This window comes from Micromonospora sp. NPDC049257 (assembly GCF_040678915.1).
Classification (GTDB): domain Bacteria; phylum Actinomycetota; class Actinomycetes; order Mycobacteriales; family Micromonosporaceae; genus Micromonospora; species Micromonospora antibiotica.
On record NZ_JBFAQU010000018.1, the window covers coordinates 62,068 to 116,157 of the forward strand.

Sequence of the window (54,090 nt, forward strand, 5' to 3'; positions counted from 1 at the left end):
CCAACAATTATACTGCCCCCATTTTTGCCCCCCCCCGGGGGGGGGGGGGGGGGGGGGGGGGGGGGCCCCCCCCCCGCCCGCCCCCCCCCCGACGGATTCCCGACCGGGTCCAACGTGGCCGGGGAACCGGCACCCGCCCCCCGGGGCGACGGCACACCGTCCGGACCGGGCCCGCCGCGAGTGGCGGTGCCCGTTCGGTCAGAGCGCATTCTCGGCATCGATGAACCTCACGAGTTCCGCGAGCGGAACGGCGCGCTCCGGTGCGGCGGTACGGACGAACCGCTTTTCCCTGCGCAGGTACTCGGAGAAGAAGTCGATCCGCTTGGCGAAGAAGCGCTCCAGGGTGGAGGGGTCGTCGAAGCTCTCGTTGATGACGAACAGGCGGTCCTCCAACCCGAGCAGTTTCAGCATGTAGTCGAGGATGTCGCCGGTAGCGGCCTCGGAACGCCCGCTGACGTGGTAGATGTCCTGCCGCGGCGACGCCATCTCGGCCGCCACGATCGCCCGCAGGTCCGCCACGACGTGATCCACCGGAATGAAGGACAGCCGGGTGCTGCGGTCGGCGGTGAAGCGGACCGACTCGTCGGAATCGCCGAGCATCTCCCGGAACTTGCGCAGTTCGCTGAGGAAGCCGTAGAGGCCCGTGTAACTGCCGCTGGGCCGGTAGTCGTGCGAGGTGCCGGTGATGATCGAGGGACGCAGGATCAGCCGCCGTGGCCCGTCGAAGCCGGCCACCAGGTGCTCGGCCGCGCACTTGCTCTCCTCGTAGACGTTGCTGAACCGGGGCGGCCGGTGCAGCGCCTCGGGCACCTCGCCGTGCAGCGTGCCGCAGGTGAACGCCGTCGACACGTAGACGAACAGGTCGGCACCGAGCTCCGTCGCCAGCTCCAACGCGTGCCGGGTGCCCTCGACGTTGGTGCGGAACACCTGTTCGCGCTGTCCCCGCCGCCACTGCAACGACGCCGCGAGGTGCCAGAAGACCAGCGGCCCGGCACCGCGCCGGACGGCGTCGGGGGCGACCCCGCAGCGCGGTTCGGTCAGTTCCGACTCCACCACGGTCATCCGGCGGCGGGCCGGCGGAAGGTCACCCCCCGCCTCGTCCAACGCCGCGTGGACCCGGTCGCTCGCCGGTTGCCGCGAGGTCCCCCGGGCCAGCGCGGACACGTTACCGGCGGTGTCGTCCAGGAGGAGGTCGGTCAGCAGGTGGCTGCCGACGAACCCGGTCGCACCGGTCAGCACATGGTCGGTCATCTCAGATCGCCCGCTCGACGGCCCGCGCCAGATCGGCTGCGGAGCGGGACTCGATGTCGTCGGACTGCGGCACCCGACGGTCCTTGATCCGGGCGGTCTTCCAGCTCACCCAGCCACCGGTGGCGCTCTTCAGATCCAGCAACGGATGGATGGTGACCTCGGTGGGGACGCCGAACGCGGCGGTGACCCGGTCCGCGACGAGCGTCTTGAGGTGGTCGTGGTCGGCGCCCTCCTTGGCCTTGATCCGGACCTGCACCCGGTCCTGGCCGTCGACCGAGTCGACCTCCAGCTCGTACCCGTACTTGAGCTCGGGATCGGCCAGGATGGTGTCGTCGATCTCGGCGGCGCTGCGCCTGCGGCCACCGAGTTCGGTCATGTCCTTGACCCGGCCGAGCACCTTGACGGTCCGCCGGCCGGAGTCGTCCGGCACGATCGAGACCAGGTCGCCGGTCCGGTAGCGGATGAGGGGCTTGAGGCCGGGCACCAGGGTGGTGAGGCAGAGTTCGCCGTAGCCCTCCAGCCCCAGCGTCTGCTCGGTCTCCAGGTCCAGCACCTCCAGCAGGTAGGTGGGCTCGATCGCCACCACCGTGCCGTCCGGGCGGGTCACCGCCGGACACCCCGCCTCCTGGGAGCCGTACATGAAGTTGTAGGTCTCGGCGTTCCACGTCTGGGCGAGTAGCCGGCCCATGCCGTCCGAGCACATCTCGCCGGTGGTGAGCAGCACCTTGACCGCCAGGTCGTCCGGCACCTCCACACCGTAGGAGGAACTCATCTCGGCCAGCGCCATCAGCAGCCCCGGCGAGCAGAGGATCATGTTGACCCGCAGCTCGACGAGCACCTCGAAGAACCGGGCGAACCCGAGGGTCGGGGTGATCGGAAACAGGTCCAGCTTGGCGATGCCGATCTGCTTGGCGGCGAAGGACAGGCTCAGGCAGGCCGCGTGGACGTCGTTGGGGGCCACCACGGCCAGGATGGGGCGCTCGCCGCCGTCCGGGAAGTGCTTGTGCACGATGCGGTCGAGCGCGTGCGCCAGCGGCAGCACGTTGAGGTCGAAGTCGATCGCCGCCCGGGGGCACGGGGTGGGTCGGCCGGTCGTCCCCGTGGTCTCGAAGTAGAACTGCGCGTCGCCGACCGGCCCGCTGAGCATGTCGTGCATGGCCTCGCGGAGGTCGTCCTTGGTCGTGTAGGGCAGGTGCGCCAGGTCCGCGAGCTCCTCGATGTCGAGGTTCGCACCCGCCAGGTGCCGTCGGTAGAAGGGCGATCTGTCGTGAACGTGGCCGAGCACCGTCCGCAGCGCCGTCGTCTGCCAGTCGGTGAGCTCCGCCGCGCTCACGCGTCCCTCGTTCCATCGTTCCATGAAGTCAACCCACGGGGCGGTATCCACGTGTCGGGACTCTCTCTGTGAAGGGTTTCGGATGGGGACGGGCGGTACGGAGATGGCTGCACCCGGGTTCGGCTGGTCGCCCGCCGGGTCCGGCGTCCCGTCGGTGTCGAGGCGTCGCAGGAGCCTGGTCGTATCCACAATTCGGTGCTGCGTCGCGCCCTGGCCCGGTCGGGTCGACCCGCCCGGGACGGGCCGGCTGCGACAGGTCGCGTCCCAGGTAATGGCACAGAAGGTTTCACGCTCCATCCAAGATCACAAGTATCTGGAATCCGACATGGACGGTGCCGGGGTGCCCGCCGCGCCGGGTGGCCGGCCCACCGCCGCCGAATGGTCGTGTAACTTTCTGTCCGAACATTGACGTCCATGGTTGTGGAGGTCCGATGCAGACAAACGGGGCACTGCTGTTTCGTGAGCACGTGGTGGCGACTCCGGATCGGATCGCCTTCATCGCCGAGTCCGACGGCACCGAGACCCGGGTGACCTACGCCGAGTTCGACGAGGCCGTGCACCGGGTCGCGGCAGGGCTGTCCGCGCTCGGACTCGCGCCGGCCGACCGGGTGCTGATCTCGACCCAGCCGGGACCGGGGCTGCTCCAGGCGGTCTACGGCACCATCCGGGCCGGCCTGACCGCCGTGCTGTGCGACCCGGGGCTGCCGGGGCCGACGGCTGAGGCGTACCTCGCGGACGTGGGGTGCGTGGCGGCGATCGTCGAGGGCGTCGGATCGGGGGTGGACGACGCCGTCGCCGACTCCGCCGTGCCGCACCGGTTCACGGTCAGCGGGCGTTGGGGGCGACCGTTCGCGGAACTCCTGCGTGCCGAGCGGGTCGCGCTGCCGGAGCACGTGCCGCCCCGGCATCCGGCGGTCGCCTTCTCGACGTCGGGCAGCACCGGACGACCAAAGATGATCATCAAGACCCACGAGCACTTCCACCTGCTGTCCCGCTACCGCAGCGGCGCCTACACCGCCTCGTCGCCGGGGGAGCCCGGCACGCCGACGCGCTATCTGGTGGCCACGTCGCTCTACCACACGGGAGGCATGAACGCGGGCGTCATGCTCGGTCTGCTGCGGGGCTGGACGGGGGTGCTCGCCGGTGCCTTCCACCCGGCGCACGTGCTGCGCCAGCTGGCCCGCCACCGCTGCTCGACCGTGTTGTTCACCCCCTCGCAGGCGGCCGTGCTGCTGCGGGAGACGGCCCTGCTACGCGACCTCGACCTGCGCCACCTGCGCTCGGTCCGGGTGGCCAGCGGCCCGTCCACCCCCGAGCTGCTCCAGCGCCTGCGGTCGGCCTTCGGCAGCACCGAGATCCTCAACGTCTACGCGCTCACCGAGTGCGCGCCGTGCCTCGGGCAACCGCCGGGGGAGCAGCAGCCGCTGGAGAGCTGCGGGCGGCCCTGGGTGGGGGTCACCGCCCGGGTCCTGGACGACGCCGGCCGCGACAGCGCCGAGGGTGAGCTGTGGCTGCGCAGCGACCTCATCTCCGAGGGCACCATCCTCGACCCGGTGACGACGCGCGAGCGCTACCTCGACGGCTGGCTGCGGACCAAGGACATCTTCCGGGTGGTCGACGGCTGGTACTTCTTCGTCGGCCGCATCGACGACATGTTCGTCTGTGGCGGCGAGAACGTCTTCCCGTTGCAGGTCGAGCAGATCCTCGTCGCCCATCCGGACGTCCTCGACGCGTGCGTCGTCGGCCTGCCCGACCCGGCCCTGGGCGCGGTCGCCGGCGCGCACGTCGTCCTGCGGCCGGGGGCGACGGCGAGCGCGGTCGACCTCGTGGACCACGTGCGCCGGCACGCCCCGGTGCACTGCGTGCCGCACCGGATCGAGATCGTGCCCGCGATCGCGACGCTCGGGCCGGGCAAGGCCGACCGGCGTACCGTCCGGTCCGCGCTGGAGGGCGGCGGCACGGTCACCCGCCAACGGACGGACGGCGACGACGTCCGCGCCCGGATCGTCGAGACCTGGAAGTCGGTCCTGGACCTCGACACCGTCGACCCCGACGTGCCGTTCCTGGAGTCGGGCGGCACCTCCCAGCTGGCGGTGGAGATCGTGACCCGGATGAACGCCCTCGGTGTCCCGGTCGACCTGGGGGAGTTCTTCGTCGACGGCAGCCTGCGGCAGCTGCTCGACAGCGCGGACGCCGATCCGGTGCCGGGCGGGTGACCGCGCCAGGCATCGATGGCGGAGATTGTCATCCCGGGGTCACGCATCGATAATCTTGCAATGGATCTCGACGGCCGGGTGCTGGCGGAGGCGGTCGCCGAGCTCGTCCGCATCCCCAGCGTCAACCCGCTGCACACCGGGCCGAGAGCCGAGGAGCACGGTCCGGTCGGTGAGGGGGCGATCGCCCGGCACCTCGCGGACCGCTTCGACCGCTGCGGTGCCGCCGAGGTCGTGCTGGACGAGGTCCGGCCGGACCGACCCAACGTCTACGGCCGCTTTCCGGGCCGGTCCGACCGGCTCGTGGTGCTGGACGTGCACACCGACACCGTCGCCGTCGAGCACATGACCGACCCGCCCTTCGACGGACGCATCGAGCACGACGCCGTCTGGGGTCGTGGTGCCTTGGACACCAAGGCGACCATGGGGGTGGTCCTCGCGCTGCTCGCCGCGATGCACCGCGACGGCCGCCGCCCCGACCCCACCCTGCTACTGGTCGGCTCGATCGGCGAGGAGGCCGGCGGCCTGCTCGGGGCGACCCGGTTCGCCCCCTGGGCGAGACAGCAGGGCCTGCGGATCGATCAGCTCCTGGTGGCCGAGCCGACCGAGTTCCGGCCCGTGCACGGGCTGAAGGGGCTCGTCCTGATCGAGGTGACGACGCACGGGGTGGCGGCGCACTCGGCGCGACCCGACCTCGGGGTGAACGCCATCGACGCGATGGTGCCGGTGCTCGCCGCCTTCGCCGCCGCCCACGAGCGGCTGAGCGCGACCCCGGGGCGCACCGAGCTGGGCGGCGGCACGCTGTCGGTCACCCAGATCACGGGCGGCTCCGGCAGCAACGTGATCCCCGACCGCTGCTCGATCACCGTGGGCCGGCGCATCGTCCCCAGCGAGGACCCGGTCGAGGTGCTGGCCGAGTTGACCGCCATCGCCCGGGCCGCCTGCCCCGTGCCCTGCGACGTGGTCTCGCTGCTGCCGCGTACGCCCGACGGCAGGCCCGCCTCGCCCGCGTTCTACCAGCGGCCCGACAGCGGACTCGTGCAGTTCCTGGCGCGGACCTGCGGCACCCGGCCCACGGTCGCACCCTTCGGTGCCAACGCGTTGCGGTACTCCGGTCTGGCCGAGGAATTGGTAGTCTTCGGCCCTGGATCCATCGAGGACGCTCATCAGGCCACCGAGCGGATCGACATCCCGGACCTGCGACGGCTCGCCGACGTCCTGACGTCGTGGCTCTCGCCCGGCTGACCGGGCCGGCGGGATCGGCGGGCCTTCCCGGCGTCGCGACCCGCGCTGCCGCACCCCGGGCGCGTCGGCGGTCGTCCGTCCACGCGGCAGAGCCGACGCGGTACGTCATCCCCGCCCCTGCCAGGCGGGTGGCCAGGGAGGGAGGACAGATGGCGACAGCCACGGCTGCGGAGACCATCGACCGGGTGTGTGAGCCGGTGCAGCAGTTGAGTCGCAGCTGGATCATGGCGAAGTCCACCAACGCGTACGGGGTGGAGCTGGGATTCGCGACCGGGGTTCAGTTCTGGATCGTCGGTCGGGCCGGCGTGCTCGGCAGTTGCCCGGTCGAGGTGGCGGCGGCGGCGATCGCGTTCGAGCCGGTCGAGGAGGTGCGCCGGGCGTGGCTCGCGGTGCCGGCGGGCCTGACCCACCACGACGTGGCGCTGCACTACCGGGACCGGATCACCGGCTGGGGCGAGCGGGTCTTCGCGGACGTCGACCCCGACACGCTCGGCGTCATCGACACCCTGGGCCGCCGCGTCGTCGATGCGGCACCTGCGGCGGTGGGCGCCCTCTTCACCGGCTGGCGGGGACTCCCGCCCCCGGTGGCGTTGCCCGGCCGGGCCGCGTTGACGATCCACCTGATCCGCGAACTGCGCGGCGCCGCCCACATCGCCGCGATCCTGGCCTGTGGCCTCACGCCGCTCGACGCGATCCTCGCCGCCCCCCATCCGCCGCCCCGCACCGGGCCCGCCTACGCCGAGCGGATGGGCTACCGGGGGCCGTTCCGGGACCCGGCCGAGGTACGCGAGCAGCGGCTGGAAGCCGAACGGTTGACCGCGGCGATCATGGTCCCGTACTTCTCCACGCTCGACGCGGCGGAACTCGCCCGGTTCGGTGAACTCGTCGAGACCGTCGGCCACCTGGCCGTCTAGGTGACCGGGTGGGGGTCGGCCGCGTCGCCGGCCCGCCGAGTCCCCGTGGCCCGTCGGCCGGCGACGACCCATCCGGCTGGAGACAGGAGACCGTCATGAAGTTCGTCATCCCCGCCAAGCGTTCGTCGACGAGGGTGCCCGACAAGAACTACCGCCCGTTCGCCGGGGGGAAGTCGTTGCTCGACATTCTCGTCGAGAAACTCGCCCGGCTGGCCGACGATCCGGGCGACGTCTGCCTGTCCTCCGAGGACGCGTCGACCCGGGAGTTGGCCGACCGGTACGGCGCCACCTATCTGCCCCGGCCCCGGCACCTCACGGAGAACTCGTACCCGTTCCAGTCCGTGGTCAACGAGGTCTGCAAGCAGTTGCCCGGCGACGACGACGTGATGTGGTGCCACGCCACCGACCCGTTCTTCGACGAACACGGGGAGGTGGTGCGTACCTGGCGGGCCCGCGACACGGCCGCTGCGGACTCGATCGTGGTGGTGTACCCGATGAAGGAGTACCTCCTCGACCCGAACTTCAACCCGATGGGGTTCGGGTTCGGCCCCTGGCACCGCCCCTCGCAGGAGCTGCCGACCTATTACCAGCTCGGGTTCTCCTGCTCGATCATGACCCGGCACGTGGCGACGACCATCGGGTTGGTCGGTGCCCGCCCGATCTGGCACCAGGCGACGAACCTGACGATCGACATCGACACCCAGGCCCAGTTCGATCTCGCCGCCCGGCTGTACGAGCTGAGCAACCCGGCCTGACCGTCCGGGTCCGCCGCCGGGGCGGTATCGGGTGGACGGTGGGTCCCCACCGTCCACCCGCCGGCCCCGGCCGGGTTCGTCGGGCGGCGCGGCCGGGAGGTCGGTTCACGGCGTGCGGGTCGGGACCTCGGTGGTGGGCCGCCGGGCCGTCGGGGTCGGACCGGCCGCGCCGGCCGCGTCCGTGACGATGCGTTTGTACGCCTCGGCGTACTCGCAGCCGATGGCCGTGCCGTTGCCGCGCATCCGGTCCACCACCCACTGGACGTCGGCGCGGGGATCCGGTGAGCTGCGGAACTGGCTGCGGTGGGCGAGGATGGCCGACACCTTCAGCTCGGCGGTCTCCCCGACGTCGACGAGCAGGTCGGTGTGCTCGTGCCCCGGCACCCAGACCTCGGCCACCCGGTGTGCGGGCAGACCCTCGGCCAGCAGCTCGGGGAAGGCCCGGGGGTTGCGGGCGTCGGGGTAGACGGCGTTCAGCGCGGCCTGCCCGACGGCGAGGTGGTCGGGGTGGGACGCACCGATCGGGAACTGCAGCGACCGCAGCGGTTGGTGGGTGAGGACGAGTTCCGGCCGGTGCCGCCGGATCTGGCGGGTCAGGGCGAGTCTGAGCGCGGGGGTGTCCGTGAGCAGGCCGTCGGGCAGCCCCAGGAAGACCACGTCGGTGACGCCGAGCATCCGGGCCGCGTCGCGCTGCTCGGCATACCGGGTGGCGGTCAGCTCGGGGGCCGGCACGGTCGGATCCTCGCCACCCTGCGCGCCGTCGGTGACGACCAGATAGGTCACCTGCGCGCCCTCGCCGGTGAGGCGGGCGACGGTGGCGCCGAAGGCGAATTCGGCGTCGTCCGGGTGGGCGGCGATCACCAGGACCCGGTGGAAGCTGCGGGGCAGCGGCAGGAGTCGACCGGAATCAGCCGGGGAAGCGGGCGTCATGGCGGCAACATACACGCTACGGGCGACATTGATCGACGCCGTGCTGGTTGCGGCCCAGGTTATTGACGTTTAGCATTTGACGGCGGTGTTCTCTGATCTGTCGGACGACACCGCAATGAGCAGCGCAGCAACGGACATGACGCACCACGGCACCGACTTCGCCTCACCGAACACCACCCTGAGTGCCACTTCTGCGCGACGAATCCTCCTGAAAGGCCGACCCGCTGGAACTGTCGCCACCCTTCGTACCGATCACGTCCATTCCGGCGAATTGTGGCAGTCCGTGGTGCGGGACGCGTCGGCGTGCCGGGTCCACAGGTGTGCGCCGGACGGCGACCGGGCCGGTGCGGCCGGGTGTCGCGGCCGGGCGGTGGACACCGTCGCCGCCGGCAACCGGCCGGGAAGTCCGAGATCCGTCGGTGCCGAGAGCGATTGGTGAGGCCGCATGAACGTCGGAGAGCACCTCGTCGCGAAACTCGTCGAGGAAGGGGTGGAGGTCGTCTTCACCGTGCCGGGTGAGCAGCACGACGCCATCTTCGCGGCGCTCGCCGACACGACGATCCGGGTGGTGCACACCCGGCACGAGCAGGCCGCCGCGCTGATGGCCTACGGGTACGCCCGGGCCAGCCGCCGGGTCGGCGTGTACCTCGTCATCTCCGGGCCGGGCGTGCTCAACTCGTTGACCGGGCTGGCCACCGCCTACGCGGGCGACGCCCGGGTGCTGTGCGTCGCCACCCAGATCCCCACCCCGGTGCTCGGGCGGAACCTGGGTGTCCCGCACGAGATCCCCGACCAGTTGGGCGTGCTCCGGTCGCTGACGGGGTGGGCGGCCCGGGTCGAGGAGCCCGCCTCGATCACCCGCGTGCTCGGTGAGGCGTTCCACCGGCTGGGTCACCACCGCCCCCGGCCCGTCGCGATCGAGATCCCGACCGACGTGCTGGCCGCGGAGGTCACCGCCGCCCCACCGTGGCCGGCGTCGCCGCCCCCCGCGCCGCCGGACCCGCGCGCCGTCGAGGCGGCCCGCGCGGAGCTGGCCGCCGCCCGCACGCCCGTCATCTTCGTCGGCAGCGGGGCGCGCGGCGCGACGGCGGAGGTCGCCCGGCTCGCCGAGCTGCTCCAGGCGCCCGTCACGACGGAGCTGGGCGGGCGCGGGGTGCTGCGGGACGACCATGAGCTGTCGGTGTCGTTGCCCGTCGCACACCGGTTGTGGCCGCACGCCGACGTCGTCCTGGCTGTCGGGACCCGGCTGCTGCGGCCCCAGGTCGAGTGGGGCACCGAGGGCCTGCGGATCATCCGTGTCGACCTCGACGAGGAGGAGATCCACCGGGTGTCCCCGCCGGCGGTGTCCCTGGTGGGGGACGCCACCGAGGTGCTCCGCGCGCTGCTCGACGGGCTGCCGCCGCCTGCGCGGCGGTCGCAGTGGCGGGCCGCGGTCGCGGACGCCCGGCACGCGGTGGACGCCGAGCTCGACAAGCTCGCCCCCCAGGTCGACCTCGTCCGGGCGATGCGTGCCGCGTTGCCGGAGGACGGGTTCTTCGTCGACGAGATGACCCAGGTGGGTTACGTCGCCCGGCTGATGTTCCCGGTGCTGCGCCCGTCGACCTACGTGCTGCCGACGTACGTCGGGGCGCTCGGTTTCGGGTTCGCGGCGGCGCTCGGTGTCAAGGTCGCCTACCCGGACCGCGCGGTGCTGTCCATCTCGGGTGACGGCGGTTTCCTGTTCACCGCGGCGGAGCTGGCGACGGCGGTCCAGCACGGGATCGGGGTCGTCGCCGTCGTCTTCGACGACGGGTCCTACGCCAACGTGAAGCGCGCCCAGCGCAAGTTCCTGACCCAGACGATCGGCACCGAACTGCACAACCCCGACTTCGTCAAGCTCGCGGAGGCGTTCGGCGCGGTCGGTGTCCGCGCCCACGACCCGCAGGAGTTGCGGGCCGAGATCGAGAAGGGCCTCGCCCGGGAGCGGGTGCCGACGGTGATCGAGGTTCCGGTCGGGGAGATGGCCAATCCGTGGCCGTGGATCCGATTGCCGCGGGTGCGCTGACAACGCCAGACTTCGATGCGTCGCCCATTCCCCGCGCCGGACGTGCGCCCCAGCCGTCAAGGAGACCACCCATGCCGACCGCCCCGCGCAACGACGTCCCCCCGTTCCGCGCCGCCCTCGCGCACATGCGGACGCAGGAGATCGTGGCCGTCGCGCGCCTGTGCCAGGACTATCCCGACGCCGTCAGTCTCTGCTTCGGTGAGTCGGATCTCCCCACCCCGCTGGTCGTACGGCAGGCCGCCGAACTCGCCATGGCCCAGGGCAAGACCCGCTACGCGGACCGCCGGGGCATCGCACCACTGCGGCAGGCGATCCAGGAGTACCACCGGCGTACCAACGGGGTGGAGGTCGAGCTGGAGCGGTTGTCGGCGACCTCGTCGGGGATGACCTCCATCATGATCTCGTTGCAGTGCCTGGTGGAGCCGGGGGACAACGTCGTCGTCGTGGCGCCGGTGTGGCCGAACATCGTCATCGCCGTCGAGTCGATGGGCGCGACCGTACGGTTCGTCAACCTCGAAGCCGACCCGGACGGGTGGTCGCTGGATCTCGACCAGGTCGAGGCGAACTGCGACGACCGGACGCGCGCGGTGTTCCTGGCCTCACCCGGCAACCCGACCGGCTGGACGATGACCTCGGCCCAGCAGCGGGAACTGTTGGAGCTGACCCGGCGCAAGGGCATCTGGATCATCTCCGACGAGGTGTACAACCGGCTGGTCTTCGACGGGTCCGTCGCGACGCCGTCGATGCTGGAGGTCGCCGACGACAACGACGCGCTCTTCGTCGTGCAGAGCTTCTCCAAGACCTGGTCGATGACCGGCTGGCGGCTCGGCTGGCTGGTGCACCCCGCCGGCCTGGCCCACCAGGTGGGTAACCTCAGCGCGATCAACAGCACCGGGTCGGCCACCTTCGTGCAGCACGCGGGGGTCGCGGCGATCCGCGAGGGTGAGCCGTTCGTGGCCGAGATGGTGGAGCGCAGCGCGCGGGGCCGGGAGACCGTGGCGGACGCCTTCCAGGGCCACCCGCGCATCCTCGCGCCGGACGTCCCGGCCTCCTTCTACTCGTTCTTCCGGATCGAGGGTGTCGACAACTCCCTGGCGTACGCCAAGGAGCTCGTCGCCCGTGCCGGGGTCGGCATCGCGCCCGGCTCCGCGTTCGGCGACGGATTCGACGGCTACTTCCGGATCTGCTTCGCCCAGGACCCGAAGCGCCTGCAACTCGCCCTCGAACGCCTCATCGCCGCGGTCTGACCGGTCCCGCACGGGCCACCACTGCGGGTGGTCGGGGCGGGGCGCACGGCGCGGGTCAACCCGGCGGGGCGTCAGAGCCGGTCGGGGCTGAACGCGGAGATGTCCACCGTCGACCGTCCGTCGAGCGCGAGCTGCGCCAGGACCTCCCCGATGCCCGGGGCGAACTTGAAGCCGTGGCCGGAGCAGGCGCTGGCGTAGCAGACGCCGTCGAGTTCCCGGGAGCGGCCGATGAGGAAACTCTCGTCGGTCGACATCGTGTAGATGCAGGAGCGACCCCGGCCCGTGGGCTGGACGGCCGGCAGCACCGGGCTGATCGTCCGCCACAGCTCATGCCGCTCCGCGTCGCTGGGTGGACGCCGGTCACCGTCGACGTCCTGCGGTGACAGTTGCCGGTTGTGGAAGCCGATCTTCAGCCCGCCGTCGACCGACCGCCAGCGGGGGAGCCCGTAGACCAGGGCTCCCCCGGCGTCCTCGTAGAGGAAGACCGGGAAGCGTCCGGGCAGGTGGTCCCGTTCCCGCGCCTCGGCCACGTCGAACTCGAAGACGGGAATGCGCATCGGGGTGACGGCGGGGGCGATCTCACCGGGCAGGAAGCGACCCACCCAGCCGCCGACCGTCAGCACCACCGCGCCGCAGCTCACCTCCCACCCGTCGCCGACGACCGTGACGGTGCCCCCGGAGCCGGGGGAGAGCGTGCGCACGGCACGTCCGTGGACCAGGTGGGCGCCGGCGGCGGTCGCCCGCGTCAGGTAGGTGAGCCGGGCGTTGTCGGCGAAGAGCATCAGCGCGTCCGGCTCGTGGACGGCGACCGCGTCGGGCTGGACGTGGAAGGCGGGAAACCGGCTGGTGATCTCGCCCGCGTCGAGGTACTCGTGGTTGATCCCGCACCGGAGCGCGGTGTCCCGGGAGCCCTGCACCAGCTTGGAGTCGGGGGAGCCGACGAACAGGCCGCCGGTGCGCAGCGCGATCGTCTCGTCGGTCGCGGCGTCGAGTTCCCACCACCCCTCGTACGAGCTGTCCAGCAGCGGGACGTACTGCTCGCCCTCCCAGTACGCCCGCCGGAAGATGCGGGTCTGGCCGTGCGAGGAACCCAGGTCGTGCAACGGTCCGTGGGCCTCGACGCCCAACACCCGCGCTCCCCGCCGGCTGAGCTGGTGGAGCGCCGACGCACCCATGATCCCGAGCCCGACGACCACCACGTCGTAGGTGGGGGACACCTCACCCCACCGCGCATCCGGGCCCGTGGGGGCGGGCCAGTTCCCGTGAGCGCTGCGCGGCGGCGGTGAGCGCGGTCAGGATGGAGCCCTTCAGCCCGGCGGCGTCGAACGCGGCGATGCCGCGCTCGGTGGTGCCGTTGGGCGTCATCACCTCGTGGCAGAGCTGCATCGGCGGTTTCCCGCTCTCCGCGATGAGGGTCGCGGTCCCGCCGAACACCTGCACCGCCATCTCCCGGCCGGCCGCCTCGCTGAAGCCCCGGGCGGCGGCGAACTGGCAGAAGGCGTCGACGATGTAGCTCACGAACGCCGGTCCGCCGCCGCAGATCGCGGTGGCGTCGTCGACCAGTTCCTCGCGGTCGACCCGCAGCACCCGGCCGATCACCCCCAGCAGGGCCTCCGCCTGGGCCGTGGTCTCCGCCGACACCTGCGGGCCGGCGTGGTAGACCGACATCCCCTGGAACACCTCGGACGGTGTGTTGGGGATGGACCGGACGACCTGCGTGGTGCCCAGCGCCGTGGCGATCGTCTCGGCGGTGAGGCCGGCCATCACCGACAGCACCGGCGTCCACGCGGTGAACCGGTGGCGTTCGGCGTCGGCGAACTCGGCGAAGACCTGCGGCGGGACGGCCAGCACGACGAAGTCGCCCTCGGCCAGATCCAGGTGGGCGACGACCGTGAGTCCGTCGAGGTCGGCGAGGAGTTCGCGTCGGGCGGCACTGCGCTCGACCACGACGAGTTCCGGACCGGCCGGTCCGCCAAGCAGCCCGCGGATGATCGCCAGCCCCATGTGACCACCGCCGACGATGACCAGCCGCCGGGTGGCGGTCATCCGCGCGACTCCGCGTGCGCCATCGTCACCTGGTAGTTGGTGACGACGTCGGACACCGTCGTACGGTGCAGGACCCGCCGTTGCCGCAGGTCGTACGGGCGGCCGCGGTGCATGGTGCAGCGGTTGTCCCATACCGTGAGGTCGCCGACGCGCCAGTGGTGGGTGTAGACGAACCGGTCCTGGGTGGCGAACTCGACCAGCTCTTCGAGCAGGGCCCGCCCCTGTTCGACCGGCCAGCCGACGATGTGTGAGGCGTGCGAGGCGAGGAAGAGGCTGCTGCGGCCGGAACCCGGGTAGTGGTCGACGACCCGCTGCGGCACCGGTGGCAGCGCGGTGGCGATGTCGGAGTTGAAGCTGTCGAACCCGGACTTCGCCCGGGAGTGGGCGATGCTGTGTTCGGCGACGAGGTTCTCGACCTGGCGTTTGCGCTCCGGCGGCAGCGCGTCGTAGGCGGCGCGCATGTCCGCGTACTGGGTCTCGCCTCCGGTGGGGGGGATCTCCCGGGCGGACAGCAGCGAACACTTCGCCCGGACGGCCTTGAAGGAGCTGTCGGTGTGCCACATCTGGTTGCCCAGGTTGTAGCGGGTGAGGCGGTCCTCGGGGTCGAGGAGCTTGCCCTCGTGGTCGAGGTTGGAGATGTCGGTGAACTCGTTGCTCAGCCGCAGCGCCTTGCCGGCGAAGTTCGGGGCGGTCTCCAGCGGCCCGAACAGCCGGCTGAAGCTGGTCTGCTGCTCGTCGGTGACCGGTTGGTCGGGAAAGACGAGGACCGCGTAGCGCTCGAAGGCCGCGTGGATCTCGGCGAAGACGTCCTCCGGTACGGGCGTGGTCAGGTCGACGCCGGTCACCTCTGCGACGAAGAGCGGATGGAGTGGCTTGAGGGTTATCGCCACGGATGTCTCCTTATCAGCGGTCAGGGAAGACGTCGGCACAGATCACAGGGAGGACACAGGCATCGAAGGCCGACATTGGCACGCATTCGACGCCGAATGTGAATAGGCGGTTTCCTGGACACCATTTTCCACGCCCCGGCAACCCTCTCAAGTGGATGAAATCTCCCAAGTTGGGGCAGCGTTACCGGATCGTGACCTAAATCTATATGTAAGAACGTCGATAGTGTGGACGACTGTCGGATGGCCGTCCGCCCAGCCGGGAGGGGTCGGCGGCGGGCGGATCGTGGGGTACCTTCCCTGACGCACTGGTAGATGTCGGTCTATATGTGGGGGTGTCGGTTCATGGGCGTGGGGACCGCCGTCGACCTTGCCGGGTTGGTGCGGCGATCGGTTGCCGACCATCCGGAGGCGGTCGCGCTGGAAGTCGGCGACCAGTTCCTGAGCTACCCGGAACTCTGGCGACGCGCGGGCCTCCTCGCGGCGCGGATCGCCGCCACGGCCCCCGGCGCCACCCGCGTCGGGCTGTTCTCGACCCGCTCCGTGACCTCGTACCTCGCCTATCTGGCGGTGCTCCGGCTCGGCGCGACCGTGGTGCCCCTGCACCCCGGCGCTCCCGTGACGCGCAACGCCGGCATCGCGCGCCGGGCCGGCCTGGCCGCCGTCGTCGTCGACGAGGTCGATCCGGCCCTCCTCGGTGCGTTGGCCGACGTGGGCGTCCGTCTGGTCCACCCGGACGACGACCGGCCGGTGGTCGGCGGCGTACCCGACGACGGCGGACGGACGGTCACCGGCGACGACGTCGCCTACCTCCTGTTCACCTCCGGCTCCACCGGAGTGCCCAAGGGGGTGCCGATCGCCCACCGCAGTGCCGCCGCCTACGTGCAGCACGTGGTACGCCGCTACGACATCGGCGTCGGCTCCCGGCTCACGCAGAACTTCGACCTGACCTTCGACCCGTCCGTGTTCGACCTGTTCGCGGCCTGGAGCAGCGGCGCGACGCTGGTGGTCGCCACCGCCAGGGAACTCCTGCGTCCGGCGACGTTCGTCAACGAGCGACGGATCACCCACTGGTTCTCGGTGCCGTCGCAGGTCTCCTACGCGCGCCGGCTGCGGCTGCTCGCCCCCGACGCCATGCCCGACCTCGGCTGGAGCATCTTCATCGGGGAGCCGTTCACCCGTGAGCAGGCGGCCGTGTGGCACGCGGCGGCGCCGCGCAGCGTGATCGAGAACGTGTACGGTCCTACCGAACTCACCGTGAGCTGTGCTGAGTACCGGCTACCCGGGTCGCCGACCGACTGGCCGACGACGAGCAACGCGACGGTGCCCATCGGGCTGGTGCTGCCCGAGCACGACTGGATCCTGGTCGACCGCGACGGCCGGGCCGGGCGCGACGGCGAGCTGTGCGTGCGGGGCGTCCAGCGGTTCGCGGGCTACCTCGATCCCGAGGAGAACACCGCGCGCTTCCTCAGCTTCGACGCCGGGGGCGACGCCCGTGCGCGGGTCTACGACGGGACCGGACCGCTCACCCCGGCGCACTGGTACCGCACCGGTGACCGGGTCCGGGTCGAGAACGGTCACCTGGTCCATCTGGGCCGCCTCGACCGGCAGGTCAAGATCCGCGGCTACCGCGTCGAACTCGGCGAGATCGAGGCGGCGCTGCGCGGGCTGGACGGCGTCATCGACGCTGCCGTCGTCCTGCTCGGGCAGGCCCCGGCCGAGTCGCTGGTGGCGTTCTGCACCGGCGACACCGAGCCGGCCCGGGTGGCCACGGAGCTGCGCGGGGTGCTGCCGCCGTACATGACGCCCACCCGGGTCGAGTGGCTCGAGGCGATGCCCCTCAACCAGAACGGCAAGGTGGACTACCTGCGGTTGGCCTCGGTCGCCGCCGACGGGTCCCGCTGAGGTGCGGGAACCGTCGAATGCGGCATCAACCGGCTCGGACGCCACCGCGCTGTCGCGACCCGGTCCGACAGGCTGCCGTGCGCCGCGCAGCCGGCGTCGCTGTCGCCGCTGTCGACGAACGGCCGTGGCGCAGGTCTCAGGAGCGCTGCTTCCTCGTCCAGATGACGTAGCCGGCGCAGAGGATCAGCATGAGGACGACGATGCTGGTCCATGCCCAGCGGGCGAAGGGCTCGTCGGCCACCATGGCGCGGATGCCCGCCAGGCCGGCAAGCGCCAGCGGGCCCAAGCCGTACCACTCGGAGAAGGTCAGCTCCTTCATCGCCTGCCGCATGCGGCGAGTCTAGTCACCACCTGCTTCGATACCGGGCCTAGCCGACGACCTCGGCGTCGATCACGGCCCAGGAGTGCGGTCCGGTGGCCACGAGCGCCAACCGGTCGCCGGCGGTGAGCACGCCGTCGGCGGCCAGCAGGTCGGCGTTGACGAGCAGGTCCGCTGCGAACTCGTGGGCGTGCGCGGCCAGGCGACCGGGCAGCAGCTGGTCGAAGGAGTAGCCGGCCGCGCCGGTGAGGAACCGCTGGGCGGGCAGCCGGTAGTTGTTGAACAGGGCGTGGGTGAAGTCGCGCGGACCGCGACCGGTGGCCTCCCGGGCGGCCTTGACGGCCGACCGGCCGAGCAGCACGTTGCGGCGCTGCGCGGCGGGGCTGTTGTCGGTGAGGTCACCGCGCCAGTCGCTGCGCAGCGCCATGCCGTTGACGAGCAGGACGAGCCCGTCACCCGCCGGCCGGTGCCGGGTCACCAGGGCTGCGGCGGCACCGTCGCTGAGGACCGACAGCTCCGCGTCCATCATCCGGCCGCGACCGACGACACGGTCCGCGGTGACGACGAGGACGGTGTCGACGTCGGTCGTCGCGAACAGCCCCTGCACCGTGCCCAGCAGCAGGCCGAGGTTGGCGCACCCGTGACCGGCGACGGTCTGGGTCGCGGCGCCGGGTGCGTCCACGGCCCGGGCGAGGCGCACGTTGTTCCTGCGTACGCCGTCCCCGTCGGCGGTCTCCGTCGCGTAGACGATCGCGTCCGGCACCAGCCCGCCGGCGAGCGCACGCGCACCGACCTCGCCGGCCATCTCGATCGAGGACATTGTCGTCACTCCATACGACTCCAGCCCGTCGTCGAGCAACCGTGGATTGTCGGCACCCACCTCGTCCAGCTCCCGGACGAGGTTTTTCGTCCCGTGCAGATGGGCGATGGAGGAGAGGTAGAACGCCGCCACGGGAGGTCCTTCCGCCTTGCCGGAACGCTGGCCGACAGGGTACTACGACGGGGGTGCCGCACCGGCCACGTACGTTTTCCGAAATGGCCGGGGTCGATGTCGGAGTGCTTGTCGCCGCCGGACCCGCCCACCGCCGCGCTCGGCGCTTCCCACCCGCTGCCGTGCTTGCCGCACCGCTGCCGTGCTTGCCGCTCCGCCGTCGCGCTCTCCCCCGCCCGACGGCGGGCGGGGGAGAGTCGTGGTGGCGGTGCGGTCGGGCGGGGACCGTCCCCGCACCCGTAGGTGGGGTCAGGCGACCGTGCAGGCCGCGCCGTTGAGGGTGAACGAGGTGGGCTTGGCGGTGTTGCCGGTGTGGTTGGCCTGGAATCCGATGTCGACCGACCCGCCGGCCGGGATGGCGGCGTTGTAGCTGGCGTTACGGGCCGTCACCTGGCCGGACGAGGGGGAGTAGGAGGCGTTCCACCCGGAGGTGATGCTCTGCCCGCCGGGCAGCGTGAAGACCAGCGACCAGCCGTTGACGGCGCTGGAACCGGTGTTGGTGATGGTCAGGTTCTCGGTCAGGCCGCTGTTCCAGGCGTTGACGCTGGCGGTGACCCGGCAGGCCCCGGAGCTGGGCGGCGGGGTCGTCGTCGGCGGCGGGGTGGTCGGGGGCGGCGTGGTAGGAGGCGGGGTGGTCGGCGGCGGCGTGGTAGGAGGCGGGGTCGTCGGGGGCGGCGTGGTCGGGGGCGGGTTGGTCAGGCCGAAGAACCCGAGGGCGACGGCGGCCATCCCACCGGAGGGCAGGCTGTGCCCGGCACCCTGGACGCTGTACGCCTCGACGAGGACGTTGCCGCTGGCGTCGGCGTAGCGGCGGCGGTTCCAGTTGGCCTGGGGGGTGTCGGTGGAGGTGGGTGTCTGGCTGAGCCCGAACACGTTGGTCCACTGCTCGATGGTCTCCTGGAGCAGCGAGTACGGCACCAGGGTGTCGGCGGTGCCGTGCCACAGCTGCACCTTCGGCCGGGGACCGGAGTAACCGGGGTACGCCTGCTGGCGGACCGCGTCACCCCACTGCTGCGGGGTGCGGTTCATGTTCCCGCCGGTGCACTGGCTGGCGCCGGGCGGGTAGTCGGCGGCGTTGGCGAAGCAGTTGTAGGGCACCCCCATGAAGGCGGCCCCGGCGGCGAACACGTCGGGGTAGAGCGCCAGCATGTGGTTGGTCATCATGCCGCCGGAGGAACTGCCGGTGGCGAACACCCGGCGGGGGTCGCCGCCGTACTGCCGCTGGGCATAGTTGATCATCGAGACGATCGACACCGGGTCACTGCCACCGCCCCGGCGCTTCGCGGCGTCCGACCAGGTGTCGAAGCAGTTGCCGAAGCCGGCCTGCTGGGTCGCGGACGGGTAGATCACGATGTAGCCGTACCGGTCGGCCAGCGAGGCGAACTCGCTGCTGGAGTAGAAACCGGGGCCGGTGCCGCCGCAACCGTGCATGGCGACCACGACCGCCGGGTTGGTCGGGCGGGTGTTCGGTACGTAGATGTGCATCCGCATCCGGCCGGGGTTGTCGCCGAAGTTGGTCACCTCGACCAACGACGCGGCGTACGCCGGTTGGAGCGTCGGTACCACCAGGGCGGCGGCCGTCAGTGTGGCCACCAGTGGCGCCGCCAGGGCGAGTAACAGTTTCCGTCTGATTCTCATGGGGCGTGACTCCCTCACAGGTTGAGATCGGCCGCGCGGCACGGGTGCGCCCGGATGCCCGTGTGGTCCGCGCCGGCCCTTGGCGTCCGGCATGCCCTGCCCCGGCCCGAGGTGGCATTGCATGGCACTTAGTGTTCTCTTCGGTCCGACAAGTGTCAATCGAATGGCCTCGATACACTGGTCGATCACCGACGTACGCCCGGTCCACCGTGGAACCACGCCCGGTAGGCGGGCCCGGGTACGCCGTCTACAGTCGGTGCCACCGTCGCCGAGCCGAGCCCGGAGCGTCCCCGTGCCACACCCGTTCGACATCGAGGAGATATTCCCCGACGACGGGGACCACCCGGTACGGCTGCCCCGGCGGCAGGCCGGCAACTCGCCCCAGGGCGTCGCGGTGACCCTGCTGGCCGACTACACCCTGCGTACCCGCGCCTGGTTGCCGTCCGCCGCCATCGTCGCGCTGCTGGCCGAGTCGCACGTCAGCCTCGCCGGCGCGCGGACCGTGATCAGCCGACTGGCCCGCCGGGGCGTCCTGGAGGGCAGCCGGCAGGGGCGGCGCAGCTCGTACCGGCTCAGCCGGTCCGCCGCCGTCAGCCTCTCCGTCGGCGGCAGCTGGGTGATGGCCGCCACCACCACGACCCAACCGTGGGACGAGTGCTGGACACTCGTCGCCTTCTCCCTGCCGCAGGAGCGCAGCGCGCAACGGCGGGCCCTGCGTGGCCGGCTGCGCTGGCTGGGCTACGCGCCGCTGTACGACGGGCTGTGGATCTCCCCGCACGAGTTGACCCCGAAGGCCAGGGCCCAGCTCACCCAGCTGCACCTCGGCGCGGTCACCGTCTTCCGGGGCCGGCGGGTCGACCTCGACGCGGTCGCCGGGCGCGACCCGCTCGACGCCTGGGACGTCGCGGCCGTCGCCGCCCAGTACGAGAGCTTCCTGCGGCGCTGGCGGCCCCTCCTGCCGCGGATCGCCGCCGGTCAGGTCGACGGCGCCGAGGCGGTGCGGGCCCGGACCGAGGTGATGGACACCTTCCGGCGTTTCCCCACCCTCGACCCGCAGCTACCGCTGCGGCTGCTGCCCGCCGGCTGGCTGCGCGGCCCCGCCCGGGAGACCTTCGCCGCCGTCTACGACGGGCTCGCCGACACCGCCGAGCGGCACGTCCGGGCAGTCGTCGCCCGGTTCGCCGACGGCACGTACGCCGACGTGCGGGCGCACAGCACCGCCGACCTGCTCGCCGGGGTGTGTGCCACCGAAGCCCGCAGCCCCGCCCCACCCACAGCCGACACCGACCTGGCGGAGTCGTCCCCGTCGCACTGACCCGGCCACTGCCGGCTCCTCGGCCCGCTCAGAGTTTCAGCCCCTCCACGGTGCCCAGGTCGTACCAGGTGAGGGAGAAGGGGCTGTCGCCGGACGGCACGACCGGGAACACGCCCCAGCTCTCCAGGACCGCACCGGGCCGCAGGGTGAAATCCGTGCCGGGCCGCTGCGACGCGCAGTACGTGTCGACCGGGAAGACCTGCCGCCCGTCGCCCAGCGTCAGATGCGACGACTGGAGATCCGCCGTCCGGGCCGGGCAGCTGAGCACCCAGCCGCCGGGGGACCGGGTCGCATAACGCAGCTGCACCCGCACCGTACCCGCCGTCACCTCCAGACCCGTGACGGTCGCCGTGTTCTGCCCGTCGTCGTAGAGGAGGCGACTCATCCGCCGGGGGCCGGACTCCGGCGACGCCGAAGCGGCCGTGCCGGGCGCGGCGGTCGACGGGGTGGGACTGCCGGACGGCGATTGCGTTGCCCCGGAGGTGGTTGCCCCGGCCGGTGCCGCCGCGTCCGGACCCGGCCCGGTCGGCTCCGGCTTGTTGAGCGTGATCCAGACCACGGCGGCGGCACCCAGCACCACGATGACGACGACGCCGACGATCAACCCGACCAGATGCTTGCGCAACATCGATGATCCTTACTGCCGGTGAGCAGGCTCCTTCCACGCTAGATCCCGGTGGCAAGATCCGCAGGGTGGCGGGGTCGTCGAGCTCACCGGCGGCGGGCCCGGTCCAGCACCTCCTCGGCGGTGAGCGGGCTGCGCGGATGGTGGCTGAGCGACAGCGGGGTACGGATCTTCACCGGCGCGGCACCCTCGGCGGCGAGGTAGAACTCACCGGTGCCGAGGCGGGAGATGTCGGCGACGTCGCCGCCCTTCGCCTTCGCCATCTCCCGGGCCGCCTCCAGCTGGATCGGGCTGTTCAGCCGGCCGTAGAGCTGGGTCGCCGCGTTGCCCGGGATGCGGTTGTGCAGCCCCTTGGGCGACTGGGTGGCGAAGATCAGACCCAGGCCGTACTTGCGGGCCTGGGCCGCCAGCGCCAGCGTGCTCTGGGTGCACGCGGTCATCGCGCCGGACGGGGCGAACGTCTGTGCCTCGTCCATCACCAGCAGCCCGAGCAGCGGCCGGTCGTTCGCCGGATGCTGCTTGATCCAGGCGAACAGCGCCATCTGCAACTGGTTGACGAAGCCCTGCCGGGCCTCGTCGGATTGCAGGCCGACGAGGCTGATGACGGAGATCCGCGCCCGCCGGCCCGGCTCGGGGGTCAACAGCAGCCCCGGGTCCATCGGGCTGCCCTCGCCGCCGAACAGCGGATCGTTGACCATCGCGGCCGCCAGCGACTGCGCGATCCCCACCCCGATCTTGTCCGCCCCGTCGATGTCCAGCAGCCCGTCCGGCAGGTCGGCGAGAGTGTCGATCAGGCCCTGCACCCGGCTGCCGCCGCGCCGGCCGTAGTGCTCGACGGCCTTACGCAGCACGGCGAGCCCCAGGTGGACCTTGTTGGTGCGACCGGTCAGCTGGGCACGGGGCGCCAGTGCGGCGACCGCCGCCTCGACGGCCTCGTGGAACTCGTCGGGGTCGTCGCGCACACCGCGGAAGTCCGGTAGCGGCTGGAAGCTCAGCGGACGTCCCGACGACCGGCGCGGCGTCCACACCAGTACGTCGGTCCCGGCGAGGTACGCATCGGCCTTCTCCGCGTCCCCGGCACGCCACTGCGGCGGTGGCTCCGGCCACCCGTCACCGAGCCGGGCCAGGTCGTTGTTGGGGTCGAGGACGATGGCGGAGACCCCGGCGAGAGCACACTCCTCCAGGATCCGCCGGATCAGCACCGTCTTGCCGGACCCGGAGCCGGCGAAGAGGGTGGTGTGCTTGCGGAGGGCTTCGAGGGAGAGCGGCACGGGTGCACCGGTGCGGTGGTCGTACCCCACGATGAGGTGCGGACCGGCCTGCCCACCGTCGGCCGGCGGCGGATCACCCCGCCCCGCCCCGGAGCGCCCGTCACCCGCCCCCACGTCACCCGTTCCCGCCGGTGCCGTCTCGGCCGGTGCCACGTCGGCCGCCGTCGTCTCGACCGGTCCGGCGGCGACCGGTCCGGCGGCGACCGGTCCGGCGGCGACCGGTCCGGCGGCGACCGGTCCGGCGGCGACCGGTTCGGTGCGGTCCGGTCGTACCGCCGCATCGGCTGCGTCGCCACCGGGAGGGTCGGGGAGCCAGTCGGCCACGGAGCCCAGGGCCTGTCGCAACACGGTGACGTTCCGGGTCGGTCGACGGGCGGTCAGCCAACCCCGCAGGTCGACGGGTGACTCGGCGAGCATGACCCGCAGGGCCCCCAGGATGCGAAGATCCTCGGGGTCCAACGGGAGGATCGTCCCGCCGGCCCGGGTGAAGGCCGCGATCGCCTGCCTGGTCTTGGCCCCGCTCGACCAGGCGCCGTTGCGGAGCAGGAAGAGCTTGCGGCGGGTCACCCGGGCGTCGAGCCCCGCCACCGTGCACGCCTTGCGGAGCCGGGTGAGCGCGGCGATCGCATGGTGCTCCTCGCTGATCGCCCGGAAACACCAGTGGACCTGGTCCTCGGTGGCCTCGTCGAGGGTGAGCCGGAGCCGGGCGTGCAGCGGCGGCTGGGCGCTCGGCGGCGGATCCACGCTGAACGATCCACCGCCCTCGCCGCGCTCCACCACCCAGGCGGTCAGGCCCGCCGCGAGCAGGGCGGGGACCGTGCTGTCCTCACTGTCACGGGCCAGCGGGCCGGACACGTCGACCTCGCTCTTGAGCTGGGCGAACCTGGTGTCGAAGCGCTCCAGGTCCCCCACGGGGGACAGGCGCGGGCGGTGGGGTCGCGGTTCCGCCGTGGCACCGAGCCGGGTCAGCTCCCGCACCTCACCGGCGGCGACGCAGGCCCGGACGTGCCGGTCGATGTCGATCAGCAACTGCCGGGGTGTCATCTGCGCGGCCTGCGCGAAGGCTTCGGGCCGCACCGGCCACGACGGATACGGGGGTACGAAGCCGCGCTCGGCGAACCGGGCGGCGAACCGCCGCTCGACGATCTGCCGGGCCAGGGAGGCGTCGTGGATGGTGGTGAGCCGGGGTGCCACCCGGAACCGGTCGCTCACCGTGTCCACCGTCCGGCTCGTGATGATCGTCCACGAGGTCGGCAGGCAGGCCACCAGGGTGAGCGTGCGGCGGGTGAGCTGGCGCAGTGACATCAGGCCGTCGGCGATCCGGGCGTGCACGGCGGCCTGCTCCGGGTCGTCCTGCCCGCCCGACCGGTGGCGCAGGACGTCACCGGCGGCCACGGACTGCGCGATCAGGGTGTCGATCTGGTCGACGGCGATCACGGACGGGCCGGTGAGGGCCAACAGCCAGGAGATCTCCTGGACGATCTGCTGCGCGTTGCGGGGTGCCCGTCGCATGCCCCAGGCGCCGCGCTCGCCCGGCTCCCCCTCCTCACCGGAGGTGAAGTAGTTCTCCGCGATGTCGCGGTGGGTGCCGTCCTCCGAGGCGCTCAGCGCGAGCGCCCGGGCCGTCTCCCGGCAGGCGCGCGCCACGTGCGGGGCGTACCCGACGAGCCCGTCGACGAACGCGTCCAGGGCCGGCCGGGTCAGTTCGGTGTCACCCATCACCGCCCGGCGGGCCGAGCGGGGCGCCCCGACCATCGAGGAGAGCCGGCGCAGTAGCAGCCGGAGCTGGCTCTCGGCGCCGGGCACCGGGCGGGACAGCCCGTCGAGCATGCAGGCGAGCACACTGTCCCAGAAGCCGTGCGCGTCGAGCAGCCCGACCAGGAAGAAGTAGCCGCCCTGCTGCTGCACCTGCTGGCGGATCCAGCCCAGCAGGTGGGTCTTGCCCGAGCCACGCTGACCCTGCAGCACCAACCCGATCGGGCTGCTGTCGGCGCTGTCCCGGGCGTCGGCCACCCCGGCGAGGACGTCGCGGGCCACGGCGGTGTGCAGACCCTCCACATGGAACGGCGAGGGCCGCCAGACGTCGTCGGGCACCGGCGCCCAGTCGAGCCTGAGCGCCGCCAGGGCCGCGTGCTCCGCCACGGTCATCCCACCCCGATCGCCAGCAGGTGCTTGTCCTGGCCGCCCAGCCGCAGGGCCGCCGCGACGTCCGCCGTGGTGAGCGCCTTCTGGTTGGATTCCGGGACGATGTCCACGTCCGGCTCGCGCTCCAGGTCCCGCAGCGCCTCGTCGAGGTCGGCGGGGTCGACGTCGCCGAAGAACGGCCGCAGTCGGGTCAGGCTGACCCAGGCCCCCGGCTCGGCGGCCAGCGCCGCGTACGCGTGCCGGACGCGCAGACCCAGGGTGCGCCGCAGGTCCGGTTCCGCCGTACCGGCCCGTACGTCGGTCAGCGCGAACAGCTCACCGAACGAGCGGTAGTCGCTGCGGACCATGACCCGGTCCCGCAGGTTGACCTGCAACGCCGTCAGCGCCCCGCCGAGGATGCGGCCCTGCGCCGACTGGAAGGGCAGATCCTCCTGCACCCGGACCCAACCCTTGTCGGCGAGCTGGTGCAGGAAGGTGTTGCCCTCCCGGCGGCTGTCGACGAATCCGAGGCGGTTGAGCTTGTCCCGGTAGGACTTGCGCACGTCGACGCCGTACCGGTTGCGCAACTCGGTGTTGGGCACCTCCCGGGCCTCCGCCATCAACACGAACAGGATCGCGGCCTCAGAGGGGGTGAGGTCGTCGCCGGCCATGGGATCTTCCTTCCGCCAGGTCACGTCGCCGGGCCCGGATCAGGGTGCCGATCTGGTGCACCACCGCCCCGACGTCGTGGTTGATTCGGGCATTGGTGAAGCGCAGGACGGCGTAACCGTCCAACTGCAACCGCACGTCGCGTTGCCGGTCCGCCTCGAACCGGTCCGGCCGGCAGTGCTCCGGGCCGTCGATCTCGACGACACACCGCTCGTCGGGCCAGAGCAGGTCCAGGCAGACCGCGGGTGAGAGGGGGTGCGGCTGGTGGTACCGGTTCCAGATCCGGCCCGCCGACCAGCTCTCGCCGGCCAGCGCGGCCTCCAACAGCGCCTCGGTCGCGCTACCGGGGTGGGGTCGCCCGACCACCGCCGGGGGTGTCGTCGGCACCGGTCCCCGCTGCCCGTCCGCCGCCTCCCGGGTCAGCACGACGGTGACCACCCGGTCCTCGTGCCGTAAGGGTGCTCCAGCCAACCACACGCCGACCCGGCCGTGGTGACACAGCCACTCCGCGCCCGCCACGACGGCCTGCTCGCCGGCCGGGTCGAGGCCGGCGGGCACCTCGATCAGCAGATTCGCCCGAGGGCGTCCGAACCCCTGCGCCACCACCCGGGTCAGCCCCGGACACCGGATCTCCGGGGGGAACGGGTCGACCGGTGGTCGTCGGCCGGACAACGCCACGGTGGCCAGGTGCGCCAGGAACGCGGCGGAGTGCGCGGAGCCCCGCGCCCGGGCGACCGCGGCGGCCCGGACGGCGGCCAGGCCGTACGGGTCGGCGCGGGGGAGGTCGGCGGCCTCGGGGAGCCACCCCGGTAGCAGCCCCACCGCCACCCGTTCCAGCTCGTCGAGGACGGCGTGGACGAAGGAACCGGCGGTACGGGTCGGGCCGGGTTGCAGCACGACGGCGGCCGGGCCGACCGGTTCCCCGGTGACGGTTGCCGCGACGGTGCCGGTGGGCACCCCCGGAATCTGCACGACGCGATCCGTGGGCAACGCGGCGAGTTGACGGACGAGACTCATGGCCGGTCACCGGCGCGGACCGCGACGACCCTCTCCGGAGGGGGAGCGGATCGGGTGGAACTCAGCGGTCCTCATCCTCCCCGGGCGGCCATCGGACGAACCCGAACACACTACGAAGCGGTTCGCCGCCAGCGCCATAGCTGTCCCCGGTCAGTCGTGCTTCGGACACCCGACCGCGCGACGGAACCGGGCAGGAGCTAGCTCTTCCCCGGCTGCGCGTCGTGCTGCTCCGGTTGTTTGTCGGCGAGCGCCTGCGCCCGGCGGCTCAGCGACTCGACGTGGGCGGTCAGCTTCCCGACGGCTGCCTCGTCGGTGTCGTCCAGGGTCGCCAACCGGTCGAGCAGGGCGGCATGGTCGGCGGTCAACTGCCGGTAGCGCCGGGCGAAGCCGCTGTCGTCGCCCTGACGCCCGTACAACAGGGCGTACGTCGGGTCGAGGTCGATGATCTGCTGGGCGAGCCCGGCGGTGGCGGCGCTGAGCGCGCTGCGGCTGTCGGTGAGCCCGTCGCGGCGGACCCGCCGGGCCGCCGCGAGCCGCCCGGCCCGCCGGCCGCCGAGGTAGAGCAGCGACGCTCCGGCGACGACCCCGCTCACCGCCGCGGCGGCGAGCAGGAACCGGGGCAGCGACGGGCTGATCGTGCGGGCCCCGTCGGATACGGTGCCGGCCTTGACCAGCCGGTCGTAGTTGACGGCGATGACCTTCACCGCCTCCAGCGGGCGGTCGGCGAAGGTGTCGATGCCCCGGCCGATGATCATTTCTGCGGCGGCGGCCTTGCCCAGGTTCTTCTTGTCGTATCCGGGCACCAGGGCGCAGCCGTAGGTGTCGTAGTCGTCGCCGTCGCGGCTGAGCACCAGCACGACGGTCCCGTCGGCGGCCCGGTGCACCTGCTTGCAGGTGTCGCGCAGGTCGGCCCCGGGGGAGCGCAGGATGACCACCAGCCGGCGGTTGCCGATGATCCGTTCCGCTGCGGCCCGGTCCACGTCGAGCCCCGGGTCGGCATGGAACGACGTGGTGCGCACCTGCCGGGCGACCGGCCCGTCCAGCGCCCCGCCGCTCCACACCGCCCAGCCGGCCAGCGCCAGGCAGGCCAGCACGGCCAGGCCGAACGGGGTACCGAGCAGACCGATGACACGCTGCGGCCGGGAAGGGCCGGCACTGGTCCGCCGGGACGGATCGGCGCGCTGCGGCCGGGAGGGGCCGGCACCGGTCCGCCGGGAGTCGGAACGGGTCATGACAGCCGGCCTCGCAGGTAGTTGTCCGGGCGGTAGCTGGCGATGCCGACCTGGCGGGCGGTGTCGTCCAACTCGGCCGCCGCCTCGTCGAGCAGCGTACGGACGTGCCGGGCGGGCAGCTTCTCCTCCCACGCCGACCGGGCGGCCTGGAGCGCGACGATGCCCCGGGTCAGCGCCGGGTTGCTGCGGGCGTCGGTCAGCAGGGACACCTCGACGGCCAGCGCGGTCAACCCGGCCAGCCGGACCGGGGCGGTGTCCCGTCGGCGGCCCAGCCCTCGGTCGGGGCGGCGCAGCGACCGGGCCGACAGGATCAGGAACGCCGCCACGCAGCCCGCGAAGAGCCACGGCAGCGCCGGCAGCGCCACCCGCAGCGGATCGGCCGGCCGGTAGGGCAACGGCCGCTCGAACAGGCCCGCGTAGCGCAGGTCGGTGACCCGGTTGAGGTAGACGCCCAGCACGTTGCGCTGCGGATAGTCGGAGCGGCTGAGCACGCTGGCGAACTGGCCGTAGAAGCTCGCCCCGGCCAGCTCCGCGAAGTCCGCGGCGCCGGGCCCGTGGTATTCGATCCAGAGCCCGTACATCACCACGATCGGCTGGTCGGGGAATTGGGCGCTCAGGGCGGGGCCGTACCGGGGCAGGGGTTTGCCGTAGCGCTGCACGGGCAGCGCGACGTACCAGGCGCCGTCGGGAAAGGCGTTGCGGGCGGCGGTCTCGGGCACGTCGGTGAGGGTCGCGCCGGGCGCGACGTGCCTACCGGTCGCCCGCAGGTCGGTCAGGACGGCGGTCAGCTCCGGCCCGCTCGGCTCGCGCCAGCGCAGCTCGTCCCGGTCGGCCGGGGTGGACTCCTTGCGCAGCGCGGTGATCAGGGCGATCAGCAGGTCGGTCACGTCCCCGGTGGCGAACTGCGCCCGCCAGGCGGGCAGCGTGTCGGAGCTGGCCTGGTAGAAACCGCCGCTGACCTCGGTGCCGATCACCCGGATCGTGGCGTTCTCCACGTCCCGGACCCGCTCGCGTTCATCTTTGTCGAGGCCGGGTGGGGCGACCAGGATCCGGGTGTCGCCGGCCACCTCCCGGACCCGCTGCTCGTTCCAGTACGCCACCGCCCCCGGTAGGCGTACCACCGGCGCGGCGGCGACCAGCGCGGTCATCTCGTCCACCGACGGCACGGTGGCCCGGTCGGCGGTGCCGGCGCTGTCCGTGGCGACCCCGGCCGTCGACGCCGGTGACCGGCCGTAGCTGACGTCGATGCCCTGCTGCCGCTGGGCGAGCAGGAAGACCACCAGCACGAGCACGGCGACCCCGAGCAGCGCCCAGCGCAACGGCTCGGCCAGGCGGCGGTATCCGCGGGCGCTCATCGCTGTCCCCGCCACAACCGGTCGGCCTGCCGGGCGTGTTCGGCCGCCGCCCGCGCCGCGTCCACCCCGCCGCGGGCACCCGCGAGCGACTCGGCGCGGGTCAGCAACCGTTCCGCCTCGGGCACCCGGTCCGGCGCGGCGTCCCGGCTGACGGCCGCGCTGTCGATCGCCGCCCGCGCGGCCGACCAGGCGGTCCGCCGCTGCTCGGAGCGGGCCCGACGGTGGGGCAGCAGGGTGGTCACCACGCCCGCGGCCACCAGCAGCACCGCGCCGGCCAGCCAGAACAGGTAGGGGTGTGCCATGGGCTCCAACCGTTCGCCGGGGTCCGGGGGACGGCCCCCGGGGGTGGTCCGACCGAGTCTCGCTGATCGGGTCAACCCGCGCCACACGCGCCCCGACCAGGGCGGTTGTCGCTGCGAAGGGTGGTGTGACGGTGATCGTGAGTACGGGTGCTCATCCGGTGACCCACCCGGCGGACGATGATCGGGGCGTGCAGATGACGCGTACCCGTACCCTCCTCGGCGGTGTGCTCCTCGCGGCCGCGACGATCGGCACCTGGGCGGCCTGGCTGGGGTGGGAGAGCGGCTACTCGACGGACCCGCGTACCGGCGCGACCAGCGGGCCGTACGCGGTCTGGCAGGTGGTCGGCGCGGTACTCACCCTGGTCGTGGTCGCCGCCGTCGCCGGGTGGCTGCTCAGCCCGGTGCTGGTCGCGCCGGTGATGACGGTGGCGTTCACGGCCTGCTGGTCGGGGCACGCGGCGGCCACCGACGACTCGGGGCTCTGGGTGGTGGGGGCGGTGCTGGTGCTGCTCGGCACCGGCGTCGGCAGCACCCTGGTCAGCCTCGGTAGCCGGCTCGTCCGCCGCCGCGCCCGCTGACCGTCGCCCGGGTACCTGTACCCGGCTCCCCGCCTGGCGGTGGTGCCGGTGCGGCGGGCATCCGCCGCGCGGTGGCGGTCTGGTCGGTGAGTTCGTCGGTGATCCGGATGAGGGTGCGGGTCAGGTCGGCTGCGGTCGGGGTGCTCTGCGGGTCGACAAGTGACTGGGCGGCCAGGCCACCGAGCAGGGTCTGGTAAAAGGCGCCGAGGGCCAGCGCCTCGGCCTCGTCGGCCTCGGGGTCGAGCTGGTGGAAGATCGCGGCCAGCCCGAGCCGGGCGCGGTGGTTGGCGGCGCGGAGCGCCTCCCGCAGTTCGGGGGAGCGGTCGAGCTGGGAGATCAGCTCGAACTGGACGGCCCAGAGGGGGCGCAGCCGGTCGAACGACTCGATCACCCGGGTCCAGGCCGCCTCGAACCGTTGCCGTGGGGTGGCGTCCGGGCCGGCGTCGACCGTGAACGCCCGTTCCAGCTCCTGGCCCCACTCCTCCATCGCCTCGAAGAGCGCCTGGTCCAGCAGGGCCCGGGTGGTGCGGAAGTGGTAGCCGATGGCGGCCAGGCTGGTGCCGGCCGCGGCGGCCACGTCCCGCGCGGTGGTGCCGGCGTAGCCCTTCTCCATCAGGCAGCGTTTCGCGCCGGCGAGCAGGTCCTCCCGATTGCCCATGGGCACAGCGTAGCGGGTCCCTCGCACAAAGGTCTTGCACAATCGTCTGACACGTTCGTACTATCGTCGGCATGACGAATGTCCTGATCTCCGGCGGCGGCGTCGCCGGCCTCACCCTCGCCTGGTGGCTGCGCCGGCACGGCTTCCGGCCGACCCTCGTCGAGCGGGCCCCGGCCCTGCGCGCGGGCGGCTACAAGGTCGACATCCGGGGCGTGGCGCTGCAGGTGGTCGACCGGATGGGGCTGGGCGACCAGGTCCGGCGGCACGACACCGGCATGCTCCGGACCCGGTTCGTCGACTCCCGGGGCGACACCCTCGCCGCCATGGACGCCAGCCTCTTCGGTGGGCGCGAAGGCGACGACGTCGAGATCATGCGCGGCGAACTGGTCGACCTCCTGGCCGGTGCCACCACCGACGTCCCCCTCCTGCTCGGCGACTCGATCACCACCCTCACCCCCACCGCCGACGCGGTACGGGTGGGCTTCGCCAGCGGCCACCGGCAGACGTTCGACCTGGTGATCGGGGCGGACGGGCTGCACTCGCAGGTGCGCCGGCTGGCCTTCGGCAACGACCCGGACCCGGTACGCCCGCTCGGCCACCACATCGCCGTGTGCACCGTGCCGGCCGAGTTCGGCCTCGACCGCACCGAGCTGATGCACGTCACCCCGGGCCGCAGCGTCGGTGTCTACCGCACCGCGGGCGCTCCCGACGCCCGCGCACTGTTCCTCTTCCGGTCCCCGGCCGAGGTCCCCGCCCCCGGCGACACCGCCGGGCGTCGTGCGCTGCTGGCCCGGGAGTTCGCCGGTCTCGGCTGGCAGGTGCCCCGGCTACTCGCCGCAGCCGCCGACGCCGACGACCTCTACCTCGACGCCATCAGCCAGGTACGGATGGACCACTGGTCCACCGGGCGGATCGCGCTGGTCGGGGACGCCGCGTACGGGCCGTCACCCGCCTCCGGCCAGGGCACCAGCCTCGGCCTGGTCGGGGCGTACGTGCTGGCGGCGGCGTTGGCCCGGGCCGGCGGGGACCCGACCGTCGGATTCGCCGACCACGAACGGCAACTGCGTCCCTTCGTCCGGGCCAATCAGGAGCTGGCCGAACGCAACCTGCGCGGGATGGTGCTCGGTTCCACCGCCCAGATCCGCGTCCAGCTGACGATGCTGCGGCTGCTGCCCCGGCTGCCCGGCCGGGAGCGGATGATCCGCCGGGTGACCGAGCCGATCCGCCGGGCGGCGACCGCGATCACCCTGCCCGACGTGGGCCCGCCCGGCGGAGCCTGAGCGGCCGGCCGCCCGGCTCCCTATGCTCGGGGAATGGAACTGCGGATCTTCACCGAGCCCCAGCAGGGCGCCACCTACGACCAACTGCTCACGGTGGCCCGCGCCGCCGAGGACGCCGGCTACGGCGCGTTCTTCCGTTCCGACCACTACGTGGCGATGGGGTCGTCCACCGGCGAGCCCGGCCCCACCGACGCCTGGACCACCCTGGCCGGGCTGGCCCGGGACACCTCCCGGATCCGGCTCGGCACGCTGGTCACGGCGGCCACCTTCCGGCTGCCCGGCCCCCTGGCGATCACCGTCGCCCAGGTCGACCAGATGAGCGGCGGCCGGGTCGAGCTGGGCATCGGCGCCGGCTGGTTCGCCGAGGAGCACACCGCCTACGGCATCCCGTTCCCGTCGGTGGGGGAGCGCTTCGACCGGCTGGAGGAGCAGCTCGCCGTCATCACCGGGCTGTGGGCGACCCCGGCCGGTGAGCGGTTCGACCACGCCGGGAAGCACTACCCGGTCGCCAACTCCCCGGCGCTGCCCAAGCCGGTGCAGCAGCCCCGCCCGCCGATCCTGCTCGGCGGCAAGGGCCCCAAGCGCACCCCGCGCCTGGCCGCCCGGTACGCCGACGAGTTCAACCTGCCCTTCGTCTCGGTCGACGAGACGGTGGCCCAGTTCGGCCGGGTCCGCGCGGCCTGCGCCGAGGCCGGTCGCGACCCGGGCACCCTGCGCTGGTCCAACGCGCTGGTGCTCTGCTGCGGCCGGGACGACGCCGAGGTGGCCCGTCGGGCCGCCGTCATCGGTCGGGAACCGGCCGAGCTGCGGCAGAACGGGGTCGCCGGCACCCCCGCCGAGGTGGTCGACACGATCGGCCGCTACGCCGAGGCCGGCAGCGAGCGGATCTACCTCCAGGTGCTCGACCTGGCCGACCTGGACCAGTTGGAACTGGTCGCCGCCGAGGTGATGCCCCAGCTCTGACCCGGCCCACCGCAGGCAGGCGGGAGTCCGGGGCCGGAGGCCGGGACCGGCGGGTGGTCAGCGGTGGCGGCGGCCACCCGGCTCGCGTACCACGGTGTCCAACCGGCCGTCCCGGTCGCTGTCCAGGTAGGTGATGTCCGCGATGCCGTCCCCGTCCAGGTCGAACTGGACCACGTCGGCGATCCCGTCCCCGTCCAGGTCCGTCACCACCTGCGTCGACCCGTCCAGGTGGTGGGTGACGATCGAGTGCGCCCCGGTCCCCGCAACCGGGGGCGTCGACGGGGGCTGCGGCGCGGGCGTCGGCACACCGTGCTGCGGGTACGCCGACGGCGGGGCGCTCGCCGGCTCCAGGCCGACCCCGGTCGGGTCGATCTCCTCCTCGGACGGGTAGACGTCGCCGTGCAGGATCGGGTCGCGGTAGCTGCTCATCGCGCCATGGTTCCCCGTGGACGCCGTCGACAACCGTGCCGGATGATGCACCGGGACCGCGCTCATCGACGGGGAGACGACGTGGAGCTGCACCGGGAACGGGGCCGGCAGGTGCTGGCGGCGGTGTGCGTACTGGCCGGGACGGTGCTGCTGGCCACCGGCGGCGGGCCGCTGCGGACGACCACCGCCCTCGGGGGCGTCGCGCTGGGCGGGGTGGGGCTGGCCAACAGCCTGCGACCGTTCCGGTTCGTCATCGACGCCGACGGCCTGACCGTACGCCGACAGGGCCTGCGCCGGCAGCTCCGCTGGGCCGAGCTGGCCCTGGTCGTGCTGGACCGCCCGGCATCCGGCACCGGCGGGGTGCGGCTGCTCGGCGTACCCGTCGAGGGTGTGGGGTTGCCGCCCGACGCCCGGGTCGACGGCCGGCCGGCGACCGAACTGCTCGACCTGGGTCAGCTGCGGGAGAACCCCGACGAGATCGCGGCGGCCCTGGCCCGGTACGCCGGCGACCGGTTCCGCGACGACCGCGACGTCGCGGTCCGTTCCGGTGCCGAGTTCAGCGTCGGACTGCGCGGGTACAGTTCCGACGTGGTCGACACACTGGTGGGACACGCCCGGGCGGCACTGGACTCGGACGACCCGGCGCGGTGCCGGGCGGTCCGCGACGAGGTGGCCGCCGCCAGGGCGCAGGGCCTGCCGGTCGCCCTGCGCGGCTACGACGTCAGGCAGGTCGACGAGGCGTTGGACGATCTGCACGCGGCGCTGACCGAGGGCGGCGACGCGTGAGCGGGGTGCCCCGGCACAACTGGGCCGGCAACGTCCACTACGCCGCCCGCGCCTTCCACCGGCCGACCACCCTCGACGAGCTGCGTCGGCTGGTCGCCGGCAGTGACCGGGTGCGGGCGGTCGGCAGCGGCCACTCGTTCAACCGGATCGGCGACACCACCGGCGACCTGGTCTCGCTGGCCGGGTTGCCGCCCACCGTCGAGGTCGACCGGGAACGCGGCACCGTGACCGTGGCCGCCGGGCTGCGTTACGGGGACGTGGCGACCCGGCTGCACGAGCAGGGGCTGGCCCTGGCCAACCTCGCCTCGCTGCCGCACATCTCGGTGGCCGGTGCGGTCGCCACCGGCACCCACGGTTCCGGCGACGGCAACCGCAACCTGGCCGCCGCCGTGGCCGGCCTCGAACTGGTCACCGCCGACGGGGAGGTGCTCACCGTCGACCGGTCCGCCGGCGACCGGTTCGCCGGCATGGTGGTGTCGCTCGGCGCGCTGGGTGTGGTCACCCGGGTCACCCTGGACGTGCTGCCCACCTTCACCGTCCGCCAGTACGTCCGTGAGGGCCTGCCCGTCGGTGCCCTGGACGCGGCGCTCGCCTCGGCGTACAGCGTCAGCGGGTTCACCACCTGGCGGTCGACGGACATCGACCAGGTCTGGCGCAAGCAGCTCGCCGACGCCCCGCCGCCGGAGCCGGACTGGCTCGGCACCACCCCGGCCGACCGGCCGGCGCACCCGGTGCCCGGCATGGATCCGGTCAGCTGCACCCCGCAGTTCGGCGAGCCCGGCCCGTGGCACGAGCGGCTGCCGCACTTCCGGCTCGGTTTCATGCCGAGCAGCGGCGACGAGATCCAGTCCGAATACCACCTGCCCCGGTCGGCGGGGGCGGAGGCGCTTGCCGCCCTGCACGAGATGCGGCACCGGATCGCCCCCGTGTTGCAGATCTGTGAGCTGCGCACCGTCGCCGCCGACGAGCTGTGGCTCAGCCCCAACCAGGGGCGCGACACGCTGGCCGTGCACTTCACCTGGGTCGACGACGCGGCGGCGGTGCAGCCGGTGCTGGCCGAGATCGAGGCCCGGCTGGCCCCGTTCGACCCCCGGCCGCACTGGGGCAAGGTCTTCACCCTCGACCCGGCCGTGGTCGCCGCCGCCTTCCCCCGGTACGCCGACTTCGCCGCCCTGCTCACCGAGCTGGACCCGGCCGGGGTGTTCCGCACCCCGCTGCTGGACCGCTACTTCCCGCGCGACTGACGGGGTCGGCTGTCGGGGCCGACGCCCCGGTGCTGCGGGTGGCGGGTCTGTCCGGGGTGTGGGAGTGTCCCGCACCCACCCCCGTCGCGGCACGGGACACTCCTACACCCCGGACAGCGCGCCACCTGTCGACGGGTGGCTCAGACGACAGCCGTGTAGAACCCCGCCGCGAGCACCGTCCCTGAGACCGCGCCGGCGACCACCTGGGCGACGGTGTGCGCACCGAGATGCACCCGGGACCAACCGATCAGCGCCACGACGAGCACCCCGACCGCCAGCGCCGGCCCGACCAGCAGGACCAGGACGGTGCACGCACCGGCGGAGACGGCCGTGTGGGCGCTCATCTTCCACATCTGGTTGACGGCGGTGGTGCCGGCCAGCACGGCCAGCATCACGGCGATCACGGCGATCAGCGGCCGGGGAGCGCCCAGGGCCACGAACAGGGCCAGACCCACGGCGACCGATGCGATACCCACGAGCAGCACTCCTCTGCGCTGCTCCCGGCGGCTGAGGTGATGGTCGGTGACCCGGCCGGTGCGCTTGGCGTAGAGGATCGCCCCGAACGGCACGACGGCGGTGAACAGCGCCGCGAGCGCTCCCCAACCGAGGCCGGCGGGGACGGTCCGGGCGGCGAGCACCGCCACGACGACGGGCATGGCAGCCGCCCACACGGCGGGCTGGAGTACCTCGGTGATGGCCTGGGCGATCCGCGTCGAGGTGCGGGTGCCGCCGGTGGTGGCGTGTTCGGTCACGTGCTGCCCTATCTCATTCTGACGTGGTGGACGGTGCGGGAGATCCGTTGGCGGGGGCGGCGCGGGCGTGGGCCTGCCCGGCGCGGACGCTCACCACGACCGGGGATCGTGCCAGGGCCTGCGACACCCGGCCCAGCCAGACCACCTCGCTGGTGAGATCTGTCCCCCCGGCCTCGACCCGGCCGGTATCGACCGGATCGTCCCCGGCGGCCTTGGCGTCGAGGGCGACCGCGACGACCGTGGCCTCCACGGTCGCCATCAGGTCACTTCCGGTCATGCCGGCCCGTTGGCCGAGTTGCAGCGCGCGGTCCCGCACTGCGCCGTCGAACCACGGGGTGAGCTGGAGGTAGCCGTCGCGGATCTCCAGGACCCGGCGGGACAGGCTGCGCCCGTCACCCAGCCAACTGGTCGTCCAGGCAAGCCCGCGTCCCCACCAGTGCGTCGGGTGGGGCTGCCGTCGGGGGATGGCCGGGTGGGCCTGGACGATCGCCCGCCAGAGCAGCTCCATCCGCTCGCACTGGTGTGCGTCGTGGGCCCGACGCAGGGCGGCCGAGGCCGCTGCGGTGGTGCCGGGCACAGCGGAGCCGGCAGCGATGAGCCCGATGCCGGTCAGTTGACTGGTCATGGTGACGTACGTCCAGGCGGTGCCGACGTCGATGCCGAACTGCCCGGCGACGGCCACCGCCACGATCGTGACCGAGTAGCCGAGGCTGATCAGCCCACCGGCGGCGAACATGCGCAGACCGACGCGGGTGACCGGTCGGGTGGTGACGCGGGTGGCGTAGCGCAGCGACAGGCGGGCCAGGTCGATCAGGGCGTAGGTGAGGATCCCGCCGAACAGCGTCATGTAGATCATGACAGGCGGCCGTCGATGGTAGGTCGCGAACCAGTCGCCCGGCGCGGCGGGTGTCCGGGCGATCAGGAACAACGCCGCGAGGACGACGGTCGCCGAGCCGGCGAGGAGCAGCCGCCGCCGGACGGCCCGTCGGGTGGATTCGGGGCTACGCGTCCAGTACACGAGCATGCACGACACCGCGATGGCCGCCCACACCGTGAGGACGTGGGCGATGAGCCGGCTGACGTGGGGAACCCCGACCAGGCCGTCGACAGCGTCGTTTATGCCGGGGGCGACGGTGGCGAGGGCGAGGGCGAGGCAGAAGAGACTGCCGCCCATCCAGGCGCGTGCGGGGCCGTGCTCACGACCACCGAGCAGGGTGAAGGCGGTGTACCCGGCGGCGCACAGCGCCACGGAGGCCACGAGGATGGTGAAGATCATCGGTGGGGGTGCCCGTTCCGAAGGTGTCGATGACGCGGAGTACGTCGTCCGGTTCCAGGGGTGGCGGTGCCGGGGGTGATGCCGCGCGCCGGAGGATCGTCTCGGCGAACTCGTCGGCCTCGAACTCGTGCCGTTGGTCGTAGGGGCGGTGGCTGACCCGTCCGTCGAGCTCGGCGAGGTCCCGCGAGGGGTGCCCGAGCCACATGTGTGCGACCTCGTGCAACACGATCGCGGTCTGCTTGAACGGACCGCTGCGGGCCGGATAGGCGATGTAGTCGGCCCGTGGCGTGGCGACCCACAGGCCGTGCAGGACGCCGCCGTGCATCTCGACGGCCAGGAGATGGACGGGGCGGTCCCGCTGCCTGGCGATCTGCCCGACGAGGGCGGTGAGGTCCCAGGGGGTGGGCAGGGTCAGCCCGGCGATCAGTCGCGCTGCTCGGTGGTCCATCGTTCCCCGTCGACGCCGTCGGCTTCCCCGGTCACCACGTGACCGCCGAGCTGATCCTCGATCCGTTGAATGTGGGCCAGCACGGCAATGACGGTGGCCTTTACCTGGGCGAGGTCCTCGCCGACGGTGTTCATCGCCACGTGCTGCACCCCGAGATCGGCCATCCGGCGACCCAGGTCGCTCTGCGGTGTGCCGGCGGCGGGCAGGAAGAAGTAGTTCGGTTCGACCTCGAAGAACGACGCGAGCGCATTTATGGTCTCCCAGGTCGGCCCGCGACTGCGGTTGCCGCCCTGCTTGGGATTGCGCAGATTGTGCAGCTGGGCGCGGGACAGCCCGCAGCGGGCCCCCACCTCGGAGTTTTCCCAGCGCAGGCCACCCGGCCGGCGCGCGACCTCGAACAGGTGGTTGAGTCGCGCAGCGAACAACTCATCAGGATGTTCCTCGAACACACGGCAGATCATTCCAACTGTCCCGCCGCGCGTCAAATGTATTGGACGCATTGACGGAAATCCGTCCAGTCGAGTTGACGGACTCGTTCGTCGTCCGGCCGGCTCGCCCGGCACCCGACCGCAGCGGGCAACAGAAGTCGGGCCCACGTCCCCCCGGCTGCCTAGCGTGGATCACGTAAGCGGAAGGAGAATCCCATGCTGGACCGGCTGAACGAGGCCCTGGCACACGTGGAGCGGCACCTCGACGCACCGATCGAGGTGGCGGACCTGGCGCGGATCACGCTCACCTCGGAGTACCACTTCCGGCGGATGTTCTCGGCGCTGGCCGGGATGCCCCTGTCGGAGTACGTCCGCAGGCGGCGGCTCACCGTCGCGGCGGCCGAGGTGCTGGCGGGAGAGCGGACGTTGCTCGACGTCGCAATCCGCCACGGGTACGGCTCGACCGAGGCGTTCACCCGGGCGTTCCGCGCGATGCACGGCATCGGGCCGGGTGAGGCGCGGCGCACGGGGGCCGCGTTGCACTCCCAGCAGCGGTTGTCCTTCCGGCTCGTCGTCGAAGGGAGTGGCAACATGCGGTATCGGGTGGTGGAGAAGCCGGCGTTCCGGCTGGTGGGGCAGCGGGCCCGGGTGCCCCTGGTGCACGAGGGGATGAACCCGGCGATCGTGGCGTTCGTCAAGGGCATCCCGGCGGAGACGACGGCCCGGATCGAGGCCCTGTCCGACCAGGAGCCGGCGGGCATCGTCAACGTCAGCGACCTGCTCGGCGAGGACCGGTCCGAGGGCGTCGAGCTGGACTACTGGTACGGCGCGGTGACCGGCGCGGACGTGCCGGACGACCTGGACGCGCTCGACGTACCGGCGGGGACGTGGGCGGTCTTCGAGAGCTCCGGGGAGTTCCCGGCCGCCGTGCAGTACCTGTGGCGGGACGTGTTCACCCAGTGGTTCCCGTCGAATCCGTACCGGAGCCGGCCGGGGCCGGAGATCTCCAGCGTCCGCATCTCGGCCGGCGGCACCCACGCCGACGCCGAGCTGTGGATCCCGGTGGAGCGCACCGCCGGCTAACGGTGGGGGCGCAGGCTGCTGCGTTGGACGGCGCGGCTGATGTCGCTGGGGGAGACGATGCCGACGAGCTGGTCGCCGGTCACCACCAGGGCACGGCCGTCGGAGCACTCGTTGAGCCGGGGGAGCAGGTCGTTGAGCTGCTCCTCCGGCCGGGCCAGCACCAGGTCGTCGGCCCGGCAGGCGACCTCGGCCAGGGTGGTGGCGGCCCGCCGGTCGGCCGGGATGCCGCGTACCCGGTCCAGGGTGACCAGGCCGACGGGCCGGCCGTTCTCGGTCAGCGGCAGTGCGGTGTGCCGGTAGGCGAACAGGTAGTGGTCGACGAAGTCGGCGACGGTCAGCTCCGCCGAGGCGGTCTGTGGCTGCGGGGTCATCACCTCACCGACCCGGACGCCGGTCAGTGCGCTGCCCAGCCGGGCCTGGCGTTCCTCCATCCCGGCCGCGCCGATCAGGAACCAGCCGATCAGCGCCAACCAGAGCCCGCCCACCCCGTAGCCGGCCAGGAACTGCCAGATGCCCAGGCCGATCAGCAGCACGCCGAGCACCCAGCCGGCGCGGGCGGCCACCACCGACGCCCGGGCCCGGTCACCGGTGGCCTTCCAGACGGCGGCGCGCAGCAGCCGGCCCCCGTCGAGCGGGGCGGCCGGCAGGATGTTGAACACCGCCAGCAGCACGTTGATCCCGGCCAGCCAGGACACCGAGCCGAGCAGCAGCCCCTCCTGCCCGGCCAGCGCCAGCAGCACCGCGATCGCCCCGAAGAAGACCCCGAGAAGCAGGCTGACCAGCGGGCCGACCCCGGAGATGCGTAGCTCCGCGCCCGGGTCGGAGGGCTCGCCGCGCAGCTCGGCGACGCCGCCGAACAGCCACAGCGTGATCCCCTCCACCTGGAGGCCGTTGCGTTTCGCCACCACCGCGTGCGACACCTCGTGGGCCAGGAGGCCGACGAAGAAGACCACCGCCGCCGCGAGCCCGGCCAGCAGGTACGCCCAGCCGGGCCGGTCGGGGTACGCGCGGGGGAACTGGTTGGCCGACAGCAGCCACGCGATCAGCACGAAGATGACCAGGACGCTCCAGTTGACCCCGACGGGTACCCCCGCGATCCGGCCAAGCCGGAAGCTCGCCCTCATGCCCCCCGTCATACCCGGCGACGCCGCGCCCATGCCAGGGCGGAAGGTCCCGGGACGACCGTTTCGTCGGCGGGACCGCTCAGTCCGCCGTGCCGGCCGGGTCACCCAGGGGGCTGGCCGGTGCTGGCGGTGATCATGTCGTGGTCGCACGGTGGATATCGGTCCGGTGCGGGTTGACCGGTCGGGAATAGTGGCAGGGGTGACGCTGATCGATGAGGGTGACGACCCGTACCGCTGGCTGGAGGAGCTGGACGGGGCGGACGCCGCCGGCTGGGTCCGCGAGCGCAACGCGGCGACCGTCGCGGCGCTGACCGATGACGACACGTTCGCCGAAGTGCAGGCGGAGATCCGGCAGGTGCTCGACGCCGACGACCGCATCCCGTACCCCGGCTGGCGTGGCGACGGGTTCTACTACGGCTTCTGGCGGGACGCGGCGCACCCCCGGGGGCTGTGGCGGCGCACCACACTGGCGCAGTACCGGCGGCCCGAGCCGGCCTGGGACGTCCTGCTCGACCTCGACGCGCTGGCCGCCGCCGAGGACGAGAACTGGGTCTGGGGTGGGGTGACGGTGCTCAAACCCGGCCACCGACGCTGCCTGGTCAGCCTGTCCCGGGGCGGCAAGGACGCGGTGGTGGTCCGCGAGTACGACCTGGACACCCGCGCCTTCGTCGCCGACGGGTTCACCCTCGACGAGGCCAAGAGCGACGTCACCTGGATCGACACCGACCGGATCTACGTCGGCACCGACCTCGGCCCCGGCTCGCTGACCACCTCCGGCTACCCGAGGGTGATCCGCCGGTGGCGGCGGGGCACCCCGCTGGCCGAGGCCGAGATCGTGTACGAGGGACAGGTCGACGACGTCTCCGCGTACGCCTCGCACGACCCGACGCCCGGATTCGAGCGTGACTTCGTCGGTCGCAGCCTGGACTTCTACCGGACCCGGAGCTTCCTGCTGACCCCCGACGGCGGGCAGGTTCCGGTCCCGGTGCCCGACGACGCCCGGTGGGACGTGCACCGGCAGTGGCTGCTGGTCCGGCCGCGCTCGCCGTGGGAGGTCGCCGGGGTCACCTACCCCGCCGGGGCGCTGCTGGTGGCCCGGTTCGACGACTTCCTCGCCGGGGACCGCGACCTCACCGTGCTGTTCGAACCCGACGAGCGGACGGCGCTGAGCTACCACGTCTGGACCCGGCACCACCTGATCCTGGCCACCCTGGTCGACGTACGCCGGCGGCTGGAGGTGCTGACCCCCGACGGCCCGCCGGCCCGCGATGTCCCGCCTGGTCCCGACGGCCGGCAGGGTCCCGGCGGGCCGGGGTCGTGCGGCGGTCCGGGGTCCGGCGACGGTCAGGGGGCGGCGGCCGGTGGGGTCCGGTGGCGGCGGGAGCCGCTGGCCGGGGTGTCGGCCGACGACGACACCTGGATCGTGGACACCGACCCCGACGTCGGCGACGACTACCTGATCGCCTCGACCGGCCACCTGCGGCCGGCGACGCTGCGGCTGGGGCGGATCGGCGGCCCGGTCGAGACCCTCAAGCAGGAGCCGGCGTTCTTCGACGCCACCGGCCTGGCCGTGCGCCAGTTCTTCGCCACCTCCGCCGACGGGACCCGGGTGCCCTACTCCGTGGTCGGCGACCCGACGGCGTCCGCCGGGCCCACCCTGCTCACCGGGTACGGCGGGTTCGAGATCTCGCTGACGCCCCACTACGACGGGGTCGTCGGCCGGGCCTGGCTGGCCCGGGGCGGCAGCTACGTGGTGGCGAACATCCGGGGCGGCGGGGAGTACGGCCCGCAGTGGCACCGGGCGGCGCTGCGCGGGAACCGCCCCCGGGCGTACGAGGACTTCGCCGCCGTCGCCGCCGACCTGGTGGCGCGGGGGATCACCACCCCGGAGAAGCTCGGCATCGAGGGCGGCAGCAACGGCGGCCTGTTGATGGGGGCGATGCTGACCCGCTACCCGACGCTGGTCGGCGCGGTGGTGGCGAACGTGCCGTTGCTGGATATGCGCCGCTACCACCTGCTGCTCGCCGGGGCCTCCTGGATGGCCGAGTACGGCGATCCGGACGATCCGGCCGACTGGGCCTTCCTGCGGGACTATTCGCCGTACCACAACGTGCGGCCCGGGGTGACGTACCCGCCGGTCCTGTTCGTCACCTCGACCCGCGACGACCGGGTGCACCCGGGGCACGCCCGGAAGATGGCGGCCCTGCTGCGCGAGCACGGTCACGACGTGGCGTACTACGAGAACGTCGAGGGTGGGCACGGCGCGGCGAGCAACAACGAGCAGCGGGCGTTCCTGTCGGCGTTGACGTGGCGCTTTCTGTGGCAACGGCTGGGTGGCCGGTGACGGCTGTGTTGACGGGGCGATCCCTCACTTTGCGGGAATAGAGACCATCGACATCGGCGGGCACGGGACTTCCGCGATTGAGATGAATTAGTTTCCTCGACATTATTCACGTTTGTCGGCGAGGCGACTCGATGGGTGGGCTCCTATTGAATTGCGGTACCCGGTTGACTACTATCTGTAGTTGTCGACTTCGGGGGGGACCGTGAAGATAAAATTCCTCGCTACTTCCAGCAATTCGGGCTCGTGCCCGAGCCTGTACGAGACCGACGACGGTGACATCGTGGTGCAGGGTTACCGGTTGACCGATCCGGAGGCGCTCGCCCAGCTGCGGGACGTGCTGCCCGACGAGACCTTCGTCGTCGTGCCCCGGGCACTGATGTCCTGGTTCGAGCAGAAAGACTGACATGGGGTCGCTCGTCACCGACCCCGCCACGTTCCAGCGCCTCTTCGAGGACTTCCACCACGCCGCTTTCAAGCTGGAGGTCCGCCGGTCGTACGGCGTGCCGTCCGAGGACGAGCCGTTCCAGGTCTTTCTCGCCGGGGGAGACCCGGGCGTCGGATGGCTGCGGTCGTGGCTCGACCTGATGCGGGCCGAGACGGCGAAGGGCAAGCGGGTGGAGCGGGTGCGGGTCGTCGACGAGCCACCGAGCGACTACCTGCGTTTCGAGATGTCGGTGACGCCCCACAACATCGCGGCGGGCGAGGACATCCGCTACCTCGACCGCCGCCGGGCGACCGAGCTGGCGCTGCCGCAGTACGACTTCTGGTTGTTCGACTCGCAACTGGTCGCGTTCCTGCACTTCACCGACGACGACCAGTTCGTGGGTTTCAGCACCACCGAAGATCCGGCCGAGGTGTTGAAGCACTGCCAGTGCCGCGACCGGGCCTGGACGAGGGCCATCCCCTTCTCGGCGTTGCCGCCCACCGTCGCGGCAGCGGCCTGATCGGCACCACGATGTTGCGCGGTCGACACGGACTGCCGGACGTGAATGCGATCGGCGCTCTCCCGGCCCGTAGATTCCCCATTAGACGGTGTCATGAGTGACGACCGGGGCCGGGTGGACAACGATTTTTCCGGCCGCAGCGGGGCGGTGATCCAGGCCGGGCTCATTCAGGGCAACGTGAACCTGCGTGCGGTCACGGAGACGCCATTGCCGTCGCCCCGGCAGTTGCCACCCGCGACCAAGGGTTTCATCGACCGCGAGGTGCACATTCAGCAACTCGACTCGCTCCTCGACGAGGTTGAGTTGATCACCGACAAGTCGCGGTTGCCCGTCGTCACGATCTCCACGATCTCGGGCAGCGCCGGGGTGGGCAAGACGGCGCTGGCCGTGCACTGGGCGCACCGGGTACGGGAGCGTTTTCCCGACGGTGACCTCTACATCAACCTGCGCGGATATGACGCCGTTCCGCCGCTGACCCCGCACGAGGCCCTCGACGGATTCCTCCGGGCGATGGACGTGCCCGCCGAGAAGGTGCCGCGCGACCTGCACGACCGCACCGCGCTCTACCGGTCGTTGACCACCGGCCGGCGGATGCTGATCCTGCTCGACAACGCCGCCACCGCCGAGCAGGTGCGGCCACTGCTCCCCGCCGCACCGAGTTGCATGGTGATCATCACGAGCCGCAGCCGGCTGTCGGGGCTGACCGTCCGCGACGGCGCCATCCGGGCGGTGTTGGACGTGTTGTCGAGCCACGACGCGACCCGGCTGCTCCGGGTGACTGTCGGTGCCGATCGGGTGGACCGGCAACCCGAGATGGTGGACCGGCTGATCGAACTCTGCTCCCATCTGCCACTCGCCCTGCGCATCGTCGCCGACCGCGCCCGGCTCGACGAGGAACGGCCGCTCGCCGAGTTGGTGGAGGAGTTGACCGCCGAGGAGAGCCGCCTCGACGCGCTGGCCGTCGAGGAGGACGACCTGTCGGCCGTCCGGACGGTCTTCTCCTGGTCCTACCAGGCACTGGCCGCCGAGACGGCCCGGGTGTTCCGGCTGGTCGGCCTGCACCCCGGAGCCGACATCGCGCTCGACGCGGCGGTCCGCCTCACCGGGCTCGCCCCCTCGGTCACGCGTCGCCACCTCGATTCGCTTGTCGGACTGCACCTGCTCACCCGCAGCGGACCGCACCGGTTCCGCCTGCACGATCTGCTGAGGCTGTATGCGATGGAGCGAGCGACCCTCGACGAGAGCCCGGAGGCCGTCCACGCCGCCCGGGAGCGGCTGCTGAGGTGGTATCTGCACCACACCTATGCGGCCTACCGGGCGATCCTTCCGCAGGGCCGGCCCCTGCCCGACGTCGACGTCCCACCCGACGCGACGCTCGACGACGCGCTGCGGTGGTGCGAACACGAACGGCTCAACCTGCTCGACGTCATCCGTGCCGCGCCCGAGTGGGGCCATCACCGGCTCGGCTGGCAGATCGCGCTCGCCAGCATGGCCTTCTTCGAGCGTAGGTCCTACTGGAAGGCGTGGATCGACAGCCACCTGGCGGGTCTGGACTGCGCCCGTCACCTCGGCGACCGTCGTGCCGAAGGATGGCTGCTGCTCAGCCTCGGCGACGCCTGGTGGGACCGGGGCGACCTCGACGAGGCCGGGCGCTGCTACGCCGGTTCGCTGCACGCGGCACGGGAGGTCGGGGACGCGTGGACCACCGGGTACGCCCTGCGCGGATGCGGCCTGGTGGACGAGGACCGGGGAGACTTCCCCGAGGCGACCCGCTACGCCCGGGAGGCGCTGCGGACCTTCCGCCAGTTGGGCGAGGAACGCGGCACCGGACTGGCCCTGATGAGCCTCGGCAACGCGCAACGTGGCGCCGGTCGCTTCGCTGAGGCCCTCGTCTCGTACGACGACGCGATGACGGTGTTCGAGCGGCTGGGCAACCGGTGGAGTCAGGGGCTCGTCGCGCTCCACCGGGGGCAGACGCTGCTGCACACCGGTGAGCCCGCGCCGGCGCTGGCGGCGGTGACCTCGGCCGCCGCGTTGTTCCGCGAACTCGGTGACCGCAGGCACGCCGCCCTGGCCCGCGCGTACGAGGGCGACGCCCACCTCCAGCTCCACCAGCCGCACGCCGCCCGCGAAGCCCTGGCCGACGCGCTGCTGACGCTGCTGGAACTCGACGACCCCCTCGCGGCGGACGTCCGACGACGCCTGGCTGCCCTCGACCACCACGACGCCGTGCCGGAACAGCAGGGGGAACAGGATGGATGACCCGATTCTCACGGCGATCGCCGTGGCACTGTCGACCCGCGCCGTCGAGGGCCTCACCGACGCGGGCAGGGAGGCCCTCGCGTCGCTGATGCATCTCGTTCGCCGTAAGGCGGCCGGCCACCGGGAGCTTCGGGCCTCGCTCGTCGCCGAGCCCACATCCGCCGAGGGCGACGACCGGGCCGTGGAGTTGCGTCGGGCACTGGGCGACGCCGCCGCCCGTGATCCGGACTTCGACCAGGAGCTGCGCCGCCGCTGGGAGACCTTCCAGCCGACGACCGTACGGGCCGACGCGGTGACGAACACGGTGTCGGGTCAGGTCACCGGCCCGGTGGTGCAGGCGCGCGACATCTCCGGCGGGGTGCACGTGGGGATGCCCGCACGTGGTGGTGACGGCGCGTCATGACGTGATGGGCCGATCGTCGGTATGCAGCAGTTATGCTGAGAGTATGACTCGCCGTATCACCATCAGCTTGCCCGACGACGTGGCCGCCTACGTCGAACGCACCCAGGGCAACACGTCCGGTTTCATCGCGGGAGTCCTCCGTCGGAAGATGCGGGCGGACGACCTCCGGGCGCGCTGGGCGCAGCTCGGTTACGTCGTCACCGACGACGACGTGGAATCGACGAGGAGTCGTCTGGCAGCTCTGCCACCGATCAGTGACGAGCAGCATGCCCGGAATCTCGAATGGCTTCGCCAGTTCGACGAGGACGGAAGCGCCGCGGCGTGAACGGCCTGGTCCTCGACACCTCTGCGCTGCTCGCTTACGCCTCGGGAACCAGCGTCGAGCCCGGTGCCATGCTCACCCTCGCCGAGGAGGACCCGGAGCAGCAGCTGTGGGTACCCGCGCTCTGCCTCGGGCAGGCACAGCTCGAACTGGCGGGTACCGCCTCCGCCGCCCTGCTCGACCTGCTGTTCACCGAGGACCGTGACATTCAGGTGGCCGTCTACGATGCCGCGACGAGCCGGCGGGTGGCGCGGCTGGCGGCGCGTACACAGGTGTCGCTGGATGCCGCGCATGCCGTCACCACCGCCGTGCTCTACCGCTGCTATCTGGTCACCCGGGATCCGAAGGCCCTGACGCCGGCGCTGCCCCCGGGAATGGAGATCCTCGACATCAGCGAGACCTGGGACTGACGTTCCCGGGAAAGTGCTCGCTGCGCCGGCCCGACCACGACAGCGAGCGGGTGCCGGCGGTGACGGCGCGTGCCGGCCTGCCCGGCGGGTAGGCCGACACGGTCGAACGGTCAGTCAGGCTTGGCCTGTGCTGGTGCAGCCGGGACGGTCCGGTCTCTTTGAGCGCGGTGCTCGTCAGGAGGCGCATCCACGCCGGGGGTGTGAAGGTGGAGGTGGGGCCGGTTGGGTCCTCGCTGTCGCGCAGCCCGGCGATTCCGGAAGGGTCGTCGGCGACCTCGTCGCAGTCGGTCCCGTTGTTGCTGCGGGGTGGACTTGCGCCAGACGGTACCGGTCAGCGCGGGGAAGCGGTGAGCACCGCCTTGCCGAAGGCGACGTGGGCCACGTTGGCCTGACGGCCCGAGTTGGCATTCCGGCCGGTGCAGCGGATCTTCAACTGGGTGGTACCGGTGATATCGACCTTGACATGGGTGGCGGGCCCCAGCTTGGCCACCTTGTTGCTGTCGAGCTGTCCTCCGCTGTCCCGGTAGAAGGCCACGTCGGCGACCAGCCCGGAGGCACCGGGGGTGTTGTCGTCGATGCCCAGCCAGAAGTCGAGGGTCCGCATCCCTGCGACGGGAAAGACGAAGTAGGTGCTGGTGCCGTTGCAGCTGAGTTCGATGCTCCGGTCGTAGGGTTTGTTGCCCATGGTCACCAGCCCTTTGACATAACCCCCGTTGCGGTCCTCCGCGTCGAGTTCGTCGAGGTAGCGGACCGAGACTTCCTCAGGGCTGTCCTCCGGCGTGGGTGTGGGGTCGACCGTCTCGGTGGGCGTGGGACGCGCCTCATCGCTCGGGCTCTCCGAGATGTCGGAGGTCGGGTCCTCGGAAGCCGGCGGCGTCAGGTACGCGGAAGGACTCGGCCCGGCCGCTGAGGTAGGTGCGGGATGGCTGGCCTGCGAGAATTCGATGCCGAACAGATCACGCCCAAAGCCGAGTGTCGCCACCAAGAGGCTCGCCGCGCCGATGATGACTCCGGCGAGAGCCAACTTCTGATGATCCTTGACCCAGCCGAAGTAGCGTGACACGGTGCACCTTCCGGGCGGCGAATTCGACGTGCCCTCACCTATGCAGGTCGGGGCGGCCGATTGTGTGCCGTTCGGTCTGGCGTGTCGAGGTGGGTGTCGCAAAGCTGACGCCATCCGCGTCGCGCACCGGCACCAGATCGGGGGCAGGGCAGCCCGGTCTGTGCGGTGTCCCTTTCAGTACCGGGGCGGCTGCTGCTTGAGGCTCGCCAGAAAACGCGTCCACGTTCGGGGTGCGAAGGTGAGGACTGGGCCGGTGGGGTCCTTGCTGTCGCGGAGCCCGACGACGTCGGGGAGGTTGTCGGCGACCTCGACGCAGTTGCCGCCGTTGTTGCTGCGGGTGGACTTGCGCCAGACGGCACCGGTCAGGTCAGGCACGGGAGTACTCCTCTGCGACATCCTGGATGAGGCTCTTGGATCGGGATTCGTTGAGGGCGCGGCTTGTCATGTCGGCCCAGATCGTGTTGTAAGCGGCCGTCTCGTGCGGCTTGTCCAGGTAGATGGCTCCGGTAGCGGCTTCCAGGTAACTCACCGGCGGCTCCACCTCCTTGCCGCTGCCGTCCTCAGGGAACTCCAGGATCGAGAAGGCTCCGGCCATCGCTCCGGCGTGTAGTCCGGCAGAAAATGTAAGAACCTGCACGGTTACGTTGGGTAGCTCCGCGGCCTTCAGGATCTGGTGTAGCTGCTCGGACATGATCGTGGCGTTGCCGACCGGGCGGCGCAATACCGCCTCGTTGATTATCACGCTGAGTTGCGGAGCGGAGAAACGGGTGAGGAGTGTCTGCCGTTCCACACGCAGTTGGACCGCGCGCTGCTGCTCGTCTGCCGCTCTGGCGTCGACCGCACCACCGGGCATCTGGAAGACCTGCTCGGCGTAGGCGCGAGTCTGGAAGAGGCCAGGGACCAACTCCGACTCGTACTGGCGGATGTGTGATGCGGCCGATTCCAGTCCGATGTAGAGCTGGAACCAGCGGGGCAGGCCGGAGCCGACGTAGTCGTGCCACCAGTTCTTGTTCTCCCGGGTGGCCGCCGTCATGGCCAGGAGCAACTCGCTGTCTTCGGTGGAGGCACCGTAGAGGTCGAGCATCTGCTGCACGTCGGCCTGCCGGTAGCGGACGTGCTCGGCGCCGTTCTCGATCCGGTGCAGGGTGGCCCGTGCCCGGTCCAACTGCTCGGCGGCCTGCTCCATCGTCAGCCCGGCCGCCCTGCGCAACGACTCGAACTTCCGCCCGATCTGGCGGCGGAGCATCGTCGTCCCGGTCACGGATTGTGACACCATCGTCCTCCCGGCTCGGCTGGCCTGAACACCCTCCCGTCCATTTTCGACGGCCCCGCGTCTCCGCAGTAATGGACACATTACACAGAGTGCGTGTCTATAGCTAGCCGTGCGGTCGCGCAGCGCAATTGAGACGTTGCAATCAGTGGCTTCCGGTGTTTGACTGCTTCGGCGGTCGCTGGGAAGTTCCCGCTGCTCAGCGGCCATCTGATCCCCGTTGTCGGGTGGCTGGTGAGCGCTGCGACGGCGGGTGCACGGGGTGGGTCCGCCGGTGCGCGGCGGGCCGGTGGACCCACCCCCGCCCGGGTCGATCGTCAGGAGAGGCAGGTTCCGTCATGCGTGACTTCTTCCGCCGGATTCCGGAGAGCCGACGACCGCTGCCGGCGTCGGTGGGGCGTCGTCCGGGCGTACCCAATCGGTTGTTGCCGTGGCAGGTGCGGGAGCGGCGGTTCCGGCCGGCGCGGTTCGGGCGGCGCGGGCTCGACCCGCAGGAGGTGCGGGAGTTCCTCGACCAGGTCGCCGGTGAGCTGGCCGCCGCCTACGACGCGCTGCGGCAGAGCCGGCGGGAGGCCGGCCGGGTCAGGATCGCGCTGTGCCAGCTGCAAGCCGAGCGGGCGCACGGCCGCAACGAGCGGGAGTGGGACCGGTGACCGGGCGCTTCGTCATCCACCTGCCGGTGGTCACCGACGATCTGCTCTCCGCGCAGCGGCTGGCCCGGGTGGTGGCGCACTGGACGCACGTCCTGCCGCAGACCGACCCGGGCGGCACCACCGTCTCCGTCGAGGACGACCAGAACGTCCGCCACTGGGTGTTCTGTGACCGGCTGCTCTCCGGTGGTCGGCGCTGCCTGCTCCGCCCCGACCACGACGGCGAGTGCTCCCGGCGGCGCGGGTGGCGGTGAGCGGGCTCCGGTGAGGGGCGGTGCCGCGCGTCCGGGCCGACCGGCCGTGACGCTGCGGTGCCGTCCGGCTCAGCGGCGGGGTGCGCTGCCCGCCGTCGCCGGGGTCCGCGTCATCCGCACCGCCCAGTCCAGGGCGTGGTCGGCGACCGCCTCCCAGCCCGGCTCACCCACCGTGAAGTGGGAGCGGCCCGGGAACTCGTGGTACGCGGTCACCGCCCGCGACTTCTGATAGAGCCCGGCGTTCGCCTTCACCAGCGACGGCGGGGCGACATGGTCCTCGCCACCGGCGATCAGCAGCAGCGGCGGCCGGTCGTCGCGCCCGGTGTCGACGGTCGCGGCGGAGTGCGGGTCGAGGTTGGCGAACGCCCCCTCGAAGAGCACGTGCCCGGCGGCCGGTACGGCGTAACGCCGCCAGGCCCGGTCGGAGTCGTCCGGCTGGAGGGTGTTGCCGAAGGCGTAGCGGAACTCGTCCGGGCTGATCTGCACCCCCCGGTGCCGGTTGACCGGGCTGTGCAGCACCGGGTACGACGCCCGCAGCGTGCTGATCGGCAGCCGGAGCACCCCCTTGACCGGCGCGGACGCGACCGCCACGGTGGCCGCGCCGAGCCCCCGGTCGGCCAGCACCTGGGCGACCAGCCCGCCGAACGAGTGGCCGATCACGATCGGTGGGCTCGGCAGCTCACGGATCACCGCCGCGTAGTGGTCGATCACCTGCCGCAGGGTGGTGCCGGCGATCGTGCCCGGGTCGGCGCGCAGCGCGGTCACCTCCCGGTCGAAGCCCGGCCAGGCCGGGGCGAGCACCCGGAACCCGCGTGCCTCGTACCGCTCGACCCACCCCTCCCAACTACGTGGTGTCATCCACAGCCCGTGCACGAGCACCACCGTGTCGACCCGCGCATTCGACGTGTTCCCCATGCCGTCCTCCCCGACCTCACCCACCCCCAACCCCGGCCGCATACCCACCTCCCACCCCGCAATGCCCCCACCCCATCCGGCGGGCCCGAATACGCCCGGTGATCAAGAGGTTTGCGTCATCCGACGGCCAGATTTTGACGCAAACCTCTTGATCACCGGGGCCGGCGGGGGCGGCGAGGCGGCGGGGGCGGCGGTGCGCTGGCTCAGGAGGTGGGGAGGGTGTCGACGACTACCAGTTCGGTGCCGGGGCGGACCTCGTCGAGGAGGGTCTGCTGGGCGGTACGGGTGAGTCGGATGCAGCCGTTGGTGACGTTCTCGCCGAGGGTGTCGTCGTCCTGCCAGGTGTGCAGGCCGATGTGCGCGCCCTTGAGGCCGGTGGGCACCGCGTCCAGGTCGTCGGGGATCGCGCCGAGGGCGAAGACGTCCACCCCGCCGTAGACGGGCTCGGGCGGGGGAGTGGTGCCGAGGATGAAGGTCCGGCCGAGCGGGGTCTCCTGGCCGGGCAGGCCGAGGCTGACCGGCCAGGTGTGCTGCGGGCTGCCGTGCCGGTACCAGGTGAGCTGGTGGGTCCGCCGCTGCACCACGAGCTGGTCACGCAGGGCCACCGGGGTCCAGCCGCCCGCCGGCAGCCACGCCAGTCGGCGGCTCGCCGAGGGCAGCAGGACCGCCGTCCAGCCGGTGCGGCGTTCCACCACCGGCATGGTCAGCTCGACCCCGTTGATGGTGGGGGCGAGCAGGGCGCGGGGTCGTCCGCCCGGGGCGTCGTACGCGGCGATGTTCCGGGTCGGGGTGAGCCCCTCGGTCAACGGCGTGACGTCGAGCGGGCGCGGGTCGGCCGGGAAACCGGCGGGTGCCGGCTCGTAGTCGATCACCGGTAGTCCGGCGGGGGCCGGTGCGGCGGGCGGCACGGTCTCGTCCTCGGCCGGGGCGGTAGTCGCGGCCGGTGGCGGGGCGGCCCGGCGGGTCGGCGCGGGGGCGTCGTAGCGCAGTGCCGCGCCGACCAGCACGGCCAGCACCAGCAGCGCCGGTACGCCGACGACGGCGGCGAGTGGACCCCGCCCCCACCGGTCGATCATTCGGTCAAACAGCACAAACAAAGACTAACGGGTGCATAGCTTCCGGTCGGCGTGAATCGTCCGGACAGGTTCGCCCGACGGGGCGCCACCGGTCAACGGATGGACGGTCGTCGCTGCGCCGGTGCGCCGTCGACGCGGTGCGCCGGGGGCTACACGCGCGCCGGGCCGGGGTGGTTCGACACTCCGCCGAGAATTTTCACCAGCCGCACTGATCCGTACGCCCCGGAGGTCCGTACTGGAGGTGGGAGCAAGGTCGGCCGGTGGTGGCGCCGCCGTTAGACGATCGAGGAGCAGATGGCCCGGGCAAAGCAGAACGAGAAGGCCGCGACCGTCCGGACCTCCACCAGTAGCCGTGGTGTCCGGACCGTGTCGAAATCCGTGCTGGCCCTGATGGTGGCCTCCGCGCTGGGCCTGCTCTGGGCCGGCGTCGAGATGACCGGCAACGGCACGGTGATGTACGCGTACGGGTTCTTCTTCACCGAGTTCTTCGCCGGGGTGGTCGCCCTGGTGGCGCTCAGCCTCACCGTGATGATGGGCCTGCTCGCCACCGACCGGCTGGTCCTGATGATCCGGCACCGGGTGCTGCTCCAGTCGGCGCACCGGGCCACCGGTGTCCTCGGTGTCGCCGGCCTGGTGTTCCACGTCATCACCAAGATCGCGATCGGTCGGGCCGGCCCCACCGACGCCGTGGTCCCGTTCATCGGCGGCAGCGGGCTCTACGTCGGTCTCGGCACGGTGGCCGCGTTCCTCATGGTGAGCGTGTTCTGGACCGGCATCGTCCGGGTCCGCTTCGCCGGTGTCGGCCCCAAGTGGTTCTGGCGCAGCCTGCACTCCCTGGCGTACCTCTCCTGGCCGTTCGCCCTGTTCCACGGCCTCAACGCCGGCCGCGCCGCCAAGTCCTGGGTGGTGCTCAGCTACCTGGCGTGCGTGCTGCTGGTGGTGGTGGCGCTGATGGTGCGGCTGTCGGTCTACCTCGGCAAGCGCACCCGTGAGCAGCAGCAGGCCGCCGCGCTGAACAAGGCGATGACCGCCAAGGCGACCGACGAGGGCAAGGGGCGGACGCTGCTCAGTGGCCTCGGCCGTAAAAAGGAGGAGGAGACCAAGGACAGCCGGACCGGTTGGGCCGAGACCACCCTGACCCCGTCCTGGAACGCGCCGACCGGCACTGCCCGGCGTCGTGACCCCGAGCGGTTCACCGTTCCGGTGGTGCCCGAGCCCGGCACCCTGCGGGAACCCGTCCGGGGCGGCCGACCCGCCCGGGAGACGTCGGCCCCCCGCCGCGAGCGTGACCTGGAACCGGCCGCCCGCCGCCGCACCGTCGAGCGCGACGAACGCGACGAACGGCCCCGCCGCCGCGACGAGGACGTCGCCCCGGTGTCCGGTGGTCGCCGGTCCCGGTACGAGGAGGACGTCGCCCCGGTGTCCGGTGGTCGCCGGTCCCGGTACGAGGAGGACGTCGCCCCGGTGTCCGGTGGTCGCCGGTCCCGGTACGAGGAGGAC

The 54,090-nt window shown here is 72.2% G+C and carries 52 protein-coding genes and 1 pseudogene; 24 read left to right on the forward strand and 29 right to left on the reverse strand.

Going from position 1 to position 54,090, the window contains the following annotated elements; all coding sequences use genetic code 11:
• Positions 1–198 precede the first annotated feature (198 nt).
• Positions 199–1,251 carry an SDR family oxidoreductase gene (locus AB0K25_RS23355; protein WP_219464210.1) on the reverse strand — a complete coding sequence of 351 codons (1,053 nt, stop codon included), beginning with the start codon at positions 1,249–1,251 and terminating at the stop codon, positions 199–201.
• Between the two features lies 1 nt (position 1,252).
• Positions 1,253–2,584 (reverse strand): hypothetical protein, encoded by a 1,332-nt coding sequence (locus AB0K25_RS23360; protein WP_219464209.1) that lies wholly within the window; start codon positions 2,582–2,584, stop codon positions 1,253–1,255.
• A 431-nt stretch (positions 2,585–3,015) separates the two neighbouring features.
• Here AB0K25_RS23360 and AB0K25_RS23365 point away from each other — a divergent pair, with 431 nt between their 5' ends.
• The 4 genes from AB0K25_RS23365 (at position 3,016) to AB0K25_RS23380 (ending at position 7,711) form a co-directional block, all read left to right on the forward strand.
• Positions 3,016–4,800, forward strand: a complete 1,785-nt coding sequence (locus AB0K25_RS23365; RefSeq protein ID WP_219464208.1) for an AMP-binding protein — start codon at positions 3,016–3,018, stop codon at positions 4,798–4,800.
• Positions 4,801–4,860: 60 nt separating this feature from the next.
• A complete protein-coding gene (locus tag AB0K25_RS23370) occupies positions 4,861–6,042 on the forward strand; it encodes a M20/M25/M40 family metallo-hydrolase (RefSeq protein ID WP_363822637.1) in 1,182 nt (393 codons plus the stop codon).
• 149 nt (positions 6,043–6,191) lie between these two features.
• Positions 6,192–6,956, forward strand: a complete 765-nt coding sequence (locus AB0K25_RS23375) for a hypothetical protein (protein ID WP_219464206.1) — start codon at positions 6,192–6,194, stop codon at positions 6,954–6,956.
• Positions 6,957–7,051: 95 nt separating this feature from the next.
• The gene (locus tag AB0K25_RS23380) at positions 7,052–7,711 is read left to right on the forward strand and encodes a hypothetical protein (RefSeq protein ID WP_219464205.1); all 660 of its coding nucleotides are present in this window, start codon (positions 7,052–7,054) and stop codon (positions 7,709–7,711) included.
• 105 nt (positions 7,712–7,816) lie between these two features.
• Here AB0K25_RS23380 and AB0K25_RS23385 read toward each other — a convergent pair whose 3' ends face one another.
• Positions 7,817–8,641 carry a PIG-L deacetylase family protein gene (locus tag AB0K25_RS23385; RefSeq protein ID WP_219464204.1) on the reverse strand — a complete coding sequence of 275 codons (825 nt, stop codon included), beginning with the start codon at positions 8,639–8,641 and terminating at the stop codon, positions 7,817–7,819.
• A gap of 445 nt (positions 8,642–9,086) precedes the next feature.
• Here AB0K25_RS23385 and AB0K25_RS23390 point away from each other — a divergent pair, with 445 nt between their 5' ends.
• Positions 9,087–10,685: a thiamine pyrophosphate-dependent enzyme gene (locus tag AB0K25_RS23390; protein ID WP_357535602.1), complete on the forward strand. Its 1,599-nt coding sequence runs from the start codon at positions 9,087–9,089 to the stop codon at positions 10,683–10,685.
• Between the two features lie 71 nt (positions 10,686–10,756).
• Complete coding sequence (locus tag AB0K25_RS23395) at positions 10,757–11,932, forward strand: pyridoxal phosphate-dependent aminotransferase (protein ID WP_208568855.1); 1,176 nt, start codon at positions 10,757–10,759, stop codon at positions 11,930–11,932.
• A 71-nt stretch (positions 11,933–12,003) separates the two neighbouring features.
• Here the strand turns inward: AB0K25_RS23395 and solA are convergent, their stop codons facing one another.
• Genes solA through AB0K25_RS23410 form a run of 3 tightly spaced genes read right to left on the reverse strand, consistent with a single transcriptional unit; the run spans position 12,004 to position 14,868 of the window.
• A complete protein-coding gene (solA, locus tag AB0K25_RS23400; protein WP_363822642.1) occupies positions 12,004–13,149 on the reverse strand; it encodes an N-methyl-L-tryptophan oxidase in 1,146 nt (381 codons plus the stop codon).
• A 1-nt stretch (position 13,150) separates the two neighbouring features.
• Positions 13,151–13,978 carry a pyrroline-5-carboxylate reductase gene (gene proC, locus AB0K25_RS23405; RefSeq protein WP_219464199.1) on the reverse strand — a complete coding sequence of 276 codons (828 nt, stop codon included), beginning with the start codon at positions 13,976–13,978 and terminating at the stop codon, positions 13,151–13,153.
• On the reverse strand, positions 13,975–14,868 hold the full coding sequence (locus AB0K25_RS23410) for a TauD/TfdA family dioxygenase (RefSeq protein ID WP_219464198.1): 894 nt from the start codon (positions 14,866–14,868) through the stop codon (positions 13,975–13,977). Before AB0K25_RS23410 ends, proC begins: the two co-directional genes overlap by 4 nt.
• A 342-nt stretch (positions 14,869–15,210) precedes the next feature.
• Here AB0K25_RS23410 and AB0K25_RS23415 point away from each other — a divergent pair, with 342 nt between their 5' ends.
• Positions 15,211–16,770: an AMP-binding protein gene (locus AB0K25_RS23415; protein ID WP_219464197.1), complete on the forward strand. Its 1,560-nt coding sequence runs from the start codon at positions 15,211–15,213 to the stop codon at positions 16,768–16,770.
• Between the two features lie 136 nt (positions 16,771–16,906).
• Here AB0K25_RS23415 and AB0K25_RS23420 read toward each other — a convergent pair whose 3' ends face one another.
• The 3 genes from AB0K25_RS23420 to AB0K25_RS23430 all read right to left on the reverse strand — a co-directional run bounded on the left by AB0K25_RS23420 (position 16,907) and on the right by AB0K25_RS23430 (position 19,718).
• Positions 16,907–17,101: a hypothetical protein gene (locus AB0K25_RS23420; protein ID WP_357535597.1), complete on the reverse strand. Its 195-nt coding sequence runs from the start codon at positions 17,099–17,101 to the stop codon at positions 16,907–16,909.
• A gap of 37 nt (positions 17,102–17,138) precedes the next feature.
• Positions 17,139–18,041 (reverse strand): hypothetical protein, encoded by a 903-nt coding sequence (locus AB0K25_RS23425; protein ID WP_363822646.1) that lies wholly within the window; start codon positions 18,039–18,041, stop codon positions 17,139–17,141.
• Positions 18,042–18,329: 288 nt separating this feature from the next.
• Positions 18,330–19,718 (reverse strand): PHB depolymerase family esterase, encoded by a 1,389-nt coding sequence (locus AB0K25_RS23430; protein ID WP_219464194.1) that lies wholly within the window; start codon positions 19,716–19,718, stop codon positions 18,330–18,332.
• Between the two features lie 292 nt (positions 19,719–20,010).
• On the opposite strand from AB0K25_RS23430, the gene AB0K25_RS23435 reads away from it, so the two are divergent.
• On the forward strand, positions 20,011–21,033 hold the full coding sequence (locus AB0K25_RS23435) for a PaaX family transcriptional regulator C-terminal domain-containing protein (protein WP_357535593.1): 1,023 nt from the start codon (positions 20,011–20,013) through the stop codon (positions 21,031–21,033).
• Positions 21,034–21,061: 28 nt separating this feature from the next.
• Here AB0K25_RS23435 and AB0K25_RS23440 read toward each other — a convergent pair whose 3' ends face one another.
• From AB0K25_RS23440 to AB0K25_RS23470, 7 genes are all read right to left on the reverse strand, one after another.
• Positions 21,062–21,661 (reverse strand): hypothetical protein, encoded by a 600-nt coding sequence (locus tag AB0K25_RS23440; RefSeq protein ID WP_219464189.1) that lies wholly within the window; start codon positions 21,659–21,661, stop codon positions 21,062–21,064.
• Between the two features lie 83 nt (positions 21,662–21,744).
• On the reverse strand, positions 21,745–25,071 hold the full coding sequence (locus AB0K25_RS23445) for a DUF87 domain-containing protein (protein ID WP_363822650.1): 3,327 nt from the start codon (positions 25,069–25,071) through the stop codon (positions 21,745–21,747).
• Between the two features lie 2 nt (positions 25,072–25,073).
• Positions 25,074–25,724, reverse strand: a complete 651-nt coding sequence (locus AB0K25_RS23450) for a hypothetical protein (protein ID WP_219464185.1) — start codon at positions 25,722–25,724, stop codon at positions 25,074–25,076.
• Complete coding sequence (locus tag AB0K25_RS23455) at positions 25,696–26,739, reverse strand: DUF559 domain-containing protein (protein ID WP_363822653.1); 1,044 nt, start codon at positions 26,737–26,739, stop codon at positions 25,696–25,698. Before AB0K25_RS23455 ends, AB0K25_RS23450 begins: the two co-directional genes overlap by 29 nt.
• 197 nt (positions 26,740–26,936) lie before the next feature.
• Positions 26,937–27,971 carry a hypothetical protein gene (locus tag AB0K25_RS23460; RefSeq protein ID WP_363822659.1) on the reverse strand — a complete coding sequence of 345 codons (1,035 nt, stop codon included), beginning with the start codon at positions 27,969–27,971 and terminating at the stop codon, positions 26,937–26,939.
• Positions 27,968–29,326 (reverse strand): hypothetical protein, encoded by a 1,359-nt coding sequence (locus tag AB0K25_RS23465; RefSeq protein ID WP_219464182.1) that lies wholly within the window; start codon positions 29,324–29,326, stop codon positions 27,968–27,970. The genes AB0K25_RS23460 and AB0K25_RS23465 overlap by 4 nt, the downstream gene beginning before the upstream one ends.
• Positions 29,323–29,628, reverse strand: coding sequence for a DUF6403 family protein (locus AB0K25_RS23470; RefSeq protein ID WP_219464181.1), 306 nt, complete (start codon positions 29,626–29,628; stop codon positions 29,323–29,325). The genes AB0K25_RS23465 and AB0K25_RS23470 overlap by 4 nt, the downstream gene beginning before the upstream one ends.
• 194 nt (positions 29,629–29,822) lie before the next feature.
• Here AB0K25_RS23470 and AB0K25_RS23475 point away from each other — a divergent pair, with 194 nt between their 5' ends.
• Positions 29,823–30,206, forward strand: coding sequence for a hypothetical protein (locus tag AB0K25_RS23475; RefSeq protein ID WP_219470276.1), 384 nt, complete (start codon positions 29,823–29,825; stop codon positions 30,204–30,206).
• Here AB0K25_RS23475 and AB0K25_RS23480 read toward each other — a convergent pair.
• Positions 30,166–30,864 (reverse strand): TetR/AcrR family transcriptional regulator, encoded by a 699-nt coding sequence (locus AB0K25_RS23480; protein ID WP_219464180.1) that lies wholly within the window; start codon positions 30,862–30,864, stop codon positions 30,166–30,168. The genes AB0K25_RS23475 and AB0K25_RS23480 overlap by 41 nt on opposite strands.
• A 71-nt stretch (positions 30,865–30,935) precedes the next feature.
• On the opposite strand from AB0K25_RS23480, the gene AB0K25_RS23485 reads away from it, so the two are divergent.
• Positions 30,936–32,144, forward strand: coding sequence for an FAD-dependent monooxygenase (locus tag AB0K25_RS23485; RefSeq protein WP_363822664.1), 1,209 nt, complete (start codon positions 30,936–30,938; stop codon positions 32,142–32,144).
• Positions 32,145–32,177: 33 nt separating this feature from the next.
• Positions 32,178–33,107 carry an LLM class F420-dependent oxidoreductase gene (locus tag AB0K25_RS23490; RefSeq protein WP_219464177.1) on the forward strand — a complete coding sequence of 310 codons (930 nt, stop codon included), beginning with the start codon at positions 32,178–32,180 and terminating at the stop codon, positions 33,105–33,107.
• Positions 33,108–33,164: 57 nt separating this feature from the next.
• On the opposite strand, the gene AB0K25_RS23495 is transcribed toward AB0K25_RS23490, so the two are convergent.
• Positions 33,165–33,536 carry a hypothetical protein gene (locus AB0K25_RS23495; RefSeq protein WP_219464175.1) on the reverse strand — a complete coding sequence of 124 codons (372 nt, stop codon included), beginning with the start codon at positions 33,534–33,536 and terminating at the stop codon, positions 33,165–33,167.
• Positions 33,537–33,617: 81 nt separating this feature from the next.
• Between AB0K25_RS23495 and AB0K25_RS23500 the strand changes: the two genes are divergently transcribed.
• Both AB0K25_RS23500 and AB0K25_RS23505 read left to right on the forward strand, forming a co-directional pair.
• Positions 33,618–34,322, forward strand: coding sequence for a hypothetical protein (locus AB0K25_RS23500; RefSeq protein ID WP_219464173.1), 705 nt, complete (start codon positions 33,618–33,620; stop codon positions 34,320–34,322).
• 5 nt (positions 34,323–34,327) lie between these two features.
• Complete coding sequence (locus AB0K25_RS23505; protein WP_219470274.1) at positions 34,328–35,566, forward strand: FAD-binding protein; 1,239 nt, start codon at positions 34,328–34,330, stop codon at positions 35,564–35,566.
• Between the two features lie 140 nt (positions 35,567–35,706).
• Here AB0K25_RS23505 and AB0K25_RS23510 read toward each other — a convergent pair whose 3' ends face one another.
• Genes AB0K25_RS23510 through AB0K25_RS23525 form a run of 4 tightly spaced genes read right to left on the reverse strand, consistent with a single transcriptional unit; the run spans position 35,707 to position 38,467 of the window.
• Positions 35,707–36,318: a hypothetical protein gene (locus AB0K25_RS23510; RefSeq protein WP_357535576.1), complete on the reverse strand. Its 612-nt coding sequence runs from the start codon at positions 36,316–36,318 to the stop codon at positions 35,707–35,709.
• Between the two features lie 13 nt (positions 36,319–36,331).
• Positions 36,332–37,594 (reverse strand): MAB_1171c family putative transporter, encoded by a 1,263-nt coding sequence (locus AB0K25_RS23515; RefSeq protein ID WP_219464172.1) that lies wholly within the window; start codon positions 37,592–37,594, stop codon positions 36,332–36,334.
• Positions 37,515–38,042: an ImmA/IrrE family metallo-endopeptidase gene (locus AB0K25_RS23520; RefSeq protein WP_219464171.1), complete on the reverse strand. Its 528-nt coding sequence runs from the start codon at positions 38,040–38,042 to the stop codon at positions 37,515–37,517. The genes AB0K25_RS23515 and AB0K25_RS23520 overlap by 80 nt, the downstream gene beginning before the upstream one ends.
• On the reverse strand, positions 38,018–38,467 hold the full coding sequence (locus tag AB0K25_RS23525) for a helix-turn-helix transcriptional regulator (protein ID WP_363822670.1): 450 nt from the start codon (positions 38,465–38,467) through the stop codon (positions 38,018–38,020). Before AB0K25_RS23525 ends, AB0K25_RS23520 begins: the two co-directional genes overlap by 25 nt.
• A gap of 219 nt (positions 38,468–38,686) precedes the next feature.
• On the opposite strand from AB0K25_RS23525, the gene AB0K25_RS23530 reads away from it, so the two are divergent.
• Positions 38,687–39,553 (forward strand): AraC family transcriptional regulator, encoded by an 867-nt coding sequence (locus AB0K25_RS23530; RefSeq protein ID WP_208568877.1) that lies wholly within the window; start codon positions 38,687–38,689, stop codon positions 39,551–39,553.
• On the opposite strand, the gene AB0K25_RS23535 is transcribed toward AB0K25_RS23530, so the two are convergent.
• A complete protein-coding gene (locus tag AB0K25_RS23535) occupies positions 39,550–40,677 on the reverse strand; it encodes a site-2 protease family protein (protein ID WP_357535571.1) in 1,128 nt (375 codons plus the stop codon). The genes AB0K25_RS23530 and AB0K25_RS23535 overlap by 4 nt on opposite strands.
• A gap of 190 nt (positions 40,678–40,867) precedes the next feature.
• On the opposite strand from AB0K25_RS23535, the gene AB0K25_RS23540 reads away from it, so the two are divergent.
• The 7 genes from AB0K25_RS23540 (at position 40,868) to AB0K25_RS23570 (ending at position 47,362) form a co-directional block, all read left to right on the forward strand.
• Complete coding sequence (locus AB0K25_RS23540; protein ID WP_363822673.1) at positions 40,868–43,021, forward strand: prolyl oligopeptidase family serine peptidase; 2,154 nt, start codon at positions 40,868–40,870, stop codon at positions 43,019–43,021.
• Between the two features lie 202 nt (positions 43,022–43,223).
• Complete coding sequence (locus tag AB0K25_RS23545) at positions 43,224–43,424, forward strand: hypothetical protein (RefSeq protein WP_208568880.1); 201 nt, start codon at positions 43,224–43,226, stop codon at positions 43,422–43,424.
• A 1-nt stretch (position 43,425) separates the two neighbouring features.
• The gene (locus AB0K25_RS23550) at positions 43,426–43,965 is read left to right on the forward strand and encodes a DUF6879 family protein (RefSeq protein WP_357535565.1); all 540 of its coding nucleotides are present in this window, start codon (positions 43,426–43,428) and stop codon (positions 43,963–43,965) included.
• Between the two features lie 93 nt (positions 43,966–44,058).
• On the forward strand, positions 44,059–46,227 hold the full coding sequence (locus tag AB0K25_RS23555) for a tetratricopeptide repeat protein (RefSeq protein WP_357535563.1): 2,169 nt from the start codon (positions 44,059–44,061) through the stop codon (positions 46,225–46,227).
• Entirely contained in the window at positions 46,220–46,630 is a 411-nt protein-coding gene (locus tag AB0K25_RS23560; protein WP_357535561.1) for a hypothetical protein, read from the forward strand. The genes AB0K25_RS23555 and AB0K25_RS23560 overlap by 8 nt, the downstream gene beginning before the upstream one ends.
• A gap of 43 nt (positions 46,631–46,673) precedes the next feature.
• Positions 46,674–46,955 (forward strand): hypothetical protein, encoded by a 282-nt coding sequence (locus AB0K25_RS23565; RefSeq protein ID WP_145921196.1) that lies wholly within the window; start codon positions 46,674–46,676, stop codon positions 46,953–46,955.
• Positions 46,952–47,362, forward strand: a complete 411-nt coding sequence (locus AB0K25_RS23570; RefSeq protein WP_219464164.1) for a hypothetical protein — start codon at positions 46,952–46,954, stop codon at positions 47,360–47,362. The genes AB0K25_RS23565 and AB0K25_RS23570 overlap by 4 nt, the downstream gene beginning before the upstream one ends.
• 187 nt (positions 47,363–47,549) lie before the next feature.
• Here AB0K25_RS23570 and AB0K25_RS23575 read toward each other — a convergent pair.
• The 4 genes and pseudogenes from AB0K25_RS23575 to AB0K25_RS23590 form a co-directional block, all read right to left on the reverse strand.
• Positions 47,550–47,697 (reverse strand): annotated as a pseudogene (locus tag AB0K25_RS23575) (DUF397 domain-containing protein); the annotation flags it as partial.
• Complete coding sequence (locus tag AB0K25_RS23580) at positions 47,694–48,425, reverse strand: NPCBM/NEW2 domain-containing protein (protein WP_219464162.1); 732 nt, start codon at positions 48,423–48,425, stop codon at positions 47,694–47,696. The gene AB0K25_RS23580 and the pseudogene AB0K25_RS23575, both read right to left, overlap by 4 nt.
• 174 nt (positions 48,426–48,599) lie before the next feature.
• Entirely contained in the window at positions 48,600–48,800 is a 201-nt protein-coding gene (locus tag AB0K25_RS23585; RefSeq protein WP_363822678.1) for a DUF397 domain-containing protein, read from the reverse strand.
• Positions 48,793–49,671 carry a helix-turn-helix transcriptional regulator gene (locus AB0K25_RS23590; RefSeq protein WP_363822706.1) on the reverse strand — a complete coding sequence of 293 codons (879 nt, stop codon included), beginning with the start codon at positions 49,669–49,671 and terminating at the stop codon, positions 48,793–48,795. The genes AB0K25_RS23585 and AB0K25_RS23590 overlap by 8 nt, the downstream gene beginning before the upstream one ends.
• A gap of 362 nt (positions 49,672–50,033) precedes the next feature.
• Here AB0K25_RS23590 and AB0K25_RS23595 point away from each other — a divergent pair, with 362 nt between their 5' ends.
• Together AB0K25_RS23595 and AB0K25_RS23600 are read left to right on the forward strand one after the other, a co-directional pair.
• Positions 50,034–50,348 carry a DivIVA domain-containing protein gene (locus AB0K25_RS23595; RefSeq protein ID WP_219464159.1) on the forward strand — a complete coding sequence of 105 codons (315 nt, stop codon included), beginning with the start codon at positions 50,034–50,036 and terminating at the stop codon, positions 50,346–50,348.
• Positions 50,345–50,599 carry a hypothetical protein gene (locus AB0K25_RS23600; protein ID WP_208568889.1) on the forward strand — a complete coding sequence of 85 codons (255 nt, stop codon included), beginning with the start codon at positions 50,345–50,347 and terminating at the stop codon, positions 50,597–50,599. Before AB0K25_RS23595 ends, AB0K25_RS23600 begins: the two co-directional genes overlap by 4 nt.
• Before the next feature lie 69 nt (positions 50,600–50,668).
• On the opposite strand, the gene AB0K25_RS23605 is transcribed toward AB0K25_RS23600, so the two are convergent.
• Together AB0K25_RS23605 and AB0K25_RS23610 are read right to left on the reverse strand one after the other, a co-directional pair.
• Positions 50,669–51,514 carry an alpha/beta fold hydrolase gene (locus AB0K25_RS23605; protein WP_219464157.1) on the reverse strand — a complete coding sequence of 282 codons (846 nt, stop codon included), beginning with the start codon at positions 51,512–51,514 and terminating at the stop codon, positions 50,669–50,671.
• 203 nt (positions 51,515–51,717) lie between these two features.
• The gene (locus AB0K25_RS23610; RefSeq protein WP_219464156.1) at positions 51,718–52,605 is read right to left on the reverse strand and encodes a L,D-transpeptidase; all 888 of its coding nucleotides are present in this window, start codon (positions 52,603–52,605) and stop codon (positions 51,718–51,720) included.
• Between the two features lie 351 nt (positions 52,606–52,956).
• On the opposite strand from AB0K25_RS23610, the gene AB0K25_RS23615 reads away from it, so the two are divergent.
• The coding region (locus tag AB0K25_RS23615) for a ferric reductase-like transmembrane domain-containing protein (protein ID WP_363822682.1) at positions 52,957–54,090 on the forward strand (1,134 nt) is incomplete at its 3' end.

Excerpts from the sequence above, each read along its gene's own strand:
- AB0K25_RS23355 (WP_219464210.1), bottom strand. The coding sequence starts at position 1,251 with ATGACCGACCATGTGCTGACCGGTGCGACCGGGTTCGTCGGCAGCCAC.
- AB0K25_RS23365 (WP_219464208.1), top strand. The coding sequence starts at position 3,016 with ATGCAGACAAACGGGGCACTGCTGTTTCGTGAGCACGTGGTGGCGACT.
- AB0K25_RS23370 (WP_363822637.1), top strand. The coding sequence starts at position 4,861 with ATGGATCTCGACGGCCGGGTGCTGGCGGAGGCGGTCGCCGAGCTCGTC.
- AB0K25_RS23375 (WP_219464206.1), top strand. The coding sequence starts at position 6,192 with ATGGCGACAGCCACGGCTGCGGAGACCATCGACCGGGTGTGTGAGCCG.
- AB0K25_RS23380 (WP_219464205.1), top strand. The coding sequence starts at position 7,052 with ATGAAGTTCGTCATCCCCGCCAAGCGTTCGTCGACGAGGGTGCCCGAC.
- AB0K25_RS23385 (WP_219464204.1), bottom strand. The coding sequence starts at position 8,641 with ATGACGCCCGCTTCCCCGGCTGATTCCGGTCGACTCCTGCCGCTGCCC.
- AB0K25_RS23390 (WP_357535602.1), top strand. The coding sequence starts at position 9,087 with ATGAACGTCGGAGAGCACCTCGTCGCGAAACTCGTCGAGGAAGGGGTG.
- AB0K25_RS23395 (WP_208568855.1), top strand. The coding sequence starts at position 10,757 with ATGCCGACCGCCCCGCGCAACGACGTCCCCCCGTTCCGCGCCGCCCTC.
- proC (WP_219464199.1), bottom strand. The coding sequence starts at position 13,978 with ATGACCGCCACCCGGCGGCTGGTCATCGTCGGCGGTGGTCACATGGGG.
- AB0K25_RS23415 (WP_219464197.1), top strand. The coding sequence starts at position 15,211 with ATGGGCGTGGGGACCGCCGTCGACCTTGCCGGGTTGGTGCGGCGATCG.
- AB0K25_RS23420 (WP_357535597.1), bottom strand. The coding sequence starts at position 17,101 with ATGCGGCAGGCGATGAAGGAGCTGACCTTCTCCGAGTGGTACGGCTTG.
- AB0K25_RS23430 (WP_219464194.1), bottom strand. The coding sequence starts at position 19,718 with ATGAGAATCAGACGGAAACTGTTACTCGCCCTGGCGGCGCCACTGGTG.
- AB0K25_RS23440 (WP_219464189.1), bottom strand. The coding sequence starts at position 21,661 with ATGTTGCGCAAGCATCTGGTCGGGTTGATCGTCGGCGTCGTCGTCATC.
- AB0K25_RS23450 (WP_219464185.1), bottom strand. The coding sequence starts at position 25,724 with ATGGCCGGCGACGACCTCACCCCCTCTGAGGCCGCGATCCTGTTCGTG.
- AB0K25_RS23455 (WP_363822653.1), bottom strand. The coding sequence starts at position 26,739 with ATGAGTCTCGTCCGTCAACTCGCCGCGTTGCCCACGGATCGCGTCGTG.
- AB0K25_RS23460 (WP_363822659.1), bottom strand. The coding sequence starts at position 27,971 with ATGACCCGTTCCGACTCCCGGCGGACCGGTGCCGGCCCCTCCCGGCCG.
- AB0K25_RS23465 (WP_219464182.1), bottom strand. The coding sequence starts at position 29,326 with ATGAGCGCCCGCGGATACCGCCGCCTGGCCGAGCCGTTGCGCTGGGCG.
- AB0K25_RS23470 (WP_219464181.1), bottom strand. The coding sequence starts at position 29,628 with ATGGCACACCCCTACCTGTTCTGGCTGGCCGGCGCGGTGCTGCTGGTG.
- AB0K25_RS23475 (WP_219470276.1), top strand. The coding sequence starts at position 29,823 with ATGACGCGTACCCGTACCCTCCTCGGCGGTGTGCTCCTCGCGGCCGCG.
- AB0K25_RS23480 (WP_219464180.1), bottom strand. The coding sequence starts at position 30,864 with ATGGGCAATCGGGAGGACCTGCTCGCCGGCGCGAAACGCTGCCTGATG.
- AB0K25_RS23485 (WP_363822664.1), top strand. The coding sequence starts at position 30,936 with ATGACGAATGTCCTGATCTCCGGCGGCGGCGTCGCCGGCCTCACCCTC.
- AB0K25_RS23490 (WP_219464177.1), top strand. The coding sequence starts at position 32,178 with ATGGAACTGCGGATCTTCACCGAGCCCCAGCAGGGCGCCACCTACGAC.
- AB0K25_RS23495 (WP_219464175.1), bottom strand. The coding sequence starts at position 33,536 with ATGAGCAGCTACCGCGACCCGATCCTGCACGGCGACGTCTACCCGTCC.
- AB0K25_RS23515 (WP_219464172.1), bottom strand. The coding sequence starts at position 37,594 with ATGATCTTCACCATCCTCGTGGCCTCCGTGGCGCTGTGCGCCGCCGGG.
- AB0K25_RS23520 (WP_219464171.1), bottom strand. The coding sequence starts at position 38,042 with ATGGACCACCGAGCAGCGCGACTGATCGCCGGGCTGACCCTGCCCACC.
- AB0K25_RS23530 (WP_208568877.1), top strand. The coding sequence starts at position 38,687 with ATGCTGGACCGGCTGAACGAGGCCCTGGCACACGTGGAGCGGCACCTC.
- AB0K25_RS23535 (WP_357535571.1), bottom strand. The coding sequence starts at position 40,677 with ATGAGGGCGAGCTTCCGGCTTGGCCGGATCGCGGGGGTACCCGTCGGG.
- AB0K25_RS23550 (WP_357535565.1), top strand. The coding sequence starts at position 43,426 with ATGGGGTCGCTCGTCACCGACCCCGCCACGTTCCAGCGCCTCTTCGAG.
- AB0K25_RS23555 (WP_357535563.1), top strand. The coding sequence starts at position 44,059 with ATGAGTGACGACCGGGGCCGGGTGGACAACGATTTTTCCGGCCGCAGC.
- AB0K25_RS23560 (WP_357535561.1), top strand. The coding sequence starts at position 46,220 with ATGGATGACCCGATTCTCACGGCGATCGCCGTGGCACTGTCGACCCGC.
- AB0K25_RS23565 (WP_145921196.1), top strand. The coding sequence starts at position 46,674 with ATGACTCGCCGTATCACCATCAGCTTGCCCGACGACGTGGCCGCCTAC.
- AB0K25_RS23590 (WP_363822706.1), bottom strand. The coding sequence starts at position 49,671 with ATGCTCCGCCGCCAGATCGGGCGGAAGTTCGAGTCGTTGCGCAGGGCG.
- AB0K25_RS23595 (WP_219464159.1), top strand. The coding sequence starts at position 50,034 with ATGCGTGACTTCTTCCGCCGGATTCCGGAGAGCCGACGACCGCTGCCG.
- AB0K25_RS23605 (WP_219464157.1), bottom strand. The coding sequence starts at position 51,514 with ATGGGGAACACGTCGAATGCGCGGGTCGACACGGTGGTGCTCGTGCAC.